This is a genomic window from Psychrobacter sp. C 20.9 (genome assembly GCF_001921765.1).
Taxonomy (GTDB): domain Bacteria; phylum Pseudomonadota; class Gammaproteobacteria; order Pseudomonadales; family Moraxellaceae; genus Psychrobacter; species Psychrobacter piscatorii_B.
On the sequence record NZ_MRYC01000008.1, the window covers coordinates 1 to 57,671 of the forward strand.

Annotated in this window: 48 protein-coding genes and 1 tRNA gene (1 of these 49 running past the window's edge); 20 read left to right on the top strand and 29 right to left on the bottom strand. The window is 43.2% G+C overall.

The window, feature by feature from the left end:
* Positions 1-140: 140 nt before the first annotated feature.
* The 3 genes from tkt to serS all read right to left on the bottom strand — a co-directional run bounded on the left by tkt (position 141) and on the right by serS (position 3,912).
* A complete protein-coding gene (tkt, locus tag BTW00_RS06710; protein WP_075106775.1) occupies positions 141-2,138 on the bottom strand; it encodes a transketolase in 1,998 nt (665 codons plus the stop codon).
* 93 nt (positions 2,139-2,231) lie between these two features.
* On the bottom strand, positions 2,232-2,612 hold the full coding sequence (locus tag BTW00_RS06715; protein ID WP_075106776.1) for a hypothetical protein: 381 nt from the start codon (positions 2,610-2,612) through the stop codon (positions 2,232-2,234).
* Positions 2,613-2,625: 13 nt separating this feature from the next.
* Positions 2,626-3,912 carry a serine--tRNA ligase gene (serS, locus tag BTW00_RS06720; RefSeq protein ID WP_075106777.1) on the bottom strand — a complete coding sequence of 429 codons (1,287 nt, stop codon included), beginning with the start codon at positions 3,910-3,912 and terminating at the stop codon, positions 2,626-2,628.
* A 474-nt stretch (positions 3,913-4,386) separates the two neighbouring features.
* Between serS and BTW00_RS06725 the strand changes: the two genes are divergently transcribed.
* Positions 4,387-5,046, top strand: a complete 660-nt coding sequence (locus BTW00_RS06725) for a YcxB family protein (protein ID WP_075106778.1) — start codon at positions 4,387-4,389, stop codon at positions 5,044-5,046.
* Positions 5,047-5,306: 260 nt separating this feature from the next.
* Positions 5,307-5,792, top strand: a complete 486-nt coding sequence (locus tag BTW00_RS06730; protein WP_071002111.1) for a Dps family protein — start codon at positions 5,307-5,309, stop codon at positions 5,790-5,792.
* 119 nt (positions 5,793-5,911) lie between these two features.
* Here the strand turns inward: BTW00_RS06730 and BTW00_RS06735 are convergent, their stop codons facing one another.
* From BTW00_RS06735 to BTW00_RS06745, 3 genes are all read right to left on the bottom strand, one after another.
* The gene (locus BTW00_RS06735; RefSeq protein WP_075106779.1) at positions 5,912-6,613 is read right to left on the bottom strand and encodes a DUF2057 family protein; all 702 of its coding nucleotides are present in this window, start codon (positions 6,611-6,613) and stop codon (positions 5,912-5,914) included.
* Positions 6,614-6,716: 103 nt separating this feature from the next.
* The gene (gene hda / locus BTW00_RS06740; RefSeq protein WP_058023737.1) at positions 6,717-7,520 is read right to left on the bottom strand and encodes a DnaA regulatory inactivator Hda; all 804 of its coding nucleotides are present in this window, start codon (positions 7,518-7,520) and stop codon (positions 6,717-6,719) included.
* A 316-nt stretch (positions 7,521-7,836) separates the two neighbouring features.
* A complete protein-coding gene (locus BTW00_RS06745; protein WP_075106780.1) occupies positions 7,837-8,943 on the bottom strand; it encodes an AI-2E family transporter in 1,107 nt (368 codons plus the stop codon).
* Between the two features lie 323 nt (positions 8,944-9,266).
* On the opposite strand from BTW00_RS06745, the gene purM reads away from it, so the two are divergent.
* Positions 9,267-10,316 carry a phosphoribosylformylglycinamidine cyclo-ligase gene (gene purM / locus BTW00_RS06750; protein ID WP_075106781.1) on the top strand — a complete coding sequence of 350 codons (1,050 nt, stop codon included), beginning with the start codon at positions 9,267-9,269 and terminating at the stop codon, positions 10,314-10,316.
* Positions 10,316-10,999, top strand: coding sequence for a phosphoribosylglycinamide formyltransferase (gene purN / locus BTW00_RS06755; protein ID WP_075106782.1), 684 nt, complete (start codon positions 10,316-10,318; stop codon positions 10,997-10,999). Before purM ends, purN begins: the two co-directional genes overlap by 1 nt.
* A gap of 99 nt (positions 11,000-11,098) precedes the next feature.
* Here the strand turns inward: purN and BTW00_RS06760 are convergent, their stop codons facing one another.
* Both BTW00_RS06760 and BTW00_RS06765 read right to left on the bottom strand, forming a co-directional pair.
* Complete coding sequence (locus BTW00_RS06760; RefSeq protein ID WP_075106783.1) at positions 11,099-12,478, bottom strand: NAD-dependent succinate-semialdehyde dehydrogenase; 1,380 nt, start codon at positions 12,476-12,478, stop codon at positions 11,099-11,101.
* A gap of 367 nt (positions 12,479-12,845) precedes the next feature.
* Entirely contained in the window at positions 12,846-13,835 is a 990-nt protein-coding gene (locus tag BTW00_RS06765; RefSeq protein WP_075106784.1) for a LysR family transcriptional regulator, read from the bottom strand.
* Positions 13,836-14,488: 653 nt separating this feature from the next.
* On the opposite strand from BTW00_RS06765, the gene BTW00_RS06770 reads away from it, so the two are divergent.
* Both BTW00_RS06770 and BTW00_RS06775 read left to right on the top strand, forming a co-directional pair.
* Positions 14,489-16,075: an isocitrate lyase gene (locus BTW00_RS06770; RefSeq protein WP_075106785.1), complete on the top strand. Its 1,587-nt coding sequence runs from the start codon at positions 14,489-14,491 to the stop codon at positions 16,073-16,075.
* 154 nt (positions 16,076-16,229) lie between these two features.
* Positions 16,230-17,816, top strand: a complete 1,587-nt coding sequence (locus tag BTW00_RS06775) for a CYTH and CHAD domain-containing protein (RefSeq protein ID WP_075106786.1) — start codon at positions 16,230-16,232, stop codon at positions 17,814-17,816.
* A 373-nt stretch (positions 17,817-18,189) separates the two neighbouring features.
* On the opposite strand, the gene BTW00_RS06780 is transcribed toward BTW00_RS06775, so the two are convergent.
* Positions 18,190-18,705 carry a L,D-transpeptidase gene (locus BTW00_RS06780; protein WP_058025964.1) on the bottom strand — a complete coding sequence of 172 codons (516 nt, stop codon included), beginning with the start codon at positions 18,703-18,705 and terminating at the stop codon, positions 18,190-18,192.
* Between the two features lie 141 nt (positions 18,706-18,846).
* Here BTW00_RS06780 and BTW00_RS06785 point away from each other — a divergent pair, with 141 nt between their 5' ends.
* A complete protein-coding gene (locus tag BTW00_RS06785; protein WP_075106787.1) occupies positions 18,847-20,124 on the top strand; it encodes a hypothetical protein in 1,278 nt (425 codons plus the stop codon).
* Positions 20,125-20,285: 161 nt separating this feature from the next.
* On the opposite strand, the gene BTW00_RS06790 is transcribed toward BTW00_RS06785, so the two are convergent.
* Positions 20,286-21,524, bottom strand: coding sequence for an argininosuccinate synthase (locus BTW00_RS06790; RefSeq protein ID WP_071002124.1), 1,239 nt, complete (start codon positions 21,522-21,524; stop codon positions 20,286-20,288).
* A gap of 293 nt (positions 21,525-21,817) precedes the next feature.
* Here BTW00_RS06790 and pyrC point away from each other — a divergent pair, with 293 nt between their 5' ends.
* From pyrC to BTW00_RS06805, 3 genes are all read left to right on the top strand, one after another.
* Positions 21,818-22,888: a dihydroorotase gene (gene pyrC / locus BTW00_RS06795; protein WP_075106788.1), complete on the top strand. Its 1,071-nt coding sequence runs from the start codon at positions 21,818-21,820 to the stop codon at positions 22,886-22,888.
* A 214-nt stretch (positions 22,889-23,102) separates the two neighbouring features.
* On the top strand, positions 23,103-23,831 hold the full coding sequence (rnt, locus tag BTW00_RS06800; protein WP_371915061.1) for a ribonuclease T: 729 nt from the start codon (positions 23,103-23,105) through the stop codon (positions 23,829-23,831).
* A gap of 531 nt (positions 23,832-24,362) precedes the next feature.
* A tRNA-Glu gene (locus BTW00_RS06805) sits at positions 24,363-24,438 on the top strand.
* Positions 24,439-24,732: 294 nt separating this feature from the next.
* Here the strand turns inward: BTW00_RS06805 and BTW00_RS06810 are convergent.
* The 11 genes from BTW00_RS06810 to BTW00_RS06865 all read right to left on the bottom strand — a co-directional run bounded on the left by BTW00_RS06810 (position 24,733) and on the right by BTW00_RS06865 (position 38,933).
* On the bottom strand, positions 24,733-25,341 hold the full coding sequence (locus BTW00_RS06810; protein ID WP_075106789.1) for a BLUF domain-containing protein: 609 nt from the start codon (positions 25,339-25,341) through the stop codon (positions 24,733-24,735).
* A 357-nt stretch (positions 25,342-25,698) separates the two neighbouring features.
* The gene (gene ispD, locus BTW00_RS06815) at positions 25,699-26,433 is read right to left on the bottom strand and encodes a 2-C-methyl-D-erythritol 4-phosphate cytidylyltransferase (protein ID WP_075106790.1); all 735 of its coding nucleotides are present in this window, start codon (positions 26,431-26,433) and stop codon (positions 25,699-25,701) included.
* A gap of 130 nt (positions 26,434-26,563) precedes the next feature.
* Positions 26,564-26,872 (bottom strand): septum formation initiator family protein, encoded by a 309-nt coding sequence (locus BTW00_RS06820; RefSeq protein WP_058024088.1) that lies wholly within the window; start codon positions 26,870-26,872, stop codon positions 26,564-26,566.
* A gap of 161 nt (positions 26,873-27,033) precedes the next feature.
* Positions 27,034-28,350 (bottom strand): phosphopyruvate hydratase, encoded by a 1,317-nt coding sequence (gene eno, locus BTW00_RS06825; protein WP_058024089.1) that lies wholly within the window; start codon positions 28,348-28,350, stop codon positions 27,034-27,036.
* Positions 28,351-28,663: 313 nt separating this feature from the next.
* Complete coding sequence (locus tag BTW00_RS06830) at positions 28,664-31,030, bottom strand: cation-translocating P-type ATPase (protein ID WP_075106791.1); 2,367 nt, start codon at positions 31,028-31,030, stop codon at positions 28,664-28,666.
* Positions 31,031-31,373: 343 nt separating this feature from the next.
* Positions 31,374-31,598 carry a heavy-metal-associated domain-containing protein gene (locus BTW00_RS06835; protein WP_075106792.1) on the bottom strand — a complete coding sequence of 75 codons (225 nt, stop codon included), beginning with the start codon at positions 31,596-31,598 and terminating at the stop codon, positions 31,374-31,376.
* A 232-nt stretch (positions 31,599-31,830) separates the two neighbouring features.
* Positions 31,831-32,085, bottom strand: a complete 255-nt coding sequence (locus tag BTW00_RS06840; protein ID WP_075106793.1) for a heavy-metal-associated domain-containing protein — start codon at positions 32,083-32,085, stop codon at positions 31,831-31,833.
* Between the two features lie 27 nt (positions 32,086-32,112).
* Positions 32,113-32,988, bottom strand: coding sequence for a 3-deoxy-8-phosphooctulonate synthase (gene kdsA / locus BTW00_RS06845; protein ID WP_075106794.1), 876 nt, complete (start codon positions 32,986-32,988; stop codon positions 32,113-32,115).
* A gap of 222 nt (positions 32,989-33,210) precedes the next feature.
* Positions 33,211-34,842, bottom strand: coding sequence for a CTP synthase (locus tag BTW00_RS06855; RefSeq protein ID WP_071002133.1), 1,632 nt, complete (start codon positions 34,840-34,842; stop codon positions 33,211-33,213).
* Between the two features lie 192 nt (positions 34,843-35,034).
* Positions 35,035-36,123, bottom strand: a complete 1,089-nt coding sequence (locus BTW00_RS06860) for a porin (RefSeq protein WP_075106796.1) — start codon at positions 36,121-36,123, stop codon at positions 35,035-35,037.
* A gap of 611 nt (positions 36,124-36,734) precedes the next feature.
* Complete coding sequence (locus BTW00_RS06865) at positions 36,735-38,933, bottom strand: malate synthase G (protein WP_075106797.1); 2,199 nt, start codon at positions 38,931-38,933, stop codon at positions 36,735-36,737.
* A gap of 727 nt (positions 38,934-39,660) precedes the next feature.
* On the opposite strand from BTW00_RS06865, the gene BTW00_RS06870 reads away from it, so the two are divergent.
* Positions 39,661-40,317, top strand: coding sequence for a tRNA-(ms[2]io[6]A)-hydroxylase (locus BTW00_RS06870; protein ID WP_075106870.1), 657 nt, complete (start codon positions 39,661-39,663; stop codon positions 40,315-40,317).
* Here BTW00_RS06870 and BTW00_RS06875 read toward each other — a convergent pair whose 3' ends face one another.
* From BTW00_RS06875 to mtgA, 6 genes are all read right to left on the bottom strand, one after another.
* Complete coding sequence (locus BTW00_RS06875; RefSeq protein ID WP_058024097.1) at positions 40,318-40,548, bottom strand: hypothetical protein; 231 nt, start codon at positions 40,546-40,548, stop codon at positions 40,318-40,320.
* A 71-nt stretch (positions 40,549-40,619) separates the two neighbouring features.
* A complete protein-coding gene (locus BTW00_RS06880; protein WP_075106798.1) occupies positions 40,620-40,994 on the bottom strand; it encodes a hypothetical protein in 375 nt (124 codons plus the stop codon).
* 58 nt (positions 40,995-41,052) lie between these two features.
* Positions 41,053-41,298, bottom strand: coding sequence for a hypothetical protein (locus BTW00_RS06885; protein ID WP_071002139.1), 246 nt, complete (start codon positions 41,296-41,298; stop codon positions 41,053-41,055).
* Between the two features lie 69 nt (positions 41,299-41,367).
* Positions 41,368-41,538, bottom strand: a complete 171-nt coding sequence (locus tag BTW00_RS14075) for a hypothetical protein (protein WP_167337591.1) — start codon at positions 41,536-41,538, stop codon at positions 41,368-41,370.
* A gap of 353 nt (positions 41,539-41,891) precedes the next feature.
* A complete protein-coding gene (ppk1, locus tag BTW00_RS06890; protein ID WP_075106871.1) occupies positions 41,892-44,036 on the bottom strand; it encodes a polyphosphate kinase 1 in 2,145 nt (714 codons plus the stop codon).
* Between the two features lie 212 nt (positions 44,037-44,248).
* Complete coding sequence (gene mtgA / locus BTW00_RS06895; protein ID WP_058024100.1) at positions 44,249-44,935, bottom strand: monofunctional biosynthetic peptidoglycan transglycosylase; 687 nt, start codon at positions 44,933-44,935, stop codon at positions 44,249-44,251.
* A 284-nt stretch (positions 44,936-45,219) separates the two neighbouring features.
* Between mtgA and BTW00_RS06900 the strand changes: the two genes are divergently transcribed.
* From BTW00_RS06900 to BTW00_RS06925, 6 genes are all read left to right on the top strand, one after another.
* The gene (locus BTW00_RS06900) at positions 45,220-45,537 is read left to right on the top strand and encodes a glutaredoxin family protein (protein ID WP_075106799.1); all 318 of its coding nucleotides are present in this window, start codon (positions 45,220-45,222) and stop codon (positions 45,535-45,537) included.
* Between the two features lie 488 nt (positions 45,538-46,025).
* Positions 46,026-47,798 carry an L-lactate permease gene (locus tag BTW00_RS06905; protein ID WP_075106800.1) on the top strand — a complete coding sequence of 591 codons (1,773 nt, stop codon included), beginning with the start codon at positions 46,026-46,028 and terminating at the stop codon, positions 47,796-47,798.
* A 91-nt stretch (positions 47,799-47,889) separates the two neighbouring features.
* Positions 47,890-49,077 carry an alpha-hydroxy acid oxidase gene (locus BTW00_RS06910; protein WP_075106801.1) on the top strand — a complete coding sequence of 396 codons (1,188 nt, stop codon included), beginning with the start codon at positions 47,890-47,892 and terminating at the stop codon, positions 49,075-49,077.
* A 106-nt stretch (positions 49,078-49,183) separates the two neighbouring features.
* A complete protein-coding gene (locus BTW00_RS06915) occupies positions 49,184-50,275 on the top strand; it encodes a rhomboid family intramembrane serine protease (RefSeq protein ID WP_075106802.1) in 1,092 nt (363 codons plus the stop codon).
* A gap of 278 nt (positions 50,276-50,553) precedes the next feature.
* Positions 50,554-51,369 (top strand): MipA/OmpV family protein, encoded by an 816-nt coding sequence (locus BTW00_RS06920; RefSeq protein WP_075106803.1) that lies wholly within the window; start codon positions 50,554-50,556, stop codon positions 51,367-51,369.
* A gap of 89 nt (positions 51,370-51,458) precedes the next feature.
* Positions 51,459-52,673 carry a hypothetical protein gene (locus tag BTW00_RS06925; RefSeq protein ID WP_075106804.1) on the top strand — a complete coding sequence of 405 codons (1,215 nt, stop codon included), beginning with the start codon at positions 51,459-51,461 and terminating at the stop codon, positions 52,671-52,673.
* 273 nt (positions 52,674-52,946) lie between these two features.
* Here BTW00_RS06925 and fumC read toward each other — a convergent pair whose 3' ends face one another.
* A complete protein-coding gene (gene fumC / locus BTW00_RS06930) occupies positions 52,947-54,350 on the bottom strand; it encodes a class II fumarate hydratase (protein ID WP_075106805.1) in 1,404 nt (467 codons plus the stop codon).
* Between the two features lie 207 nt (positions 54,351-54,557).
* Here fumC and BTW00_RS06935 point away from each other — a divergent pair, with 207 nt between their 5' ends.
* A complete protein-coding gene (locus BTW00_RS06935; protein WP_256714024.1) occupies positions 54,558-55,223 on the top strand; it encodes a 5-formyltetrahydrofolate cyclo-ligase in 666 nt (221 codons plus the stop codon).
* Positions 55,223-55,477 (top strand): hypothetical protein, encoded by a 255-nt coding sequence (locus BTW00_RS06940; protein ID WP_075106807.1) that lies wholly within the window; start codon positions 55,223-55,225, stop codon positions 55,475-55,477. Before BTW00_RS06935 ends, BTW00_RS06940 begins: the two co-directional genes overlap by 1 nt.
* A gap of 101 nt (positions 55,478-55,578) precedes the next feature.
* Here BTW00_RS06940 and BTW00_RS06945 read toward each other — a convergent pair whose 3' ends face one another.
* Positions 55,579-56,940, bottom strand: coding sequence for a Na+/H+ antiporter family protein (locus tag BTW00_RS06945; RefSeq protein ID WP_075106808.1), 1,362 nt, complete (start codon positions 56,938-56,940; stop codon positions 55,579-55,581).
* A gap of 446 nt (positions 56,941-57,386) precedes the next feature.
* Between BTW00_RS06945 and lon the strand changes: the two genes are divergently transcribed.
* Positions 57,387-57,671: the start of an endopeptidase La gene (lon, locus tag BTW00_RS06950; RefSeq protein WP_256714025.1), read on the top strand. 2,325 nt of this gene lie beyond the right edge of the window; only the first 285 of its 2,610 coding nucleotides appear in the window; it begins with the start codon at positions 57,387-57,389; its stop codon lies off the right edge, out of view.

The following is a 57,671-nucleotide window of genomic DNA, read 5'->3' on the forward strand; positions in this document are numbered from 1 at the left end:
TTAAGGTCAGATTGAGTAGTCATTGCTTATTCTCCTGTTAGTGGATTATAAGCAGTTACACAGAGTTTGGGAAACTCTCATAAAAAGCCACTAGATTTCTCTAGTAGCTCTTTTTTTAAATACTAACTCAGTTAGGTCTATTACACCAAACTATTTACCGCTTCAACCACAGCATCAGTCGTGATACCAAACTCTTTATACAAGTCGCTAGCTGGAGCAGATTCGCCATAAGTGGTCATACCGATGACTTTGCCATCTAGACCAACGAACTTATACCAGTAGTCCACATGCGCGGCTTCTACTGCGACGCGAGCACGGATATTGGCGGGCAATACCGCTTCGCGATAGCTCGCCTCTTGCTCAACGAAGACTTCAGCACATGGCATAGACACCACACGGACGCCAATACCATTTGCGCTCAACGCCTCATACGCTTCCATCGCTAGGCCAACTTCTGAACCGGTGGCGATAATGATGGCTTGTAGCTCGCCTTGTTCTTTTGCCAGTACATAACCACCTTTGGTGATGTTCGCGACTTGCTCGCTGTCACGTGCTTGATGTGGCAAGCTTTGACGGCTAAAGATCAATGCTGATGGATTGCTTTCTGATTTGATTGCTTCTACCCAAGCACTAGCAGATTCAGTCGCATCACAAGGACGCCATGTACGTAGGTTTGGCGTGGTACGTAGGCTCGTCAATTGCTCAACTGGCTGATGCGTTGGGCCGTCTTCACCCAGACCGATAGAGTCATGCGTATAGACGTGGATGACGCGCTGCTTCATCAGTGCGCCCATGCGTACCGCGTTACGTGCGTATTCCATAAACATCAGGAACGTCGCTACGTAAGGGATAAAGCCGCCATGTAGTGCGATACCATTGGCAATCGCGGTCATACCGAACTCACGTACGCCATAATAGATGTAGTTGCCATCAGCGTCTTTCTCGATGCCTTTAGCGCCTTTGAATAGCGTGAGGTTTGAGCCCGCTAAATCTGCTGAGCCGCCCAATAGTTCTGGCAGTAATGGCTGCAAGCTGTTGATCGCGTTTTGGCTGGCTTTACGACTAGCAACATCACCGCCTGCTTCTTGCGTTTGCTGAATGTAGGCTTGTGCTTGGCTAGTAAAGTCAGCAGGCAACTCACCATTTAGACGGCGTGATAGTTCTGCTGCAAGCTCTGGATAGGCTTTTTTGTACGCTTCAAAGTCTGCATCCCAGTTCTTTTGCTGCACGTCGCCTTTGGCTTTGGCATCCCACGCTTCATAGATTTCATCATCTAATTCGAATGGGGCATGTTTCCAAGACAGCGCATCACGCGTCAAGGCAATTTCATCATCACCAAGTGGCGCGCCATGACTGGCTGCTAGACCTTGTTTGTTCGGGCTACCAGCACCGATAGTCGTTTTGCAAATAATTAGGCTTGGCTTGGCAGTCTCTGCAATCGCTTGCTCAGTTGCCTGCGTGATCGCATCAGTATCATGACCATCAACTTTGATCACTTGCCAGCCGTACGACTCAAAGCGCGCTTCGGTATCGTCAGTGAACCAACCTTCGACATTACCATCGATTGAGATGCCATTGTCATCATAAAAGAATACTAATTTGCCAAGCGCCAACGTGCCAGCCAATGAACAAACTTCATGACTGATACCTTCCATTAAGCAGCCATCGCCTAAGAATGCATAGGTATGGTGATCAACGATATTATGACCGTCACGGTTGAACTGTGCGGCGAGTGTCTTCTCTGCGATTGCAAAGCCAACGGCATTAGCAATACCTTGTCCTAGTGGACCAGTAGTTGTCTCGACACCAGGTGTGTAGCCAAGCTCAGGGTGGCCTGGGGTTTTTGAATGCAGCTGACGGAAACCTTTTAGGTCATCAACGCTCACATCGTAACCTGATAAATGTAGCAATGAATAAATAAGCATCGAGCCATGACCGTTTGACAGTACAAAGCGATCACGGTTGTGCCAATTAGGATCTGCTGGATTGTGCTTCAAAAATTTGCGCCACAAAACTTCGGCAATATCAGCCATACCCATTGGCGCACCCGGATGTCCAGAGTTGGCTTTTTGAACCGCGTCAAACGACAGTACACGGATGGCATTTGCTAGTTTACGTTCGTTAATTGGGGTGGGCATAGCGTGTCCTAATATTAAAGGAAAGTTTATTTGATTAAAAAAGGTTATTGAACTGAATTTGCTTAGACATCTAAATAGGTGGCTCATTATAAACTAAGTAGCAACAATTTTCCCTGTTACTCCTAGTCCACGACTTGATCGGGTCACATAATAAAAAATCAATTGGTCGTTAACGACCTCAATATGATGCTTCTCAAACTCTCGATAGCAGACATGTTGAAGCCATTGCTTCTCTAAATAATCTGCCACTTGCTGATAGCTTACGTTATTTGCAAATTTGCAGCGTAACGTAAGCATGCAATTCGTATCATCATGGCGTTCTTGATCAAGAAAATCGCAGCCAACATTATTTTCCATACAACAGAAAGATACATTGGCATCTATTTCAAAACCTAACAAATCGTCGCCTGTACTTTGACCATAGATGAGAAATTGTGAGTAATTTAGCTCATCAACTATAGACAAAGTATTCATGATGTCATTACTCTCAGATTTCAATACGTTCAGCACCGCCCATAAACGGACGCAATACTTCTGGAATCGTAATGCTGCCATCCGCATTTTGATGATTTTCCATGACGGCAAGCAGCGTACGACCAACCGCTAGACCTGAACCGTTTAGGGTATGAGCTAAGCTGGTTTGCTTGCCATCTTTGACACGCGTACCCATACGGCGCGCTTGGAAATCACCACAGTTAGAGCAGCTAGAGATTTCACGATAGGTCTCTTGGCTTGGTAACCATACTTCGATGTCATAGGTCTTTTGTGCGGCAAAACCCATATCGCCCGTACATAGTTGTACCGTACGGTATGGCAACTCAAGCTGCTGCAGGATATATTCGGCCTGCCCTGTCATCGCTTCTAGCAAGTTATCAGATTGCTCTGCGGTGCCAACATTGACCATTTCCACTTTTTCAAACTGGTGCTGACGGATCAGACCACGGGTATCACGGCCGTGCGAACCTGCTTCACTACGGAAACATGGCGTATGCGCCGTGAACTTTAATGGCAGCTCTTTGATATCCAAACGCTCGCCGCGTACCAAGTTGGTCATGGGAACTTCAGCGGTTGGAATCAGATAAAAATCCATTTCATCGTTATTGGTGTGATTGCTTAGCTTAAACAAATCATCTTCAAACTTAGGCAACTGACCCGTCCCTTTTAGACTGTCGCTATTGACGATATAAGGCACATAGGTCTCAAGATAGCCGTATTTCATGGTATGGGTGTTGAGCATAAATTGAATCAGTGCACGATGCAGCTGCGCCAATTGACCTTTTAGCACGTTAAAACGGCTACCCGTCAACTTTGTTGCTGCTTCAAAATCCAGCATACCAAGCGTCTCACCGATATGAGTATGATCTTGAATCTCAAAATCAAACGTACGCGGCGTGCCCCATTTGCGCACCTCTACGTTATCGTCTTCTGACGTACCCACTGGTACATCTGCCGCTGGTATATTCGGAATCTGTAGCGCCGCTTGAGTGAGTCGCTCTTGTAAGGTGCGTAGCTCGTCTTCAGCAGCTTTAATCTCACCGCTGACACTTTGCATCTCAGCCAATAGCTCACTGGCATCTTCGCCTGATTTTTTTAGGGCACCTACTTGCTTAGCGCCAGCGTTACGGCGCGATTGCAACTCTTCTGTTTTGACTTGTAGAGACTTGCGCTCGGATTCAATCGATTGCCAAAACTCCATATCAAGCGTATAGCCACGAGTGGCCAGTTGTTGCTGTAAATCGCTCAAATCGCCGCGTAAGAGTTTTGGATCTATCATAATCGTTGCCTGTAACACTAAGAGTGAATAAGAAGTTTAAACATTATTAGTATAATTATTGGTCAGCTTATACTTATTGCAAAGCTTCATAACTCAATAACTACCTTGCCATGCTGCCATATTTTTTATCAAATTATATGGGTGCCGCTATCATACCAAGACCCAGCAGATTTGACCATGCCTTGAGCTTTTTTGAGCGCTTTTAGCGTGATTTTGGGCTACTACTTTCATTATTCATAGCCAGTCATACTTACCCGAAATGCATATCCTATATGTTCAACTTACTTTAATAAGGATCATCTACCTTTATTAAAGCCATTAATAGTGAACAGATCCGCTTATATGTTTCATTTAAGAGTACTTTTCGGTAAGATAAGCGCATACCTTTATTTACCTACAGCCAAGTAGTACATCATGACTTGGCTTTGGCGATGTAAACCCAACACTTTTAACATAAGCATCTGAGAAACCTTTATGGCCCTGTATCCTTACACGCTCCAACCTGTCGCCTTAAACCTAACTGAAGCTGAATTCCTTCAAGCCCAATATGAACTGTTTGCCAGTGCCAGCCCCTCTTTTGGTCTGTCAAGCTTTAAGACCAAAGAATGGATCATTATGGCTGTGGTTGTGGCACTCGCTATTGCAGGACTGATCTTTGTAACAGGCTACTCAACCATCATTTTTTGGTTGATGCTCGTTGGTGTGGTGATTTATCTATTGGCGCGTACTTTAGGCTTTAGATGGTATGTAAAAAGAGAGTTTGAAAAACAAATTGCTGATCAAGAGATGCCAGATGAAATGCGTCAAATGAAGCTAGGTGTACAAAAACATGGTCTGGTCATGGCAATGCCAAGCAACCAGCCTGAGATGATGAAAAACTCGCAAATGCGCGGTATGCAAATGCGTGCAGGTGCGACCCAGCAAGCGGTTATTCCGTGGACTGCTATCAAGAGCTGGGACGAGACTGACGACTATATCTTTATGATGTTTGAGATGAAAGGCCAGCAAGGTAGCCAAATTCTTCCGAAACGTTTGCAAGCGCAAAAATTCCCTATCGATACGGTACGTCAACATTTACAAGAAGTAGTTCCGGTCAAAGGCTTAAATCCTGAAAACTTGCAGCCGCCAGCATAACGGTTACCAGCTCTCTCTATCGTTTAGAAAAGCGATAGAGAGACTCAATTATAGTTTTATAAAACCAATCGTAAAAGTGAATTTATTATATTTAACTTACTAATGATAGTTTGCTATTATTATAAGCATCAAGGGAAGAGCTAGAGCTTACATTAATAGATAGTAATAAAAGTTAAGATACTTTTATTTCTATGTTAATTAACTACTACTCGTCTTTCTTCAATTTTATATAACAACACTCACACTATAAGGACAATATTATGAGTAATACTAATAACGCTACTAACCAGATCGGTTTAGAAAAAGCTGACATGAGCGAAGTCATCGCTCAATTAAACAATCTGCTATCAACGTACCATGTGTTTTACTTAAATGTACGTGGCTATCATTGGAACGTCAAAGGTGAGCATTTCTTTACTTTGCATCCAAAGTTTGAAGAATTATACACATCGCTACAGTTACAGATTGATGAGATCGCTGAGCGTATCTTGACTCTCGGTGGTACACCACTTCACGCTTATAGCGATTTTGCACAACACACGAGCATCAGCGAAGACAAAAACGTCAAAGATGGTACATCTTGCGTTAAAGGCGTAGTAACTGGTTTACAAGCGCTCATTGCCGAGCAGCGTCAAGTATCGTCATTAGCAGCAGAAAGCGACGATCAAGGTACCGCTGATCTGGTTGATGAATACGTACAAGAGCAAGAAAAGCTGGTATGGATGTACAATGCCTTTTTGGGTTAATACTTTACTAAGCTGATCACACTTAGCTTAAATAAATCCAAATAACAGTAAAACTTAAAACTATAAAAAAGCACCCAGTTGGGTGCTTTTTTATGATCAGCGATCTGTAACAGATTGATTTACTGTTGAATCCATTGACGCATCTTTTCACGCTCAGCAGGTGTTGCTTGTAGCCAAATCTGCATAAATGAATCTAAGGTATTGGTAGAGGTATTCACACTCGTGGTTTGCTTGATATTGGTCGTACCAACATTAGTATTGTTTGGCATTGCTGCTGGTTGATCTAATGCTGCTATCGCACGTTGGTTTTGTAATTCTGCATCGCCCGCCCCACCAAACACACCACCTAGCGCCTTACCAAGTCCTGAAAGCAGTCCACCTTGATTACCAGCCATACCCTGTTGACTTGCGATAACTGTATTGTTCTGCTGAATAGCGAGTGTTGGCTGCTTAGCATAATCTTTAGCGGCTTCGTAATCTTCTGGCTGGTTCGGCATCGTCAAACGATACGTTTGGTTATCTGCCAATTCCGCCGTCACGCTGACGTTACCTGAACGCAGGTAATCATGCTCATCACGCTGCAAGTTATATAAGCGGTCATACTTAGCAGTGATAGCGTGTTGACCTGGCTCAAGGGTAAACTCTTTAGTTAGTGGTTGAAATAGACTTTGCTGAACTTCTTGTCCATTGATGGCAGTCACTTTGATATGGTCATCAACCAATAGCGTCACAGCGGCTTGTGACATCACAGAGACTGAGGTCGCACCCACAAACAACAGTCCAATAGTCAATTTTTTTAGCAAAGAAGCATTCGATTTCATAGGTTATTCCATTAATAGTGAAAGCAGGTTGGATAAAAAGTTCGTATTCTTACTGTTATTTGTATTTTTGCTGCTAAAAGTCTTACAATTAAAAGTTTTACGACTAAAAATCAAGTGGCATCGTATGTTGGTCTTGATCCGTCGTCTCATTGTCTACTTGCGTCTCTTGGGCTATATCAGCCAGCTCTGCTGCAAGCGTTTGCTCATCAATGGTACGCAGCGCGTCACTGATCACCGCTTTTGATATATTACTGCGGCCAAGGTTAGAAAACATTGGCTGTATATAATTGAGCACTTCCATCATTGCACCGATACGATGTGGCCCTTCAGTCAATAAATGATTAATAATTCGATCATCAAACTGCCAGCCGCGCCGACGCAAAATGGACTGAAGCAGTGCTTGACGGTCTGCTAAATCATGACCAGTAGGCACCTTAAAAGCTGGTGCTTGTGCCAAACGCGTCAATAAATCTCTGAGTTGAAACGGTAGGTCACCTGCTGGTTTATTGGCCGCAAATAAAAGCTGGCGCTGACCTTCGCGGCTACGGTTAATCAGATGAAACAGCGCTTCTTGCCACTGACTACTTTGCTCAAGCACTTCTAAATCATCGATAGCAATCAGATCAAAGTTTTCTAAAGAAGATAATACATGGACGTCGGTATGGATCAATTCATTGAGTGACAAGCAAATAGCCGTCTTATCCATTTCTATATACGACTCACAAATAGCGGAGAGCAAGTGAGACTTACCCGTCGCAGGGCTACCAAACAGGTATAACTGACCGATCAGGCCGACATGTAATTGCCGCACTGCATCAATAATAGACATCCAACCGGGACCGGCAAAGTCGCTGAGACTTGCATCATGCTTAATGTCCAGATTGAGACTTAGCTGTGCTTCTGCCATGAATCATCAACTCGTGTTGCGTAGTGCAATATAAAAGTGCAGTAGAAAAAGGAATAAATTGCTATTCAGTACTATCCATACTACCTGATAAAAATATGTGCAGTGGATATATAGCTTTTTTATGATGGATGAATTGCCCTAATTAGGCTAATCTTGATAAAAAATATAGCAACGGCTGATATGATCAACACTGCGACTATATATAACATATTTGCAAAATGACTGACAAGTCTTTTACCTACTAAGCCTGATCAACCATTTGCTTTTTTCTTCCCATTTGTACGCTATCCGCTCACTATATTCAATAATAAAATATTTACTTCTTCTCAAACAGTAGCAATTGCTTACGACCTTTATAAAAATCTGTCGTAAGATAATACGCATATAGGTGGCGGAACAATACATTTAAGACAGCAGAGACTGGTAGCGCAATTAACATACCCACAAAACCCAATAGACTGGCGCCTGCTAATACCGCAAAGATAACCCATAATGGTGATAAACCAATTTTATCACCTAATAGTAGCGGCTGCAGAATATAACCTTCTGCAGCTTGCCCGACCAAAAACGCCCCAACGACCAATAACAAATAGGTCCAATCCAACCCAAACTGAAACAAGCAAGCGATAATAGCGGCCACAAATCCAATGCCAAAACCCAAGTAAGGTACAAAGCTAGCAATACCAGCTACCATACCGATGATAAGTCCAAGCTCTAGACCAATAAGCTGCAGCTGTATTGCATAAATAGCACCCAGTAGCACCATCACCAACAGCTGGCCTTTAATAAACGCCATTAAAGCCTGATCGCACTCTTTGGCGATGCCAATGACTTGTTTGCAGTATGCTCCTGGTATCGCCATCTTCCACGTCTGTAAACGCTGATCCCAATTGAACAAAAAATAAAACGTTAAAATTGGCACCAACACGATCAGTCCTGCACTGTTAATAAAGTTCATACTTGAAGTCAGTACTTGGCTCATCATGGTACTGGCATCAGCAAACTTATAATTCGTTTGCATATACTCGACCAGCGTCTCAGAAAAATCCTTAGATTCTAAGACAGGCAATTGAAAACGAGTATTACTGTTGAACCACTCTCGTACCACTTGATTATACCAGCTAGATATCTTAGGTAGATACTCCCAAGCGGCTTGCAGCTGATGCCACAATGTCGGTACCAACCACCAGAGCAACAGCGCCATCCCTACAGTGATGGTAGAGTACACAATAATAATTGCGATCCAACGTCTGAGATGTTTTGACAATCGCTTTACCAAAGGATTGAACAAGTAAGCCAGCATAAAAGCAAATATAAACGGCACAATGACTGGTATCATCAGGTAGAGAAGGAATAGTGCCACAACCAAAACGACGACGATAAATAAACGTCTGAAAAAAGGATCGATTGGTTGGTTCATCATGATAAGTAATCCTATACGTGGGCTGATTTGGGATAGTGACAAAAATTGCGGTACTTGAGCCGTCAGGAGTCGTAAATCTAGTGTTTTATTATCGCAGAGTACAACAAAAAATCAGTCATTTTTTGTTTCTTAATCTCTTATTTACAGCTTAATGCAAATCTTAGCCAAATATCGGTAAGTTGCTTTGCGAGTGTGGTCAGTTTTTGGGTATAATGCGCGCACTATCTTTAAACTTTGCCTTTAAACTTTATCTCGCTGATTGTAGCGTGATTGACTCCCTTACTTTTTAATTCCAATTATCTATCCCCAACTGTGAGATGACTATGAGTGACAAGCCTTCTTTAAGCTACAAAGACGCCGGCGTTGATATCGATGCAGGCGATGCTTTGGTTCAGCGAATCAAGTCCGTTGCAAAAGCCACTACTCGTCCTGAAGTCGTGGGTGGACTTGGCGGTTTTGGTGCGTTATGCCGTATCCCAACAGGCTACACTTCTCCGTTATTGGTGTCTGGTACTGATGGTGTGGGCACCAAACTAAAATTGGCATTGCAGCTCAATCGTCACGATACCATCGGTATTGATTTGGTCGCGATGTGTGTCAATGATTTGTTGGTTTGCGGTGCAGAGCCACTATTTTTCTTAGATTATTACGCAACAGGCAAGCTTGATGTTGATGTAGCTGCGACTGTGGTCACTGGTATCGGCGATGGTTGTAAACTTGCCAACTGTGCACTTATCGGTGGTGAAACTGCTGAAATGCCAGGTATGTATCAAGACGACGATTATGACCTCGCTGGATTCTGCGTGGGCGTGGTTGAAGAAAGCGAGGTCGTGACTGGCGACAATGTTGCAGAAGGCGATGTTCTGATTGCACTGGCTTCGAGTGGAGCGCACTCAAACGGCTACTCACTAGTGCGTAAAGTCATCGAAGTTAGCGGTATTGACGTGGCTACTAGCGATGAGCAACTAGATGGTCAACCTATTCAAGATGCCTTGATGGCCCCTACTCGTATCTATGTCAAAGCCATCAAGGCATTGCAGGATACCCTTGGTAGCTCAGCGCTTCATGCCATGTCACACATCACAGGTGGCGGTCTTACTGATAACTTGCCACGAGTGCTCCCTGATGACCTAGCGGCTAGCATCGATACCAGCAGCTGGCAGTTTTCAGAGTTATTCACTTGGTTACAGACCCAAGGCAATATTGAGCAAAGTGAGATGTACCGCACCTTTAACTGCGGCGTTGGTTTTGTCATCGTCGTTCCTAAAGACAAAGCTGAAGCAACGATCAAGACGTTGACTGACGCTGGTGAAAGCGCTTGGCAACTTGGCGAAATGGTCAAACGTGAAGCCGATGCCGTGGTATACCGTTAATGTCAATTGATCAGACAAGCCAATCTATCAAGCCATTACGCATTGCCGTTTTGGTATCCGGAAGTGGCAGTAACCTACAAGTCCTCATAGACGCCATGCAAGCAGGTGCACTGCCGATTGAAATCGTTGGTGTCATTAGTAATCGCGACGATGCTTATGCGTTAACACGTGCGACTGATGCAGCCATTCCGGTTGCTGTCTTGTCGCACGTTGCTAGTGGCAAACGCATGGGCATCAAAACCTTTGAAGCTCATGCCAATGAACAGCTTGTCGCATGGCAACCTGATCTGATCGTTTTGGCGGGTTTCATGCGCGTATTGAGCGGCTCATTTATCGATAATTCGCCTGCACCAATGATTAACTTGCATCCGTCTCTCCTGCCAGTTTACAAAGGGCTAGATACGCATCAGCGAGTACTGCAAGCGGGTGATCGTCATCATGGCTGTAGTATCCATGTGGTCACCGCCGAGCTGGATGCAGGACAAGTGTTAAGCCAAGCGGTCTTGCCTATTCGTCATACCGATACGCCTGATAGTTTGCAAAAGCGCGTACAAGTGCTGGAGCATCACTTATTGCCGTGGACGATATTGCAAATCGCTATTGGCGGCGTGTCATTAACGCCAAGTGAGCAAGCCTCTAGCATCTTGCCTGCCCTGCCCTTACGTCTATTGATTGACGCTTAGTTGTTTTAAAATATTATTTTCACCCACACAAAAAAACCCAGCTATTAAGTAGCTGGGTTTTTCTTTTTAGTCTTTAACAGTTTTACGTGTTATTCACTGTTATTTTCCAAATACGTGTACTGCTTTAATGTTTACAAACTCTTTAATACCAAAGCCGCCGTGCTCGCGACCATAGCCTGAGTTCTTCACACCACCAAATGGCAGTGCAGGATTGGCAAGACCGTAACCATTGATATAGACCATACCAGTATCGAATTGCTCACTGGCTAAGCGAATGGCTTTTTCTTCATCTTTTGAGAAGATAGCGCCGCCTAGGCCGTAACGACTGTCATTTGCAATGCGCATTGCATCATCGTCATCTTTGGCGCGAATCAATGACGCCACTGGGCCAAACAATTCGTCGTCGTAGGCAGGTTGACCTTTCTCGACATTTTCTAAAATAGTTGCTGGATAGAAACTGCCTTTACCTTCTGGTACTTTACCGCCAACAGCAATCGTTGCACCTTTTGCTACGCTTTGTTCTACTTGCTCATGCAACTGATCTCGCAAGTCTGCACGCGCCAATGGACCGATGTCTGAGCTGTCATCCATTGGATCACCGAATTTGGTACCTTCAAACTTCTCTACGATACGCTTGCGGAATTCGTCATACACGCTATCGACCACGATAAAGCGTTTCGCTGCTACACAAGTTTCACCGTTATTGACTAAACGGGCTTGGGTACAGGTCTCTACAGCGGTTTCTATATCGGCGTCTTCTAGTACGATAAAGGCGTCATTTGAACCGAGCTCTAGTACTGATTTTTTGATTGCTTTGGCCGCTTGTTGACCAACGATACGACCAGCAGTATCACTACCTGTGAGCGTTACGCCACGTACTTTGTCATTTTCAATCAATTTTTCTGATTGGTCATGGTCAATCAAAATTGTACGGAACAAATCATTTGGCAGTTCAGACTCATGGAATATTTTTTCGATCAATAAGCCAGAACCTGTGACGTTTGCTGCATGTTTAAGCAGAACGCTGTTACCTGCCATCAAGTTAGCAATGGCATAACGGAATACTTGATACGCTGGGAAGTTCCAAGGTTGCATACCATAGATGACGCCGATTGGCTGATAAGTCACGATACCTTTTTCCATGCTTTCGATATCTCGCTCATCATCTGCAAGCGCAGCAACACCGTTTTCAGCAGTGTAATCACAAATTGCTTTACAGAGATCTACTTCTTGCTGACTTTGACCATAGAGCTTACCGCGCTCTTCGGTCATAAGCTTAGATAGCTCCTCCTTATACTCCATCAGTTTGTCACCGATGGACTTGATGACACGTCCACGTTCTTCATGGCTCACAGTACGCCATTCTAAGAATGCATTATGTGACGCGTCGACAATCTTGTTAACTTCGTCGTTGCTCATATAATCATAATTTTTAATGTCTTCGCCCGTTGCTGGGTTAACAGTAGTAATATCTGACATGTAGATGTCCTTATTATTTGATTTTATATATTCAGTATTATTGTCACTTTTAATTATTTGGTGTTACGTCGATAGGATAACTCAATAAATGAATCGACAAGTTGTTTTCTATCTGTGCTTATCATAACAAGGTATTTGGCGAAGAGTTTTACAATATATTGTGAAGTGTGTTGAAGATGTTAATAGTGTAACCATCTTATTAAGAATAGCTAAATATTGAATAAGACTACATAGCAATACTAAACAAAAAAAACCAGCCTAGTGGCTGGTTTGGTTCGTTGAATATACCAAATATAGGTTAAACAATAACATTCAAAGTGAGTTGATTACTTACTATAAGATACTTACTACTTTATAAAAACTCTTATTAAAACAAGTGATTAATGACAGGTATTTCTTGTGGTGGATTTTCTTCCTCAGCCACAACTTGCCGTGCCACATGCATGATTAATTGACGCAACCAACGGTGGGCAGGATGGTGCTGTAGCAATGGTGACCATGCCATGGTCAGCTCAAACTCAGGAATAAAAAACGGCGGTTCTTCCATTATAATACTGTCGTTATTAGCCTGCATACGAGCCACACGGGTTGGCAATGTCGCTATCAAATCTTTATTTGCGGCAAGCATGGCTGGCATCTGATAATGACGAGTGAAGACACTAATTTGGCGTTTTTGGCCCAAACGTTGCAATGCCTGATCAATAGATCCTAGGCCACCTGATTTTTCTGGATTAACCCCAAATCCCACGCCCATCCCTGTTTTAGATACCCAAACATGTTGCGCTTTAAGGTAGTTTTTCAGATTAAAGCGGTTGGCATAAGGACTTTCAGACGATAGCAAGCAACTAAACGTATCACGCCATACCAAAACCTGATGAAAGCTCTGTGGTATCTCATTAAAACGGTTGATAGCCAAATCAACACGTCCCTGCTCCATGTCTCGATAAGAGACATCTGAGGGTGTCAAAAAATCCAAGATGACATTGGGTGCTTCCGAACGTAGCGCCTTTACTAGCTTCGGTACCAAAGTCGCTTCGGCATAATCTGATGTCATGATTCGAAAAACACGAGAGGTACTATAAGGACGAAATTCGGTACGCGGCTCTAGTACTTGAGTCAAGTCAGCCAATATCTCACGGATGCGTGGCTGCAACTCAAGGGCGCGCTCAGTCGGTGTCATCCCTTCAGAGGAGCGCACCAGCAATGGATCATTAAACAACTTACGCAGACGGCGCAAGATATTGCTCATGGCAGGCTGGGTGATACCAAGCTGCTCAGCTGCGCGAGTGACGTTTTTTTCTCGTAGCAACACATCTAGATGGACTAATAAATTTAAATCAACCCGCTGCAAATTCATATGTATTTCTCTTAGCTTTTAAAAGATAAGCACCACGGCATGCTTGGTGTTATCAGTGCTGAAATGGTGATTTTCGATCTAGGACAGCATAATTTTGCGAATTTTTATTGGTTTTACCGCAAAAGATACTCAGCATAACTCAATTTCATCACCATAAGATACTGTTATAACTACATTATAACCTATAAAAATACTAAAGATAAGTATCATAAATTAGATAAATCTTGGTAAGGCAGTTATAGTGAGTTCCATAAAGGATTTGCGGTACAGACCACAAACCTGAGTTTTACGAACGGGTTATCGTCCAAAAAACAACATAGTTAGATAGCATAGTAACGGTTTATCTCGACAGTGAAACACTACCAAGTGTCAGTATAATTGTAACATCTCTTGTTGCTAATTATGACAACACTGTTTATTAAATGCTCAAACACCTTTGATAGACATGGACAAGCTGAATCAACACTATACATCAGTAATTATTTGTCAACTGCTGAGTTCAGCAATCTTCTTGTATTCATGCATAGGTTTGTTTAGGGTAAAGAAGACCTTTACGAGGTATTGATAGCACCACTACCAAATTTATTGATAACGCAAATTATTACTTTAACGCTCAATTTATTATTTTTTACACCCTACCAAGGAGACTATAGATGTCAACTGCATATAAATCAGCGATCGACCTAGTACGTGAATTAAAGCAAAAGCACGGCAACTGGCAGAACATTAGCGAGACTGATGCCGCACGTATGATGTCACAAAATCGCTTTAAAACGGGCTTGGATATCGCAAAGTATACTGCAAAAATCATGCGTCAAGACATGGAAGATTATGACAATGATACGTCTCAATACACACAGTCTCTAGGTGCATGGCATGGTTTTGTGGCACAGCAAACCATGTATGCTAAGAAAAAATACTTCGGTACGACCTCTAAAACTTATATCTACCTTTCAGGTTGGATGGTAGCTGCCCTACGCTCTGAGTTTGGTCCATTACCTGACCAATCTATGCACGAAAAAACATCAGTACCTAAGCTAATCGAGGAGATCTACACGTTCTTGCGTCAAGCTGACGCTAAAGTATTGAACGACTATTTCCGTGAGCTAAATGCTGCTGAAGAAGCGGGTCAAGACACCTCAGCTATCCTAGAAAAAATCGAAAACTTTGATTCACATGTTGTGCCAATTATCGCTGATATCGATGCAGGTTTCGGTAACGAAGAAGCGACTTACCTATTGACTAAGCAAATGATCGAAGCTGGTGCTTGTGCCATTCAAGTTGAAAACCAAGTATCTGACGCTAAGCAATGTGGTCACCAGGCTGGTAAAGTCACCGTACCGCACGAAGACTTCATCTCTAAGCTAAACGCTATTCGTTATGCATTCTTAGAGCTTGGTGTTGAAGACGGTGTTATCGTTGCACGTACTGACTCTGAGGGCGCATCACTCACGCAAAAAATCCCAGTATCAAATGAGCCAGGCGACCTTGCTTCTAAATACATCGATTTCATCGAAATGGAAGAAGTATCTCTTGAAGATGCCAAAGAAAATGACAGCTTACTTAAGCACAACGGCAAACTAGTACGTCCAGTTCGTCTACCTAACGGCCTATATCAGTTCCGTGAAGAGACTAACATTGACCGCGTTGTACTTGACTGTGTAACCGCTCTAGAAAATGGCGCTGACCTACTATGGATCGAAACGCCAACGCCAGACGTTGCCCACATCAAATCAATGGTTGACCGTATTAAAGAGCAACAGCCTAAAGCGAAGCTTGTATACAACAATAGCCCATCGTTCAACTGGACGCTTAACTTCCGTAAGCAAGTCATCGCGAAATGGGAAGAAGAAGGTAAAGACATCTCTGCATACAATAAAGATGACTTGATGAGTGCTGACTACGATGGTACTGAACTTGATGCAGCAGCTGACGTTGCCGCTAAGAACTTCCAACGTGATGCGTCACGTGAAGCTGGTGTATTCCATCATCTAATCACGCTACCGACTTACCACACGACTGCTCTTAGCGTTCATGAACTTGCTAAAGGTTACTTCGGTGAAGAAGGCATGCTTGCTTATGCAGCTGGCGTACAACGTAAAGAAATCCGCGAAGGCATCTCTTGTGTTAAGCACCAAGCAATGGCTGGTTCTGACCTTGGCGATGACCACAAAGAAATCTTCTCTGGTGATAACGCTTTGAAAGCTGGCGGTGGCAAGAACACGATGAACCAGTTCTAATAAACCCTAGACTAGCAGTACATACTTAAAAAGCCGCCCTACATCATGTAGGGCGGCTTTTTATTGCGGTTTAAATAATCAGAGAATGGTAGACTAATAATTGTTTATCACCACCACCGATCTGAGTCGTCAGTCAGAATTATTAGGAGCCAATATGCAAGAAATAGAGCTGAAGTTTTTGGTACCAGAGTCACGTCTAAAAGGTTTAATGCGTCAAGCAAAAGTTAAATCTTCCCAAGTGACGCAACTGGCTGCACATTACTACGATACTCCTGACCAGCAGCTTGCACAGGCAGGCATCGGTCTGCGTATTCGCAAAGAAGGCGATACTTGGGTACAAACCATCAAAGCTGGTGGCGATGGCATTGCCGCTCGTTTGGAGCACAACGCTGTGTTAGATGACAAGCAAGTGCAGGAAATGCTTCATAATAATGGGCTGATGCCTGATTTGACGATATATGCAGAAACTCCTGTCGCCTCTGCGCTGACTAATTTTAAACTCGAAAAGTTAGCAAAAAACCTAACACGACTGTATGTCACCAACGTCGAGCGCACCACGCGCTTACTGATAGAAGATAATAGTGACGAAACTGATAGTTGTATCGAGATGGCTTACGATCATGGAGAAATTTTCCATGGTACTGATGACTCTCAGCGAAAAACCATTCAGGAGATAGAGTTCGAGTTGGTGTCAGGAGATTTAGATTTTTTGTTTACGACAGCCAAAACATGGTGCAAACGTTACAAGCTGTGTCTATCTACCGTGACCAAAGCTGAGAACGGTGGCTTGCTCATCAACGGACAGAACCACAGTCCAGCAGTTGGCGCTGACCTAAGCCAACTAGATTTGAACAAAGACAGTAGCATGCCCGCCTTTATACGAGCAGCCGTACATAACTGTCTATTACAGATACTGCCAAATAGCAGTGCTATCGTCGCTGGAAGCATTGATGACGAGCATGTTTTGCAGGTAAGCATTGGTCTTGAGCGCTTGCAGGCTGCGTTAACAGCATTTGATAGCTTTTCTGACGAGATCAATCCTGACTGGCTACCGATACTAAAACAAACGGCCAACCTACTTGGCAATTATTACCAACTCACTCATATCAATACCTATATCGAGCCTGAGCTACAGGCACTCGGAGCCCCTGCTGTTGATTGGACGACAGATATCGAGAACATAAAAATCACACCGATCAATACACTGCAAGCCAATGACTTTCAGCTCACCTTGCTAGAGCTGATTGCCTTTACCATGAGTGACCCTAGTATTGAGCCTCAAACGGATAAACTTGCTCTCGACAAGCTAGCAAAAATTCTATCGAAACAATATAACAAGTGCCTCAAAGCAGATAAAGAAACTGATGAAGTAAGCAGTACCGAGCTTGGGAGCGATGATGTAAATGTTGATATGGATATCTCTGAGGATAATCAAGACGAAGCGCTACTATGCGATCACCTAAAAGCGTTACGCTACATAAGTGAGTTCTCTGCGCCTTTGTTAAGTAAGAAAAAATCCAAGAAGAAAACCAAGCGTTGGTTAAAGCGTCTGATAAAAGCGCACATAGCGCTAGAGCAACGCAATGATGACAATCAATATCAACAGTTCTATGCCCTAAAATCAGCGAAAGATACCAATGCCCTATATGGTGCAGGTTGGTTTGCTGCCATGCTCACGGATGACCCAATTTATATCGAAACGCGTTTGGCTAAATTTAAAGACAGCTCAACATTTTGGTAAAACGTATTACTCGGTAAAGATACCTCGATAAAGATACATTGCTTAGTAAAAAGGACAGCTTTTATCAATGAAGCTGTCCTTTTTTATAGATATAGTCAGTTCAAAACAAAACTGTCATAAGTTCCAAAGCGCTACTGGGATGAATTTTTCATAGCCTCTGTGTATACAGCACGCAAGGAAAATTTATACCAGTAGCGCTATAATATTTTTAAATTGAATCTACTATAAACCATTTTATTTTTTTCTCTGATCTTATCGTTCAATATTTATACCTTTCACTACCATCCTTAGCCGTCATCGGATTTTTTGGCTCAAATACCGATAAATAAATATGCTATAGAAATATAGAAATAATAAGCACAATTAATCTTAGTTAATCTGCAACGATCATTACCGGCATACCCTCTTCGACTTGCTCAAATAATTCCACGATATCTGTATTACGCATACGTATACAGCCATGTGAAAGCGGTATACCCATCGGCTCAGTATCTGGTGTGCCGTGGATATAGATGTAGCGCTCATAAGTATCACAGCCGCCTTGACTGTTGCTACCTTTATTCGAGCCTTCTTCCAAACCGCTCAACCAAAGAATACGGCTCAGTATCCAATCACGCTTGGGATGTAACGTGCTAAGAGCGGCATCATACACCTCGCCAGTCGGCACACGGCCCACAAACACAGCATTCATAGGCTCACTGCCGCCTATTTTTTTTGCAATGATATGCTGACCAAGTGGCGTGCAACCACTATCTTGCTGACTACCGAAGCCATTTTTTGCCGTAGAGACGGTATATTCAGTGACCTCAGCTTGCTGCTTATGCATTTTTAATGTCTGCTTAGCAATATTAATCACTAGATGTTTATTAAAAGTTTCATTATTCGTCATAAATGCTTCCCGCTATCAATCATCCATAAGATAACTGTTAAGGTAATTAGTAAAATTGATTCAAAATTTCTATTATCAAGGGATTGTGTCAATGCTTTTGGCACCGTAATATAGAGGCACACTTTTTGATGCTAGCAGATTATGACGACTATTTCACCGACACGTGTGTCGATGTATGATTTTTTATATCATGATACCAAGCCTATGCTGCCACTTTTGGCTGATGCCGCACAGCTCTCATTGCCACAAGCGAGGCTCGCGATGGATGCCAGTTTACAAGCTATTGTGAGCGCGCTTCTTGCCTATCAGCAGCAACATCAAGAACAAGCACTTAGCAAAAAACTATTTGGACGTGCTGCTGTCAAAGAGTTACGACAATATAACTCCATGAATTTTGCGACTCTTAAGGCGACGTTATATCACCGAAACGATGCAGCAGATGCCGTTTTTAATAACAGCGCCCGTGTGATAAAAATCAGTGATCATATTGCTGAAGATATTCATGCAAAAACGCAGCAAGTACAAATCTTACTCACCTCTTTATGCGTGATTGTCCTTCGAGAACTGGCCATCTTGGCAGAATACAGTCAACTCGATAGTGACGAGATGAATAAATGGTTTGCCCTACAGCCACAGTTTTTGTCCGCAGCACGCTTTAACAATGTACAAACGCAAGCAGTGCCTACTCTTGAGTCAGAGCGTGCTAACAGCGAGCCGGCCACACTGACAGAGTCTGTAGAAAACAAAGAGTCTTTGGAAAATCATCCGGAGAGTGCAGAGCTCAAGCTATTACACGCTGAGCAGTTATCAAACACCCCGCCACCTTTTGATAGCCACTGGTACGAGTTGACAGGGTTCGAGCCTAAAAACCATGAACCTGTACAAGACATGCAATTGGCAACGGGTAATTACCTAAAAGCTATTGGTCGTTCACCGGAGAACTTGCCGCAGGGTCGTCATAACGACATGCTGGTATTTGAAGAGATGCATGCTATTGCTTTGCCACATCAGCGCTGGTTATTACAGCTGGCGAAAATCTCTGATATTTATCTTATTCGAAATCGACTGCGCATCAACTCTGAACCCGCCAATCCACCAAAGCCGCCTTTAGTAAGCTTAGGATTGATCGGTGGCAATAATGACAACACGCCAGCGACAACGAGCGAAAAGCCGATAGAATATGACGCTTCCACACCGCTTTGGAAAAACCCTGTCATTCTTATTATTATACTTGTCATCGGTGTACTGGGGGCGCTCGCTACGCTCAAATATCAATCGCAAAAGTCTGATGGCGTCGTGCTCGCCACCGAAGAAATATTAGCACAAGATATCACTGATGAGCGGCAGCAACAAGATGTCGCTATTGTGAGAGTGGACGATGAAGAGTCTGATACGGCAGAGACAGCACAAGCTCAATAAAGACATCTGCTTTCAATAAACTAATGTTCAAAACAGAGTCTTGATAGAAACGCATCAGCCATAAAAAAAGAGGCGCTATTTATATAGGCCTCTTTTTTATTGCTGTTGAGCTAAATACTTAGTTAACTACGTACAATATTAACTACGTACAATCGAAACGCTTATTTAGACAAATCGCGACCACGGCTAGCTTCGATAGCCAAACGCAGACCATTTAGACGGATAAAACCTTCTGCGTCTTTTTGATCGTAAGCACCTGCATCATCTTCGAAAGTTGCAATTTTTTCGTCAAATAACGAATCATCTGACTTGCGACCGACGACGCTCACAGCACCTTTGTATAATTTTACACGTACCGTACCGTTGACGTATTCTTGTGATTTGTCAATCAATGCCTGTAGCATCATACGCTCAGGGCTGAACCAATAGCCATTGTAGATGATTTTTGCATAGCGTGGCATGAGCTCATCTTTTAGGTGGGCAGCTTCACGATCAAGCGTTAGTGACTCGATACCGCGATGGGCTTTTAGCATAATTGTGCCAGCTGGCGTCTCGTAGCAACCACGTGACTTCATGCCAACATAACGGTTTTCAACGATATCTAAACGGCCGATACCATGTTTACCGCCGATTTCATTCAGCTTAATCATGACTTCATAAGGCTTTAGGGCTTCGCCATCGATAGCAACGATATCGCCTTTCTTGTATTCTAGTTCTAGATATTGCGCTTCATCAGGCGCGTCTTCTGGGCTGACAGACCAGCGCCACATGTCTTCTTCTGCTTCAGTGTACGGCTCTTCTAGAACGCCACCTTCATAAGAGATATGTAGCAAGTTGGCATCCATTGAATAAGGAGATTTTTTCTTATTGCCTGCATAATCAATAGCGATGTCATGCTCTTTGGCATATTGCATTAAGCTTTCACGGCTTGATAAATCCCACTCACGCCAAGGAGCAATCGTTACCACGTCTGGTGACAAAGCGACAGCACCTAGCTCAAAACGAACTTGGTCATTCCCTTTACCAGTTGCGCCATGACTGATGGCATCGGCATTGTGTTCTTTAGCAATCTCAACCAAACGCTTTGCGATTAGTGGACGAGCGATAGACGTACCGAGTAAATACTCACCTTCATAGATAGCATTGGCACGGAACATCGGGAATACGTAATCACGGGCAAACTCTTCGCGCAAATCTTCGATATGGATGTGCTTGATACCCATTGCTTGAGCTTTGGCTCTTGCTGGCTCAACTTCTTCGCCTTGACCGATATCAGCGGTAAAGGTGATCACTTCCGCATCATAGGTTTCTTGCAGCCATTTAGCGATGATTGAGGTATCAAGACCACCTGAGTATGCCAATACGATTTTATTAATATTTTTTGGATCAAGTTGAGCCATGAAAAACTCCTGTTATGAGAATTTAGTTTTAGTAAACGCGCTAAGATCAAATCGTAAGCAAGTTAAAAAGAAATTACCTGCTCAGTGTACATCATATTTACTATAGGCAAAAGTCTAACTGCCATAAGGCGTGTGCTTTTGGCTTAAATCTTAAAAAGGGTTAAATAGTACTCAATGAATTATGTACAGATATTTCGCCTTATATTTAGTCAACTGGGCAAATCTGTTATGATAGTCGCACAGTATTATCCTCTTTTTTTCCTTTATTTGACGATATAGAGCGCTTTGACACTATGACTGATTCGATTAGAGAATTAACCATCCTTCAGCCAGATGATTGGCATATTCACTTGCGCGACGATCAGGCTTTGAGCACGACCGTACCACACGCAGCAGGTAGCTTTAACCGTGTGATCTGTATGCCAAACCTTGTGCCGCCAGTCAAAAATGCACATAATGCGCAGGCCTATCGCGCGCGTATCATGGAAACTTTGGCAGCAAGCGATTTAAGTCTTGAGCGAAAATCAGCCTTTGATCCACGTATGACTCTGTACTTAACGGACAATACCACTGCTCAAGATATCGAATTGGCCGCACAGTCAGGCATCGTACAAGCGGTCAAACTTTACCCTGCTGGAGCGACCACCAATTCTGCCGATGGTGTTACCAATATCAATGCCTGTGTCGATGTATTTGAAGCACTAGAAAAGCACAATTTACCACTATTGATACATGGTGAAGTGACGCAAGACCATATAGATATCTTTGATCGCGAAAAACGCTTTTTAGATGAAGTGCTGGCGCAAATCATCGTCAAATTTCCAACATTAAAAATCGTGGTAGAGCATATAACGACCAGTGATGCAGCAGATTTTGTATTGGCTCAAGGCAACCATGTTGCTGCTACTATTACGCCGCAGCATTTAATGTTTAATCGCAACCATCTATTAGTTGGTGGTATCAAACCGCACTTTTATTGCTTACCTATCTTGAAGCGTGAAAGCCATCAAAAAGTCCTGTTGGATGTGGCCACGAGTGGTAATCCAAAATTCTTCTTGGGTACCGACTCTGCGCCACATGCTACCGACAAGAAAGAAGCCGCTTGCGGCTGTGCTGGTTGCTATAGTTCAGCAACTGCCCTGCCGTTATATGCCACTGCGTTTGATAGCGTTGGCAAAATAGATAAGCTAGAAGGATTTGCCAGTCGCTTTGGCGCGCAGTTCTACGGTCTACCTCTAAACGAGAGTACCATTACGCTTGTCAACACCCCTATGCAAGTGCCGAACGACTACCCTTACTTTGATGGGGCATCATTAACGCCACTCATGGCAGGTGAAACGTTACCTTGGTCTCTTAAGATTTAGTAGCCACACAGCCTAGCACTGACAAAGCAACCTATTATTTTTCTACAATGCCAATGATACCTTTGTACTAAACCTCCTTAGTGCAAAGGCGTTATCGATGTTATGAAATAATGATGTGCAATTCCATATACCAGCACGACTGATAAAAGTGATTGAACTTGATATGACCAATCAAAATACAGCAACCTTGCCTGACGCAGATGTCTCAAATTCCATGGATGACGACCTGAACGTAATTCCAAGTGCTGCTACTGAAGACAAGGGCGACGATAAGCAAACACCCTTGAGTCTAAAAGACCGATTTCGTAAGTTTTTGCCTGTCGTCGTCGATGTCGAGACAGCGGGTTTTAACTCTCAGACTGATGCGCTATTAGAAATCGCCTGTATTCCTGTACTACTTGATGAACATGGCGTATTTTACCCAGGTGAGGCATTCAATGCGCATATTGAGCCATTTGAGGGGGCAAATTTAGAGCCCAGTGCCCTTGCCTTTACTGGCATCGATCCTAACAACCCAATGCGCAAAGCCATTGCTGAAGATGAAAAAACGGCCCTTCGCCGTATCTTCAAAGGCTTAAAAGAAGTACGCCGCGAAGAAGAGTGCCGTCAATGTGTTCTGATTGGACACAACGCGCATTTCGATTTGGCATTTCTAAATGCAGCTGTGCTACGTACCAATAGTAAGAATCACAATCCTTTTCACAATTTTTCAGTGTTTGATACCGTGACTTTGTCTGCACTGGCATTTGGACAAACTGTACTAGCACGGGCATGTAAGGCAGCAGGACTCGAGTTTGATGGTAAAAATGCTCACTCAGCACTGTATGACACTCAAAAGACAGCCGAGCTGTTCTGTCACATACTCAATAATTATCCTATGCTCGCTAATGCGATGCACAATGAAGAAGCTACAGAAGCATCAGCTGATAACGATAGTGAATAAGTCACATATCATATATTGCCAATCATACATAATAGTGCTATTTGTAATATTTGATGACTTTGACATCTTGATTTGATAATCAATAGGGATATGATTGATATCACGATAAGCAGATGGAATTATTTTGTATAATAATAAATGTCATATTTTTGGACGACTAATATGACTACTTATGATGAATGTCGCGCTTAAGCGATGCAGTTATATCCTATAGATAGTTCAAGTTGCTCACTCTGCCTTGTTAGCGAATACTATCGAGGCCTAATAGGAGGGACTTTATTATGGATCCACAACTTAAGTTATGGGGAACCATCCTAGGCTATATGTTGCTCGCTTTAACTATTAGTGTTTGTACTTCCCTATGGATTCGGTATCATTTAAAGCGCAATGATCTCCATCCTCGCCGTGCAATTAAAAAAAGATATTTAATTTTAAAAAGACGTAGAAAAAGGCTTGACAGGAAACGCAGACGCTACTAAAATACGCACCACTTCAGCATAAATGGTGAAAGCAGTTGAAGTGTTGTTACTAGTCCCCATCGTCTAGAGGCCTAGGACACCGCCCTTTCACGGCGGTAACGGGGGTTCGAATCCCCCTGGGGACGCCACTATTTGGCGTCACTTGTTAGCACTCAATAAGACTAACAATGGTACCACCGAAACCCCCACTCATAATATGTTATGAGTGGGGGTTTTTTATGTCTGCTCTTAATATCCAAGCTAGTTGTTTAAATAGAAAAAGCCAGCATTGATTCAATGCTGGCTTTTTCTTGTTTGTCTGCTCAACTAGATATAATTAGTATTTAGCTCGATGAGCAATCGTATGAACATACTTTGAGCAATCGTATGAACATACTTAAAATCATAAGAGAATTAACGCCTATAACTATATTATTTATCGATTACAGCATTAGCCATAGCAATGTGGCAGCTATCATCAAGCCGAGTACCGTCTGAATTAAAAAGAATGCTTGGTGTTGACCAACGACCTTACTCAATGTCACCCCTAGCGTACTGTATTTGATAGGAGGCGTATCAACGTTACCTGTTCTCGTTTGCTCTTCATAGTAGCCCTGCAATATGTCTAAGAACTTCTGCCACTCATTAGAATCCCACTCATACGGCTTAAATGGCATTAACTTTTTAAGCTCAGGCTCTTTAGTCATCCAACGCTCAAGGGTAATTGAACGTAATGACCAACTGGCAAAACGACGTTTGGTAATCTCAGAAAAATCTAAAACCTTCAATTCTTTATGTCGATCATCTATCAACAAACGATTTTTTAGGTTGGTTAGTGCCTGCTCTGAGCCTTCGACACACTGCAAAAAGTAGCCATTGCCATAGCAAAGAATACCCGTGATATTATCTATTTGATTGCGTTCGACCGCGGTCTCTGAGATATCATTAAGCGTGCTAGGACTTGAAAGACCAGTAGAGGTAATCCGGCTTATATATACAAGCTGGCAGAGATCTGTCGTTACTGGGTTTGTTGAATCGTTGATTGTTGACAATCAGCTTCTCCCTATTATCAGGTAAATGTCGCTAAAACAATCATACTAACTTCAGAAAATATAGAGACAACATAATTAAGCGTAATGAATCGGTCTGATATATTATTGATTTTATAAGTTTTTATATTAATTGTATTAAGTTAGTTACATCATAGGTTAGATTGGTCATCAAAGCAACCTTTTATTAATTAATAGTCTCGCTTATATACAAAAAACATGTTTTAAATGTATATTATATATTAAATTAATATAACTTAAATTTTATTGAATCTAAAACTTGCCGTGAGATTGATGCGATATTGACAGTCATTACCTTGAGCTATCTGATATAAATACGAAGCAAATCTATAAATTTGATTAATGTGAGAATTGGATATCAAGAATTGCTGCCAGTAAAATGGCGTCATCAGGATACGTAAGCTTGATGTTTTGTCGACTACCCGACACCAAACGTATAGGTAGCGCTAAGTGCTCAAAAGCACTGGCTTCATCTGTGATGCTAAGCTGATGTTCAGACACATAGCGTAGGACGCGTTTCAGCTGACCTAAACGAAAAACTTGCGGGGTTTGTGCTTGCCATATGTTGCTACGGTCAATAGTGCATTTCGCATAAGGAATGAGTCTATCTTCCTCAGTAGGTGTGATTTTCTGATAGGAGCTCTTCAACGTATCGGCCGCCGGTGTCGCTAAGATAGCACCATAAGGCTCCCTCATCGCCGCTTTAATAACTCGATCGATATCCACACTCGGTACAGCGGGACGTGCCGCATCATGAATGAGTACCAAATCCGAATCATCGGCGCCTGACTCACTGATGGCCTCTACCCCTGCCTGCACTGATTGCCAACGCTCGGCCCCACCAACTGCGTAATATATAGGAAGCTCAAACTCTAGCTCCTGCGCTGTGCTGTCGTCTGCTGCTACGATTAATAGGCATTTATTAATATAATCGCTATGACCAAGCCTAGCCACGCTGTGCTGCAACAACGTCTGCTCTTGTAGCATTGTGTACTGTTTGGCAATGGATGCACCAAAACGGCTGCCGCGACCAGCTGCGACGATCATGGCGTGTATATTAGGAGTTTTATTCATAGTGTGATACTCATGGTTGAACCCATGACGATATATTTAAAGAGAGATAGTGAAAATGATAAGAATGACGGATGGCTTTATAATAAATGATAATGCTTGATATCACATCATACAGATCGATAGCTATAGCTTAATAGCTACTATGCGTCGTTGGTGCAGTTGATACTTGGACAAAAGTTTCATTTGGTTTGATTAAGCCCAAATCTAAGCGAGCGTGCTCTTCTACCGCCTCAAGTCCAGTTTTTAGATCTTGCACATCGGTACGTAATAGATTGTTTGCTGCAACTTGGTTATCATTTAAGCGTTGTTGCTCTTCAATTTGAGCCGTCAACTTGTTATGTTCAAAATGGCCATTTTCCCCCAGCCAATACTGATATTGCAATCCCAAAAGCACTGCAACGGCTAGAGCAAGTAGTATAAATTGGCTAAAATATTTCATAAGGTGACAACGCCAAACAACATAGAAAAAATGATATAAGAGTTTTAAGATGATTAGGCGATACACAAATGATTATATATCGCCTAGATTCAATGAAAAGTTCGGCTTTTGAGCTTAGAATTTTTGACGCATATTACGCGTTAAAAAGCCAAGTCAGTATGTTAACCACGTAGACCGATAAACTCTTCACGGCCACGGTAGCTTGCACGTACTTGCTGCTCGATGCGTAGCAATTGGTTGTACTTAGCAACACGGTCTGAGCGGCATAGTGAGCCTGTTTTGATCTGACCGGCAGCGGTACCAACTGCTAAATCTGCAATGGTGCTGTCTTCGGTTTCGCCTGAACGATGCGAGATGATGGTTGCATAGCCATTTTTCTTCGCCATATAAATCGCATCTAGCGTTTCTGACAATGTACCGATTTGGTTGAACTTAATCAAAATGGCATTGGCAATATGCTTATCGATACCTTCTTGCAAGATTGTAGGATTGGTCACAAATAGATCATCACCGACCAACTGGACTTTATCACCAATCTGCTCGGTCAGATACTTCCAACCATCCCAATCTGACTCATCAAGACCGTCTTCGATAGAGATAATAGGATACTGACGCGTGAGCCCAACGAGATAGTCTGAGAACCCTTGGCTATCGAAAGCTTTGTTGCCTTCGCCTGCCAATACGTATTGACCGTTCTTGTAAAATTCACTAGCCGCACAGTCTAGCGCAAGATGAATGTCTTCACCCGCTTTGTAGCCAACTTGTTCGATCGCCTGCATAATAACCGTGATGGCTTCTTCGTTGCTACGTAGATTTGGTGCAAAACCCCCTTCATCACCAACAGCGGTATTTAAGCCTTGTGATTTCAATACAGACTTTAAGCTGTGGAAAATCTCTGTACCAGCACGCAGCGCTTCTGAAAAGCTGGTAAAGCCAACTGGCTCAATCATAAACTCTTGAATATCAACGGTATTGTCCGCGTGCTCGCCACCATTTAGGATGTTCATCATTGGCACAGGCATGGTCAATGACGTCTGATTACGCAAGTTAGCAATATACTGATGCAATGGCAGATTCTGCGACTTGGCAGCCGCTTTGGCCGTCGCAAGTGACACCGCTAGCATGGCATTCGCACCCAAGCTCTCTTTGTTTTCTGTGCCGTCTAGCGCAATCATGGCATCATCAATACCCTGCTGTTCAGTCACATCTTTATCAATCAAAGCACTGCGAATCTGACTGTTGACGTTGGAAACGGCTTTTTTGACGCCTTTACCCATATAGCGAGATTTGTCGCCATCACGTAACTCAAGCGCTTCACGTGAGCCTGTTGATGCGCCACTTGGCGCCGCAGCACGGCCGACAGTGCCATCAGCTAAGATCACATCAGCTTCGATAGTTGGGTTGCCGCGCGAGTCTAAAATTTCACGAGCGCGAATGTCTTTAATTGCGGTGACGTTGTTGGTTTCTTCAGCGTACATAATGTCTGTTAATTCCTTTGGTCATGCCAAGTTTGTGAGATAAATAACGGCAGCTAGCATACAAAAAAGATAAAGCAAAATATCGTATAGCTCATATACCTAAAACCCCTTCAATCCTTACTGCCATGTGGCTATGCTTGCACACGATAGACGGTTTATTAATTGGGTTAATGCTTGGCTATAGTGCTTGGCATCATAGCATATATTTTACCAAACTTCCTTTATCTTACACTCACTTGCACTCATAAATATAATCAGGGTTAGCGGCGTCTAGTGCAACTCGATTGTCTGTGTCTATGACATATCAGAGCGACTATTTCAGTGATGATTTTACCAAACTGCTTTTCTTATCCATAGTAGATACCGTATTCTCAAGCGCAACCTCTGTCTTAAATCGTGTCAAGCGTAATGCATTCATCAAAACTGAGATGGAGCTGAGTGCCATCGCTGCTGCTGCAATCATCGGATTTAAGAACCCCAAAGCGGCAAGCGGGATACCAAGGCAGTTATAAATGAAAGCAAAAAACAGATTTTGTTTAATATTGCGTAGCGTTGCTTGAGCAATCTTCTGCGCCGCATCAATATGCATGAGCGACTCGCCCATTAGACGGGCAGAAGCGCTGTGCTGCGCGACATCTGTTCCTTCAAACATTGCAAAGCTGGCATCGGCAGTGGCCATCGCTGGCGCATCATTGACCCCGTCTCCTGCCATCGCCACCTTATGACCAGCAGTTTGCAGCCGTGCAATTTGACTGGCCTTATCGCGTGGACTCATTTTGCCATAAGCTTTTTCAATACCCAGCTGTCCTGCCACATGATCGACGACCGACTGCTTATCACCACTCATCAAGATCACATTAATACCCGCATTTTGTAGCGCAGTGATTGCTTGCGGGGTATCCGCTTTCAAGTCGTCTGCTAAGGCAAATGCGCCTAGTGGCTCATCATTGATACTAATGGCAACGGTACTGGCAATTTGCCATACTTTTGGCATCAGCTTAGGTAACGTCATATTAGCAAATTCAGCCGTCCCGACGTTTACTCGTCCAAGCCCTTCGATATTCGCTTGTATACCAGCACCTTTTATCACACTGATATCAGTCACGTTGAATAGAGACAATTGACGGTCTTTAGCAGTATTGATCAGAGCTGTTGCTAGTGGATGACTGGCGTGCGCCTCGACACTGGCTGCAATTTGCAATACATCATCAACGGCCAGTGACTTATCCACCATGACCTGATCGACGATAGTCGGCTTACCAATGGTCAGCGTGCCTGTCTTATCGAGCACCACTGTATCAATATTGCCTGCCGCCTCGAGACTTTGCGCGTCTTTGAACCACACGCCATGACGCGCAGCAACCCCCATACCTGCCATAATGGCTGCTGGCGTGGCCAAACCAAGCGCACAAGGACAAGCAATGACCAATACTGAGACGGCATGCATTAAGGCCGTATCGACCATACCAGTCAGCCACCATGTTAGGCCAAAAGTAACCAACGCAATAGTGACCACGATTGGCACAAACACAGCAGTCACTCTATCCGCCAATCTTGCCAAGTTAGCTTTTGAGCCTTGTGCCTCACTCAATGCTTGCACCATATCGCCAAGCTTGGTGTCACTACCCTTGGCACTGACGCGATAGAGCAAACTGCCATTCTCCACCAAAGCACCTGCCAGTAATCCATCGCCCGCTTCTTTTTTGAGCGCTATTGACTCACCTGTTAAGTGACTCTCCACGCACCAGCCGCTACCATCTGTGACGATGCCATCGGTCGCGATACGGCTGCCTTGCTTGGCCCGCAAAATATCACCTACTTGTACATCAGACAGTGCAATATTATGAAAATCACCATTTGGCTGCTGCTGCTCGACTTCATCTGGCGTTAATGACAATAATAAATCAATGCTGTTGAGGCTATGCTTCTTGGTACGTTCCTCTAAGTATTTACCAGTCCGCACAAACGCAATGACCATCACCCCTGCTTCAAAATATACGGCTGGGCTATTGCTAGCACCGTGTCCGCCCATATGTCCACTTTGCAAGAGGCTCCCCAAAGTGCCATCGCCATGAGTAAGCCACAGATAAGTCGAATATGCCCATATCGTCACGGTACCAATCACCACCAGTACATCCATATTGGCAAGACCGCCTTTGATGGATGCCCATGCGCTCTTATAGAATGGTAACGCAAAGCCAAACTGTACAATCGTCGCTAAAATAAACTGAATCCAAATGGGCGGCATCCACGCCATCCCAGCACCCACCAACATGCCTGCCATACCCACCAAAAATGGCACCAAACACAACCATAAACCAATCAATCGCCATGCATATTGGGTGGCTGTGTCTTCATCTGTTTTTGCAAATAAACTGTCGCTGGCCTGTAGATTGGCAACAAAACCCGTCTTGTTTACCCATTCCGTGACCTGTTCTGGCGTCGTTTGCGTCGGATCATAATCTACATTTGCCGTCTCACCAGCAAAATTCACACTCACGTCATACACTGAAGGCTTTTTATTCAGCACCTTTTCGATTCGTGAAGCACAGGCCTGACACGTCATGCCATCAATCGCCAATTGCAGATGCGCACGTTGCGGTGCAAGTGGCGTATTTGATTGAATGTCAGTCTCGACATCGTAGGATTCATCACTAGTGGTACGGGTAGTATCATTCATAAAAATAACTCTTTATAGCGTCTATATACTCATAGAAGCCATAATAAAATATCAGTGGATTGACAAAAAAATCAAATAAAACAAGTAAAACACGATGACAATCAGTATGAATACGCTGTTTAGGCTATCCAATTATTATAGACAGACATATTGCAATATATTCAAGTAGCACCTATTAGATGGTCACAACCATCATCTATTCAAGTAAGCCTAAATCATTTAGTAAATAGCAGCAAACTAGGACAGCCATGGACGTAATCTATAATCAGAATTTTTAACCATTAAAAAACCAGCTAACATGCCAGTAATCATGGTAGCTGGTTTTGTAGATAGATGACGACATTTATGAATTAGCGACAGTCGCCTCAAATCCAGCCTCATCAATGATCGAAGCAATCGCTTCTGCACTGGTTTTGCTATCATCAAAGGTGATCGTTGCTAAATTATCAGCTAAATCCACGGTGATCGTATCTAAACCGTCAATATCGGCAGTAGCAGTATGGACACTTGCCACACAGCCGCTGCAAGTCATACCTTCAATTTGAATAATACGTGTTTGGCTTGCCATGGTTGGCTCCTTATTTTTATTAGTGAAAAGTAGCCTTGATAGCTGTTCTTCAATATTTACTTCTCAAAACCTATCAAAGCACCATTAAACAAGCATAAGCCCTATCATCAGCGACAGCAAGACACTTTGGTTGTTACTTTATTAACGAGATGCTATTAACAAGACAGGAACTTCTTAATAAAAACCTGAACGCTACTCATTGCTTATGTAGCATTCAGATCGTCCATATATCTTAGTCTTTATGATGCGGATTTTGCGGCGCATCCATAGGAAATGGCTGAGTCACATAATCAACCATACTAATCGCCGCTGTCAAAGCATGAATACTCGTATCCGTATCATCATAACTGACCGTTGCAATATCATGCACAGGATCTAGATCGATAGCAGTCACGCCTGAGATATTTTTAAGAGCGGTCATTACACTATCTAGACCAGCTTCATCGTCGATATTTTCTATACTGACTTGTGCGGTTTGAATCGCCATTGCATCACCCTCTTATCATTTATAATATCAATGAGTATCTAATGTCTCAAAGCCTTTGACCAGATCATCAATCTGCTTAAGCTGACGCAAAAACGGCTCTAGCTGGCTCATGCGCAGCGCACATGGCCCATCACATTTCGCCGTTTCTGGATTTGGGTGCGCCTCTAAGAAAAGCCCTGCCAACCCTGTCGCCATACCAGCACGTGCCAGTGTCGTAATCTGCTCACGGCGCCCACCTGCACTGTCACTACGCGCGCCTGGCTGCTGCAAGCTATGTGTCACGTCAAAGAATACGGGGATATCCATCTGCTTCATGGTATCAAAACCGAGCATATCGACGACGAGATTGTTATAACCAAAGGCACTACCACGCTCACAAAGTATCAGCTTGTCATTACCGCCTTCTAGACACTTATTGACGATATGACGCATCTCATGAGGGGCTAAAAACTGCGCCTTTTTGATATTAATGATGGCATCTGTTTTTGCCATTGCATGGACTAAATCCGTCTGACGTGACAAAAAAGCTGGCAACTGGATAATATCAGCAACTTCAGCGACTGGTGCTGCTTGATGAGGTTCGTGTACATCAGTAATAATCGGTACTTGGAATTTTTCTTTGATTTGCCCGAGCCAATCGATACCTTGCGCGAGTCCCGGCCCTCGGTATGAATGCAGGCTTGAGCGGTTGGCTTTATCAAAACTCGCTTTAAACACATAGCCGATACCCAAGCGCTCACATATCTCAACGTATTGCTCAGCAATCTCAAACGCCAACTCTTTAGATTCTAAGACGTTCATCCCACCAAATAATACAAAGGGTTGATCATTACCAATGTTGATCGTCTTATTATTAGGCGTGTTAAGTGCAATGTGTGATTGCGCCGTTAATAGGTTTTCCATTTAGCCCCTACCTCTTATTTTGTTATTAATATCTCTATCCCATATTGTAACCGATAGCCTGATTAAAAAAAGTATGCAAGCGTAATTAGAGATTATTAATGAGGATATTGACTCGTTAATAACAACAAACAACCTGAGTTGAGCAAAAAAAAGACCAATCCGAAGATCAGTCTTTTTAGCAAACATCATGCTCTCACATAACAACAAATGCTTTAGTGATTACTATGTTTCGCTATGATTTTTTGCCGCTTTGACAAAACTATTAAACAGTGGATGACCACCGCGTGGTGAGCTAGTAAATTCAGGATGGAACTGTACAGCAACAAACCATGGATGCTCGCTAATCTCAACCGACTCTACCAAGTGCTGTTTGGCGGAATAACCAGAGATCGTCATACCTGCTTGCTCTAATGGCTCAATATAGCGGTTATTCATCTCATAGCGATGACGATGGCGCTCAGTGATATTGTTAGCACCATAAATTTGAGCAAGCTTGCTACCAGAAACCAGCTCTGCTTGCTGCGCGCCTAGGCGCATGGTACCGCCGAGGTCTGAGTCATCGCTACGAATCTGTAGCTCGCCGCGCTCATCTAACCATTCGGTGATAAGCCCAATGATAGGCTCAGCTGTCTTACGATCAAACTCAGAAGAGTTGGCATTGATATTCAGTACATTGCGCGCATACTCTATCACGGCCAGCTGCATACCAAGGCAAATACCTAGATACGGCACATTATTTTCACGAGCATAGGTGATGGCTTTTATTTTACCCATCGTACCGCGCTCACCAAAACCGCCTGGTACTAAGATAGCATTGGCTTCTTTTAGCTGCGCTAGTAGAGTGTCGTCATCTTCTAAACGCTCAGCATCGATGTAGTCGATTTTGACATCGACTTTATGCGTGATACCTGCGTGTAGCAATGCTTCGTTGATCGATTTATAAGCATCTGGTAGCTCAACGTATTTGCCAACCATCGCAACTGTCACTGTTCCTTCAGGATTTAGCTGGGCTTCAACCACTTTATCCCAATCGCTCAAATCCGCTTCGGGCACATCAAGACCGAAACGCTCACAGATGAGATCATCAAGATCTTGCTCATGTAGCGTACGCGGTATTTGATAGATGCTTTGCGCATCTTCACACATAATGACCGCACGCTCTTCAACATTGGTAAACAGTGCAATCTTACGACGGTTGTCTTGTGAGATATGATGATCAGAGCGGCAGATTAAGATATCAGGCTGTAGACCGATTGAGCGTAGCTCTTTTACAGAGTGCTGTGTCGGCTTGGTTTTGGTCTCACCGGCACTGGCAATATAAGGTACTAAAGTAAGATGCATCAGCATGGCACGATTGCGCCCCAGCTCTACTTGCATCTGACGTACGGCTTCCATAAATGGAAGTGATTCGATGTCACCAACCGTACCGCCAATCTCGATAATTGCGATGTCATAGCCTTCGCCACTGGCAAGGATTTTGTTTTTGATTTCATCGGTAATATGCGGAATAACCTGTACCGTACCGCCTAGATATTCACCGCGACGTTCTTTATTTAAAACGTTCTGATAAATACGGCCGCTGGTGAAGTTATTACTTTTACTCATTTTTGAGTGACGTAAAAAACGCTCATAATAACCCAAATCTAGATCAGTCTCTGCACCATCTTCGGTGACGAACACCTCACCATGCTGAAACGGACTCATCGTACCTGGATCGACGTTAATATACGGATCCATTTTGGTCATCGTGACAGTCACGCCACGTGCTTCTAAGACCGCTGCAAGAGAGGCTGCGGTGATACCTTTTCCTAGTGAGGACACTACCCCACCGGTCACGAATATAAACTTGGTCATAGTACTCTGTCGGTAATTGGTAAAGAAGGATTTTACTAAAAATACGCTATAAAATATAGGGCAAAAATGCAAACTATCTGAAACTCTTATTTTTCACGCTGATAATAAACATTTTTCTGTTATTCGTACTCTATACAATAAAAAACTCACCCCGAAGGATGAGTTTTTTTTAACTACATGGTAGCGTTGGTATTAGAATCTGTATTCTAGACCAGTACCCAGTACGAATACTTCTGTATCGCCGATAGTATCGAACATTGCATCATCGCCATTATCATCGATACCGGCTGCTTGAGTACTTACATTGTCAGCTTTGTTCAAGCCAGCGTAAGCGTGCATGATGACGTTGTCTTTAAAGAAGTACTTACCACCAACAACAATCTGATCTGAGTCTGAATTTTCGTTACCATCCAAGCTTTCAGTATTGTTGTACTGAACGTATACGTTTGCTGGACGAGCAAAGTTGTTTAGATCCATGTTTGCACTTAGTACCAGACCTTTTTCGTCTTCTGAAGAGTAGTCAAAGTCAGCTTGCTGATATAACGCGCCCAACTGTACTGGGTATGCCATGTATTTACCTAGATCTACAGTAGCCGTACCACGGATGATCTCACCGTTGACGTTTTGGTCTTTGTCATAAGCAAGACCTAGAGTATAACCAGTACCTTGATCAAAGGTCAACGCCGCGCCGTAGCCATCATCACTATCATTAGCGCCATTGTCTTCATTAGCGTCAGAGCTATACATTACCGCTAGGTTTAGCGGTAGGTTGTTGTATTGAGGGGCTTTCCAAATGATAGAGTTGTTAATACGACCACTATCAGACATGTTTAGACCAGCAAGTTGTTGGTTGCTGTTAAGGTTGTTGCTACCTAAGTTGTCCCAGTAACCTTCGTTTACGATGACGTTGTTGATGTAGTCTAGGGTAGATTGGTTACGACCTGCGCGGATTTCACCGAAGTCTTTGTTTACTACACCAAGATAGGTATCACGGCTTTTGAAAGTACGATCTTCACCATCAACACGGATGCCATACTCTAACTGATAAACAACATCAGTGTTGGCAGTCATTGCTTCAGAGCCTTTTAGACCAATACGTGAGCTGTATGAGTTAATTTCTACGGTATCTTCATCACGATCAAAAGCATCATTAACGTTTGAATCAAATTCACCATTGACATAATCAGCACTTAGAAATGCTTTACCATAAACGGTTGGTGCTGCATTGGCTGCTGATACAGATAGGGCTGCGATTGCTGTAGCTAAAAGTAGTTTTTTCATGGGGTATCTCCACTTTACAATTGTAGTAATGAGCAAGCTGTTATTAGCTGGCGCCCATAATGGTATCGTCACAAATCCTCAAAGATATAATGTGTAACTGGCTACCGAGATTAGTCAGAAACAAGTGTGGCGAAGTTCTATTACAGTAAGATGAAAAAAACAATAATTTACATGACTGGGATTAAGAGCGTAACTGCCGTGTAACCTGTTGTCTTTATCACTCCATTGCGTAACATCCGTTACCAAACTCATACTTCGAGTACAAGCATAACAACTTTGACATAATTTGCAACATATTTTTTCGCTTTTTCGATACCCCCAGTATCAAATGACAAGTCACCTATAAAATCCAAATAGCTACAAAAAAAAGCGCTATCTACTCAAGCAGATAGCGCTTTTATTGATTAATATCATTACTTATAGTATTAAAATATTTTAATAAAAACAAAATAATTGCCCAAGAAATAGCGCTATCCATTGATAAATAAATAGCGCTTATGAAGAATCGACCAGCGTATTTATGACATATTTAGCGTTACAAACGAGCAAGATTAGATACTACACCTTAGGCTTCAGCATACGCTAAAATACCCATTGCTAAGCCGGCCTCTCTAAGCATTGGCTTTTAGATCAAGGCGCGCTTGATGCAACAATGGTTCAGTATAACCACTAGGCTGCTCGCGTCCTTTAAAGACCAAATCACAGGCTGCTTTAAATGCATAAGAGTTATCAAAGTTATCTGCCATTGGCTGGTAATCACTATCGCCTGCATTTTGCTCATCGACGACTTTTGCCATACGTTTCATTGTGTCCATCACTTGCTGCTCGCTTACCACATCATGATGTAACCAGTTGGCAATATGCTGGCTAGAGATACGTAAGGTAGCACGATCTTCCATCAAGCCAACATCATTGATATCAGGTACTTTGGAACAGCCTACGCCTTGGTTTACCCAACGTACCACATACCCCAAGATACCTTGAGCATTATTTTCAAGCTCTTGCTGCTTCTCTTCTTCTGTCCAATTGGTATTTTTTGCCAATGGAATGGTCAAAATATCATCTAAGCTCGCACGCTCACGTGATTTTAGCGTATCTTGTACATCGGCCACGCTAACTTGATGATAGTGTATGCTGTGCAAGGTAGCGCCCGTTGGTGAGGGTACCCAAGCCGTACTGGCACCAGATTTAGGATGAGCCGCTTTGGTGTCCATCATCTCTTTCATCTCATCAGGTTTTGCCCACATACCTTTACCAATTTGAGCATGACCTTGCAGACCAGTCTCTAAGCCGATATCAACGTTCCACTGCTCATACGCAGGTAGCCATGCTTGCGACTTCATGTCGCCTTTTGGCACGAACGGACCGGCATTCATACTGGTATGCATCTCATCACCCGTACGATCTAAGAAACCTGTATTAATAAAGATAACACGCTCTTTTGCTTGGCGAATCGCTTCTTTCAGATTGACTGTGGTACGGCGCTCTTCGTCCATGATACCGATTTTGAGCGTATTACGCTCTAGACCCAGCAAGTCTTCTGATGCATTGAATAAATCATTGGCCATTTTAACTTCTTCAGGGCCATGCATTTTTGGCTTCACAATATACATTGAGCCTTGGCGGGAGTTTGATAGCTCGTTTTTGCCTTTGATATCATTGAGTGATAATAATGGTGTGATTAAACCATCCATTAAGCCTTCAAATATTTGCTCTTGGCCATTGCCTAAATCAACCAAAATTGCGGGGTTCTGCATGAGATGACCCACGTTACGAATCAAGAGTAGCGAACGACCTGGCAAAATCAGCTTACCGCCATCAGGTGTATTATATTCACGATCTGGGTTTTGTTTGCGAGTACGGGTTTTGCCACCCTTTTCAAAGGTCTCTTGTAGATCGCCGTTCATCAAGCCAAGCCAATTGCGATAGACTTCCACTTTTTCTTCTGCATCTACAGCAGCGACCGAATCTTCACAATCTTGAATCGCAGTGATGGCTGACTCAAGTAGCACGTCTTTGATATTTGCTGGGTCATCTTTGCCAACTGGATGATTGGCATCTATTTGAATCTCAGCATGCAAGCCATTGTTTTTGAGCAAAATACCAGAGGGGCTATCTGCCTCGCCGACATAACCGACAAACTTAGCCGTATCTTTTAGCTCGGTACTGCTATCACCCTGTACGACTTCAAGCTTGCCATCGACTACTTTAAAACTGGTCACATCATTGTAAGAGCCTGATGCTAGTGTGAAGTGCTCATCTAAAAATGCTTTGGCATAAGCGACAACAGCAGCACCGCGAGTAGGATTATAGCTACCACCCGCTTCTTGACCATTGTCACTACTGATAACATCGGTGCCATACAACGCATCATATAGGCTGCCCCAACGCGCATTGGTCGCGTTAAGCGCATAACGAGCGTTACGTACTGGTACGACTAGCTGCGGCCCTGCGATATGAGCAATTTCGTCATCGACATTTTCTGTACTGACCGTAAAGTCATCACCTTCTGGTAGTAGATAACCAATCTCTTGCAAGAACGCCTTATAGGCTGGATAATCGATTTCGCCATCTTTTGCAGGGTGTTGTAGGTGCCACTGGTCAATCTGTGCTTGAAACTTGTCTCGAGTTTCTAGCAACGCTTTATTACGTGGCGTAAACTCCTTGATAACCTTCTCAAAACCTGACCAATAACTGTCTGAATCAACACCAACTTTTGGCAGCACTTCGTTTTCAATAAAGTCATACAACTGTTGGTCGATGGCAAGAGTGCCTTTTTGAAGGCGATTGGCGTTAGAAGACTGGCCCATGTCATTATCCTTATCTATTGGTGAGTATTGGTAATACTAAATTGCTACAGCGACTATTTAAGACTCGTTATTTTTATCAACAATTATTTATACAATAAAAGATATCATTGCTACCTACGACAACCTATGGTATTTAATGCTGATAAATAATTATTCATTAAAGAGTTTTTCATCAGCCCTAAAATAGACTGTATAAATCTTCTGTTTTCATACGAGAATTGTCATTGGTATAATGCTTGCCATTCTCTACTAAGTGCTATTGATAGCAAGACACTGTGACTAAAGAGCAAAATCTCATCCTACTATCAAATAATAAAATAAACAAGCAAACGCCATTTAGAAAATAAATATTGGGGTTGTATAATAATGATATCGTATAAGACGTAAGCCTCACAGACCATGAATACTATCTAGAAATTAATGAATGCTCAGTTGAGACTAAACTGTAAGTAATCATTACCATCTATAGTTATACTTAAATACTGTCCATTATCCAGACAACTTACTTAGCCGTAGTAACTGTAGCCCATTATTTTGAAAGCATCTATAAATTAGCTGCTTTAAACTCTCATTTATAAAAAAGCCCTTTTAGATTATGACTATAAACCAGCCCGACCTCTCGTCCTTACAATCATCAGCGCATGGTACTGATCACTACGATATTCATAAGGATAACCTCGAAAAAGAAGCGCCCCTTTCACCAGTAAATGTCGTTGACGAAAGCAGTATGGACGTAGGGGAAGACAGCGTCGATATTACGCATCTGCGTACTCCTATAAAGGTAGACCTATCCCCTATTTATAATTTTTTGGGTGCGCGCACGACGCAGGCGTGGGTCGATGCGGCTATAGAGAACCTACCACTCATCATTCAAGACCATGCCAATTGCGAAAAAAAAGCCGCAGGCACTGCGATGAATTTGATGTTTCGGTATGAGTTCTCTTATGATTTGCAACGTAAATTGGCACAGCTCATACGTGAAGAGATGCTGCATTACGAGCAGGTGCTTGGCATCATGAATGAGCGCGGCCAAGACTGGAAGTATTTGAGTGCAGGTCGCTATGCCAAGGGCATGCTGAAACATAAACGTACTTATGAGCCAGCAGCGATGGTCGATGTACTGATCATAGGGGCGTTCATTGAAGCGCGCTCTTGTGAGCGTTTTGCAGCGTTGGCGGAAGTCATTGATGATGCGCGTCTAGCAAAATACTATCGTTACCTGCTAAAGTCAGAGAGCCGTCATTTTGAGGATTATCTAGCGCTTGCCCAGTCATTATCAGATGATAATATCAATGAGCGCGTTGCGTTTTTTAAAGAAGTAGAAGCAGAATTAATAGATAATCCAGACGCGGAGCTACGCTTTCATAGTGGTACGCCTGCTTAACTATTTATTGTCTTCCATCAGAGGGCTATCGTACTGTTTATGGTCTTTGGCGACGTGATGCGGGTCGTGATCATCTGTGACACGCTCTGCAGCCGCAGGATTGGCTTTTTGCAGCGCATCATCAGGCACGATACCATCATTGTCGTCAGCATCTTTTAGTTCATGCTGCTGGTGTCTTGGTGACTGCGCTGCCTCTGCTGGTTTTAATGAGTGATTATTGGGATTATTCATAGCATTTCCTTATGATAGAAAGATCAAAGTAAATAAAGTGAATGAAGGATGTGCCCTAGATCATAAAAAAACTATCTGTCTTTTTTATGATCTTTTTCGTCAGGGTTTAGCACCCGTGTCTGAGCATTATCAACATTAGCATAGCGATTTTTATTGTTAATCTTATGGCTATCAGGCCCTTCGCTTGCAACGGTGCTTTCATTGATATTATCATCAAAGCCATTACCTGGCTGATCGCGGCGGTCGGGCTGTCGAGCAGGATTGTCACCATCATTGACGTGCTCAGACTCTACTATACCCTCTTCAAAAGTGTCGGTACCTTTATTTTCATTGACGTTTTCTTCGAGCTCCTCATGGTTTTTCACCGTTTGAGCACTGTCTAAAGTTTCATGCGTGTCCGTTTCTGCGATTCGAGTTTTACTTAAAGCAGGATCTCTGGTTTCCATTGTTTTGTCCTTATTATAATTATTGTTTGTATCGATAACATATTGTGCTTATCATTTGTTAGTCGTCTCGACTCAGATCATAAGCATTTAGATCCGATACGTTTTTGCCACCCGCAGGCAGATTTTCTTCTTTGCGCGGGTCGACATAGACCTCGTCTGTCTCCTGTGAGGCTTGTTCCGGCCCATCTATATTTGGCTGGTACTTTCGGCCTTCGTAGCTGCCTTGAGGATTTTCTTGCGTCGTAACGGCGGGATCCTCTACAAGGAATTTTTCTTCAGTATTGTTTTTTTCTGGCATGGTCATGGCGTCTCCCTCGCATTATTTATTATCGTTATCTGATTAGTGCTTTGGACGTATGCTGCAAACACACTCTTATTTGTCAGTGCGTAGGTCATCCTCAATGAACGCTGTTTGCTCTTCTTCACTTAGTGATTCAGGCGCATCGACTTTTTTGTTGTCTTCTAGATTTTTCTCAATCTCTTGACCGTTTGCTTGCTCTGCTGCTTTTTTGATGTCTGAGGTATCATTGTTCGTCGTACTCATGATTTATTTCCTATTTTTATTGTTGACTGAATTTAGAGTTTCTCCGGTGCGGCATCATTATGTACTCAGCCACTTTTAGACAGTTGCTTTTGTTCAGTTACTTTTAGATAGATGAGGTTTTTGATAAAAATAATAAACTGCACCAGAATTGATATTAATTATAGGTAGGATATTGTGAGCTGCACCAGTGTACTGCCGTATCAATATGTGAATAAATGTGAGGTTACAACACAGTTTGTAACTTTTACAGCGCATTAACCAGAAAAACCAAGCACTGGCATGTACCAATACTTGGTTAAATAGTGTTTGACTAAATAGTGCTTGGTCAAATGATGAAGATAGCCCTCAATCAGTTAGCTGGACTCGTCGACACCATTGATCACTTTTAGTAGGTGTTCTTGAGCAACGTGTGGCACCTCCCCTGCCGCTGGCTGAAGCTGCTGCCAAACGCCTGTGCCATCCAGTGTCCACGCTTGCGTGTTGTCTTGTAGATAGTTTAGTAGCCCATCCTGATAAATTTGCTTAAACAGCTTTTTGTTTTCAATCGGGAACGCAACTTCGACGCGATGGAACAGGTTACGATCCATCCAGTCTGCGCTGCCGCAATATAAACGCTCATCACCGTCATTATAGAAGTAATAAATACGGGTATGTTCCAAAAATCGGCCAATAATAGAGCGTACAGTGATGTTTTCAGATAGTCCTTTTACTTGCGGACGCAAGCAACACATAGAGCGCAGGATCAGCTCAATTTTGACGCCTGCCTGCGACGCATCATACAATTTGTCAATCAGGCGACGCTCAGTGAGCGCATTGGCTTTGACGATAATATGAGCGCGCTTGCCTGCTTTAGCATGAGCAATCTCATCATCGATAAAGCTCATTAGTTTTTCGTGCAAGGTAAATGGTGCATGTAACAGTTTTTTGAGATTGGCAGGTTTGCCCATACCAGTGAGCTCTTGAAATATCTTATGCACATCTTCTGAGATATCAGGATCGGCACTGAATAAGCCATAATCTGTATAGACCTTGGCATTGGCCGCATGATAGTTGCCTGTGCCTAGGTGGATATAGCGGCGGATTCGATCTTCTTCACGGCGCACGATGAGCATGAGCTTGGCATGGGTCTTGTAGCCGACGATGCCATAAACCACAACCGCACCTGCTTCTTGTAAATAGTTGGCGACAGCAATATTGGAGGCTTCATCGAAACGCGCACGCAACTCAATGACGGCAGTGACTTCTTTGCCGTTACGGGCGGCAGCGGCCAGCGCTTTGACGATCTCTGAGTTGGTACCTGAGCGGTATAATGTCTGCTTGATCGCCAACACTTTGGGATCGCTAGCTGCCTGCCAAAGCAGATTAATAATGGGTGAAAATGCATGAAACGGATGATGCACGAGCACATCGCTTTTACGCATAGCGGCAAACATACTGGATGATTTATCTGATTTATCCATCTCTCGGCGAAAGGCTTTTGGCACTGCATGAGTAAATGGCTGATAACGCAGTCCCGGAATATTAAAATCAAACAGCAAGCGCGTCAGATTCACAGGGCCATTGACGCGGTACAGCTGATTGTCATGCAACTCAAACTCATTGAGCAGATACTCACTGATGTGCGCTGGGCAGTCAGTTGTCACCTCAAGACGGACTTTGTCACCGAAGCGGCGGTTTTCAAGCTCGCCCTCGAGTGCCTTGGCGATATCTTCTACATCATCCGCCAGATCCAAATCTGCATTACGTGTCAGTCTGAACTGATGACAACCCGTCACACTCATACCAGGGAACAGCTCACCGATATGCTCATGAATGATGGCGGACAGCATCACATGATGCTCTTTACCACCCGTTAGCTCATCTGGCAGACGAATCACACGCGGCAGACTGCGCGGTGCTGGAACAATCGCCAAATTAATGTCGCGGCCAAAAGCATCTTTGCCTTCTAATGTGGCAATAAAGTTTAAGCTTTTATTCACCAAACGCGGGAATGGATGCGCAGGATCAATGCTAATCGGTGTCAATACTGGTACAACTTGCTCGGTAAAATAACGCTTCATCCATGCAGACTGCTCGGCATTGAGCTCATCACGTTTTAGGTAGCGGATATCCTCGAGCGCAAGAGCGGGCAAAATATCTTCATTCAGAATACGATATTGCTCATTGATAGCGTCGTGAGTGATCGCAGAGATCTCGTTTAACACCTCGCTTGGGCGCATACCGTGAGCACTGGTCGATACGTCACCGATATTGAGTTTTTGCATGATGCCAGCGACACGTATCTCAAAGAATTCATCGAGATTCGATGAAAAAATAATGAGAAAAAACAAGCGCTCAAGCAGTGGGTGACGAGGACTGGCTGCCTGCGCCAATACACGCAGATGAAACTGTAATAAAGACAAATCTCGATTGATATAACTGCTGGGTGAATAGCTGCCGTCTTCTGAGCGTTGCCAGTCGATGTCGGTCAGATCATTATAGTTACTGCTTATGCTCATATTTTTATTAACGTTTTCGTTGCCATCTTCACTCACACTATTAACGTCGATCATCTCGTTCATATCACCGCTGTTCTGATTATTATTTATCTCTACCACGTTACTACTCCTTTTGCGTTATCGATACGCCGTCATCTTTATACTATCGTCTTAAAGGTTATTAACTATTATTCTTTCCCGTTATTCTTGTTGTTAAGGCTTCTTTTAAAAGATTAAGACGCTTGCGGTAATACCGCATTTTTCATACGTTTTTTGATAATACGTTGCTTGTTGCGCAAGCCTCTGTCACCTTGATTGTCTTCGTAATACTTCGGATTGGTAAGCATCCCAATGAGGAGCGCTGATTCGTCTCGGTTCAGATTGGCCGCAGATTTATCAAAATAATGATGCGCTGCGGCATCGATACCATAGATACCATTACCAAACTCTGCCACATTAAGATAAGCGGTCAAGATACGCTGCTTGTCCCACAGCGTCTCTATCATGACAGTAATGACAGCCTCTTCTGCCTTACGCACATAAGAGCGATGCGAAGTCAGAAATAGGTTTTTTGCTAGCTGCTGCGTAATGGTTGAGCCACCAGCGGACATTTTGCCCGTTTCTTCATTTTTCTTTTGTGCCGCTTTGATACCTTTAATATCAAAGCCATTGTGCTGGCTAAACGTGGAATCTTCACTCACGATCGCTGCTTGTTTGACAGACTTGGCGATGGCATCGTACTCAGCCCATGTCTGCGTGACCGTGCCACCCGTTAGGCGATGCGTCAACATAAACATGCTGTTGTTAATCGGCTGCGTTTTCCAGATTAGTAGTAGTCCGGTGACCAAAATATGGAATGCGACAACCAATAACATAATAGCCAATAACAGACGTTTGATGAACTTGCCAAAACTTGTCATGCGCGATATCCGAGTGATTAAAAAAGTAATAAGATAATATAGGTCATCTGCTAATAACTAAAACAGCAACTATGAACCAATAGTCCTAAAATAGCTGTCATTGCCTTTTATTAACAGGCAGTCATTAGTAATGACCAGTAGCAGGTCATCTTACCTAATCTCACAATCGCTGTCATTATTTACACCACTTCTTTATCATGTAATGAGCTATAAACAGTATTCACTTTTTATTTAAGGGTTTAAGATAAGTACTTTATAACAAGCATAAAAATAAGAGAATAAATATGCATAATGGTAATAATATAAAAGCACTGCGCGCACGTATTATTGAAGCGAGCCCAAATCTTTGCAGCGCTGAAAGTTCTGATAAGTGGTGGCTACTCGGTACCTCTGGCTGCCATCTGTGTGAAATCGCTGAGCAACTTATGGTGCGCTTTCAAAGCGTACAACCTATTACCTACGAGAATGTCGATATTGCAGACTTTAATGAAGATCTGATGATGGAGTTTGCCACCACCATTCCCGTAATTCTGACGCCATCAAAACGATTAGACTATCCATTTTCAGTCATGGATTTACAGCAACTGTTAGCTCACAACTAACGGCACTTTGTTTTGATGTTATAGAGCTTTTAAATTTCTTATATTAGAATATCTACCGCTAATTTTAGCTAGTATGGTATTTCAATATTTGCTAGACTGCTTTTATATTCTGTTTGGTAAATTGATTATACTAATGCTAATGATTTACTGATCAATAATCTCAACTCTCTAACCTTGCACTCTGTTAAATCATATACATACAATTCTCAGCGAAAGCACCTAAGAGCAACTATTAGGGCGTGTTTAACACGCCTTAATAAATATAGTTAGCTGAATGTAAAACTGTTATGGATTTAAACGCACTACTGGTATAAATTTTACTTGCGTGCTGCGTTCCCAGAGGCTGCGCAAAATTCATCCCAGTAGCGCTATGACATTTTTAGAGTGTATCGACTATAGTAATAACTTAGTATGACTTTAAAACCAGTAAAAAATAAGCTGGTATACACAACAATAAGGACTGTTAATAACAATAAGGACTGTTAATTATGTACACTTTCTTAGCCTTAGCGCCAATTCTCGTTGTATTCATACTACTCATAGTTATGCGCCTGCCAGCTAAGATATCTATGAGTATTGCCTATTTGGTGACAGCTCTGCTAGCCTTTTTCATTTGGCACGCTAGTGGTGCTCAGGTAGCGGCTGCTACTGTTAATGGGATTATTGTGGCACTTACTATTTTATTCATTGTATTCGCAGCTATTTTACTGCTGAATACGCTGAAAGAAAGCGGCGCTCTTGTCGCCATACGTAAGGGCTTTATGGATATTTCACCTGATAGGCGCGTCCAAGCGATCATTGTGGCATGGTTGTTCTGCTCTTTAGTAGAAGGTTCATCAGGATTCGGAACACCATCTGCAGTGGGTGCTCCGCTGTTGTTGGCTTTAGGCTTTCCAGCGATGGCATCGGTCATGGTTATTCTTATCATTCAATCTACACCCGTATCCTTCGGTGCAGTTGGTACGCCTCTACTACTTGGCGTTTGGTCTGGTATTACTGATAAACAAGATTTAGCACAGTCCATTGCCCCTACTACTGCCGAAAATTATTTATTACAGATTACAGCTAACGTAGGCCTTGTACATGCGCTTATTGGGTTTTTGATACCTTTAATTTTAAGTGCTTTTTTGACAAGGTTCTTTGGTGAAAAACGCTCCTTCATAGAAGGGCTTAAAGTATGGCCATTTGCCATTTTTGCAGGTCTTTGCTTTACTATTCCTTATTTTTTGGTTGCTAAATTTCTAGGGCCTGAGTTCCCTTCACTCATTGGCGGTTTCATTGGGTTGTTAATTGTACTTCCCGCTGCTAAGCGTGGTTTTTTGATGCCTAAAGATACTTTTGATTTTGCCCCTCGCGCAAAATGGGACAAAGACTGGCTGGGTACTTTAGACGAGGTAAAATATGATGATTCAGCAACCCCAAAGTTCTCTTTAATTCGTGCATTTTCGCCCTATTTCATTGTGATTGCCTTATTGGTCATAACTCGAGTGATTGCACCACTCAAAGCTTTTCTGGTAGGGGATTTAACAACCATTAGCCTTACTAATCTTTTTGGTACAACAATCTCTAGTAAGATACAGCTCGCCTATTCTCCTGGTAGCATTCTAATTATTACTTCTTTATTATGTATTTTACTGTTCAAAATGAATAGCCAAGCGGTAAAGCGCAGTTGGAGTAACTCGGCAAAGACCATGGTTGCTGCCGCACCAGCTTTGCTATTCTCGGTGCCTATGGTACAAGTATTCATTAATTCAGGCTCAGCCGCTGAAGTCGCTACTGCGCTACCGGCTATGCCAATATTACTGGCTGAAAGTGCTGCCGATGCTTTTCAAAATGCGTGGCCGCTAGTGTCTCCATGGATTGGGGCAATGGGTGCTTTCATCGCCGGTTCAAATACTATTAGCAATATGATGTTTTCATATTTTCAATGGTCAACAGCCAATCAGATCGGACTCAATAGCGACCTTGCAGCACAAATAATAGCCTTGCAAGCTGTGGGTGGTGCGGCTGGTAACATGATTTCGGTGCATAATGTGGTAGCTGCTTGCGCAGTAGTCGGCTTGGTGGATAAAGAAGGCTATGTGATTCGCAAAACACTGCTAGCGATGATTTATTATGTCGTGCAAGCAGGTTTGATCGGTATGGCTATCATCTTCGGTCAAATATGGTGGTGGGCTTTAGCCGTTCTCTGGCCCATAACATTCTTTGGACTGATGTCTTTTTGTGGCAAATTTTCCCGTAGAAAACTGAATGGACGATAATCAGGCAAGCTGACGCTATTAAACTAGATCTAGTAGCGTTAGGTTAAGGTTGCCTTCTAGTTAAAACATAACAGCAATAAGAGATAAACCTATGAAAGACTTAACTAAAATCACCGAAATCGAAGATCTGCGCCGCGTTGCTGAGCGTAAAGTGCCGCGTATGTTCTATGACTATGTCGATTCAGGCTCGTGGACTGAGACCACCTATCGTAATAACGAGACTGACTTTGACCGTATCAAGCTGCGCCAGCGCGTATTGGTCGATATGGATAACCGCAGTCTGGCAACGAGTATGATCGGTGAGCCAGTCAAGATGCCTGTAGCCATCGCCCCAACGGGTTTTACCGGCATGATGTGGGCAGATGGTGAGATACATGCCGCACGCGCCGCTGAAAAATTCGGCGTGCCCTTTTCACTATCGACCATGAGCATTTGCTCTATCGAAGATGTCGCCACTCATACTAGTAAGCCGTTTTGGTTTCAGCTTTATGTCATGCGTGATCAGGACTTTATGGCAAATTTGATTCGCCGTGCCAAAGCAGCAAACTGTTCTGCGTTGATTTTGACTGCGGACTTACAGGTGCTGGGACAACGTCATAAAGACATCAAAAACGGTCTATCCGCACCGCCAAAACCCACATTGGCTAATATTTTAAATTTAATGACCAAGCCAGAATGGTGTCTTAATATGCTCGGCACTAAGCGCCGCACGTTTGGTAATATCGTCGGTCATGCACAAAATGTTGAGGATCTGTCATCACTCTCTGCTTGGACGGCAGAGCAATTCGATCCGCGTCTGAGCTGGGACGATGTGGCGCGTATCAAAGACATGTGGGGCGGTAAACTTATCATAAAAGGTATCATGGAGCCTGAAGATGCTATTATGGCGGCTCGCAGTGGCGCGGATGCCCTAGTCGTCTCAAACCATGGCGGTCGTCAATTGGATGGCGCGTTATCTTCTATCTCTGCCCTCGCAGACATCGTACAGGCAGTACAAGCCGAAAACAGCGATATCGAGGTATGGCTAGACAGTGGCGTTCGCTCTGGTCAAGATGTACTAAAGGCTATCGCATTGGGCGCAAAAGGCACGATGATCGGTCGCGCTTTTCTCTACGGATTGGGAGCGTATGGTGAAGACGGGGTGCGCCGCGCGCTTGAGATTATCTATAAAGAGTGTGATATATCTATGGCATTCTGTGGTCATACCGATATCAATACTGTCACGGATAATATCTTGGTAAAAGGCACGTATGAAAACCTCAAAGTGGGTCGTTTTTAGAGCGGCTGATTGTAGAACAATCAACGTTTAAAACTGGCTATACATAACATAATTTGCTCATACCCTTTATACTGTCTCTATAACTTTTTGATGACAGTTAGCCTTTATGACCATTCAACAATTATTAAAAACAGCGCCCGTCACTACCCTGCTATTAACCAGCTTTATCGGGCTATTTGTCATGCAGCTAGTCACGGGCGTCGATGCCAATAACCCGTCAACTGAAGCGTTAGTTAAATGGGGTGCCAACGCCTTACCCTTAACGATGATGGATGACCCATGGCGCTTGGCCAGTAGTGCGTTTTTGCACATTGGTCTCATGCATCTACTATTTAATGGCTTTGCCATGTATTTCTTTGGGCAGATTGCCGAGCCGATGTTTGGCTCAGCCAAGTTTTTGGCATTGTTTTTGTTGGCAGCCATCGGTGGCAACTTGCTCAATAACTATGTCACATGGCAAAGTATCATAGAAGGAACAGGACAGCCCGGCCTATCAGCGGGAGCTTCTGGTGGTATCATGGGTATCGGTGCGGCGTTACTGATCGCTGCCCTGTTTAAAATATCGGTCAATGGCATGGTACTCAATCTCAAGAGCTTGATCATCATCATGGCGATCAACTTGGTCTATGGGTTTGCCGTACCGGGTATCGATAATGCTGGTCATATCGGCGGCGCGATCACAGGGCTTGTTATTGCCTTAGCTTTTGCGATTGGTTACCGTCAGCGTCTCGCGGTCGCTATGCAAAATGCCGCTATTCAGCAAGCGAAAAGTCTCCACCCTTATCAAACCACCTATCACTACGGTGACCAAGGCAGCCATCAATATAATAGCCAGCACCATGAGACGCTCGATAACTCAGAGCGTTATGGCAGCAGCTCTATCGATCAATCATCTTCCCTCAATACTAATTCGATCAAGCAAAATGCTGAATTGGATAACAATGACTCTAGACTGAATAACCGCGATATGAATACGCCAAATATGCACGGCAGTGATATGAAAAGAATTACTGCTGTAAATTTAGCCTTAAACGACAATGCAACTCACAACACAGTCGAGTCTAAAGACCCTATTAAACCTTCGTTTATTTGGCAACTATTGCCATGGCTTGCGATGCTGATTATTAGTATTTGCTTTGTCTGGTGGTGGCAAGATATTCATCAGCAAATCCTACAAGTGCTAAAAGCCATTGAGTAAATGCTCATACTTATCTATCATTGCTAAATAACTACCAATAACAGCCGAGTTATTTATAGTGAATTCAGTATAAAAACGATACAGTGAGACTGGGATAAATTTTTCGCAGCCTCTGTCTGCGTAGGCACAGCACGCAAGGAAAATTTAGACCAGTTCCACCTTGATATATAATGTATCTGTTTTATTTAGGATTGACTATAGACTAATTATTCACTTTTTGCTCGTTTTTTACCTGACCTTACTACCCCGTTATTTATACTCACTTACGAGACCCAATTATGTCAAAACTTGCAGCGCAACCTCACTTCTCTACGCGAGCCATGCTGAGCACATTAACCGCTACTGCATTACTCAGTGTGTCTGGCATGTCTAATGCCATCCCTTTTCTTAATAAAAACCTACCGACTGACAAAGACGCCGAATTGAGCGTTGGGGTCAATGTCATGGCGGTCAAATCAGCCTATGATCTCGAAGACAGCACTGAAGTGCGTGTGCTACCGGGCATTTTTTATGATAATAATAGGATCTATGCGCGCGGTGCTCAAGCGGGTGTGTACTTGATCAATGATGGGGTCAATCAGCTGTCTGCTTACGCGCAGCTCGCAGGGAATTCGTTTGATCCTGATGATGCTAATGGTGCCCTGCAAGGTCTCGATGAGCGCAAACTATCTGCAGAAGCAGGTATAAGCTACCAGCGTCGCACGCCTATCGGTGCGTTTCGTGGTCAGTTTGCGACCGATGTGTTGGACGAAAGTGGCGGTAATACTGGTCGCTTAACTTACCTTGCCAAAATTACTAGAAACAAGCTGACGGTCTATCCAAGCATCGGCTTTGAGTATCATGACGCGGCCTACAATGAATACTACTATGGCGTCAGTGAAGAAGAGTCAGCGGAAACAGGGGTTGCCGCTTATAAATCAAACTCAAGCTTGAACCCATATATCAGCGTTAGTGCCAACTACGACTTTAATGATAAGTGGGCAGGATTTGCCAATCAGAGCGTGAGCTATGTACCCAATGAGCAATATGATAGCCCCATGGTCGACTCACGTACTGAAGCAGCGACAACGCTTGGTTTGCTTTATAAGTTTTAGGTATTTAGGAAGTTTGGTGTGAAAGATCTGGGCATCTTGTCCAGTTTTTTCACTTTAAAATTAGTGTGTTAATAGTTGAGAAATAAAGAATGACTCCTGAAAGCTTTGAAGGCCATGTCCTATTTCAACGATTAAACTCTATTGAAGAAATCCTCTCTACTGAAGATAGTAAAAGTAAGATAAGTATAGAGAAACTCTCTTTTTTGCAAACTACTTTTTCGTTTATAAACCAAAGAATAAATTTAACTCTTCCTGAATTAGTCCAAATAGCTGAAATGGATGGATTGAGTAGTGAGCTAAACACAGGTGTTACATATATAAATAACTTTTTCGAAACAGAAAATGAGTCGCACTTAAATAATGCAATTAGTCACTTTAATGCTGCTATCAGTAAATCCAAAAGTCTTCCAATACCGGTAAATGATGATAACTTCGATTTTTCGAGAAAAGTTGCTGACTTCGAGAATACTGTAGCAAGTAAATACAAAGGTTTAAAAGAAGAAAAAAATGAACTTGAGAATGAGATAGATAGGCTAAAAAATGAACTAATATCTTACCAAGGTAACATCCAAAAGCTAATTGAACGTATTCAAGGTAAAAGCGAAGAAATTGAAAATCTTAGCTTTAGATTCGAGTCAAGGTTCGACGATGTGAAAACTCAACATGATCAGCAGTTTAGCAATGCTTTGAAGAGCTATAGTTCTAAGATAAAACAATCACAAGATCAGTTCCGAAAAGAGTTCGATGAGCTTAAAAATAACGCGAATAATAAGTCATTAGATTTAGTAAGTAGCCTAGAAACTAAGCATGATGAAGCAAGAACACTCGTAGGTTTAATAGCAAATGTAGGTATAACAGGTAACTATCAAAATATAGCTAATGACCATAAAAAAGATGCAAATCGATGGCGCTGGGTGGCAGTTGCTTTCATGGCAGCATTTTCGATTATTTTACTTATAACAATATGGAATCTAAATGTAGATGGTTTGGCTTGGCAACAAGCCTTAGTAAGGGTGATTGCTGCTATATCCTTATCTTATCCAGCAACTTATGCTGCTCGCGAATCATCTAAGCATCGAAAACTAGAGACAATAAACCGGAACGCTGAGCTGGAGTTGGCTTCAATAAATCCGTTTATTGAAGACTTAGAGCTTGAGACAAAACAAAAAATCAAAGGGGAGCTTGTCGAAAGATATTTTGGAAATAATAATAATCCTGAACATTCAGATGCAAAAGACATTAAAGGGTTAACAATAGAAAATTTTGAAAAGTTAGTAGAACTTATTTCAAAAATCAAGAAATAATATCTCTCTCACCGTGATAATACTTTTTAGTTTTGATTGAAACTGTAGTGATTGCTTTATATAGGCTGGTAGATGAAAACGTAAAGCAGGATAAGTTTTCAAAAAACTCAAGACCAAAAAAAAGACCTTGCCACATTACGTGATAAGGTCTTTTTATTTCTAAATTCTTAGTGGAACAAGTATAACACTGCTACCAGAAAGACGAGTGAAAATTGTACTTATCGTACATTAAGCGAGTCTGACGCCGTAGCAGGTCATTATTTGGTCTACTGCTTACTTAGGATGTACCATATCAGCAGGAATTACCCACTCATCAAACTGCGCTTCAGTTAGTAGCTCTAGCTCAACCGCCACTTGCTTCAAAGTCTTGTTTTCTTTATAAGCCGTCTTAGCGATTTTCGCAGCATTTTCATAACCAACATGACGGTTCAATGACGTTACTAGCATTAGTGAGTTATGCAAGAAATCATCGATTTTGTCTTTTACTGGCTCGATCCCAACGGCACAGTTTTCGTTGAAGCTGTTGCAAGCGTCGCCAAGCAGTTTGATAGACTGTAATAAGTTAAACGCGATAACTGGCTTATAAACGTTTAGCTCAAAGTTACCTGATGCGCCAGCCATGCTGATAGTTGTGTCGTTACCCATGACCTGAGCGACAACCATGGTCATTGCTTCTGACTGAGTTGGGTTAACTTTACCCGGCATGATAGAAGAGCCTGGCTCATTTTCAGGAATCGTCAACTCGCCAAGACCACAACGAGGGCCAGATGCCAACCAACGTACATCGTTAGCGATTTTGTTTAAGCTAGCGGCTAGCGTTTTTAGTGCGCCTGACGCAAATACTTCTGCATCACGAGCAGCTAGTGCTTCAAATTTATTTGGGGATGTGACAAATGGCAAGCCTGTTAGCTCAGCCAATTGCTCAGCTGCTTTTACTGCATAGTCAGGATGGGCGTTTAGACCAGTACCAACCGCTGTGCCGCCTAGTGGCAACTCATATAGACCTTGTAGTGCGTTGTCGATACGAGTCAATGCATGGTCAAGTTGGCTCACATAGCCGCTAAACTCTTGGCCTAGGGTCAAAGGCGTCGCGTCTTGTAAATGCGTACGACCGATTTTTACGATGCTATCGAATTCCTTGGCTTTTTTGTCCAAGGTATCGCGTAGTGCTTGTACCGCTGGGATCAATAAGCTGTTGATTTGACGCGCAGCAGCCACACGAATCGCCGTTGGGAAGCTGTCGTTGGTAGACTGTGCATGGTTGACATGGTCATTTGGGTGAATTGGCGTGTAGCTGCCACGCTCAGAACCAGCGATTTCGTTGGCACGGTTGGCAAGCACTTCATTCATGTTCATGTTTGACTGTGTGCCAGAACCTGTCTGCCATACGACCAATGGGAACTGATCAACCAGACCACCATTGATGATTTCGTCAGCGGCTTGTACGATAAGATCACGCTTGTCGGCATCTAAACGCTCTAGGCTTGCATTAGTAATCGCAGCGGCTTTTTTGACCAGTGCCATCGCTTCAATCATCGGACGCGGCAATGTCTCGCCACCGATTTTGAAGTTTTCGCGGCTACGCTGTGTTTGCGCGCCCCAATAGGCATCAGCTGGGACTTCTACGTTACCCATGGTGTCTTTTTCGGTACGAGTTGCCTGATTCTGTGTCGACATAACTACCCTCTTTGATGGTTTGTTGTTTTATGACTGCTCTAAAAAATGCAACATCTGCTGCACATAAAGGAGAATACGATATAAAGTGGCGTTATGATAGCATGACTAGGACGTGTTGAATATTCACAAATCGCTTTGGTCAATACCTAAAAACGAATGTCTAAAAGCGCCCCTCATCAATCTGATATGTCATTGGATAAGATACCTATGCACTCTGAAACCATGCCCACTGAGTCAAAAATGCTTAACTCACAAGAACCTACGCTAAGTAATCCACCCAGACGGCACTTCACTCGCCAGCGTCGTCAATTAAGTGATGGCGCGCGTAGAAATTTGGCGCAAGCAGCGAGCTTGCATTTGAGCAAATTACAGCAGCGGCTATCAAAAAATGCGCGTATTGGGCTATATTATGATGGATTTGGCGAGCTACCCACTCAGCCACTGCTGGATTGGTGCATATGCTTAGGCTATTCTCCTTATTTACCTGTCGTTGGTTCTCTCGGTCGTACTAGTAATGGCAGTGATGATAAACGGTTGCGTTTTGTGCCTGTTTACCACTCAAAACTAATCAACCTCCCCACTCGCATTCATCAGCTCGGCATGAAACAAAATCATAGCCGCGCTCTATTATGGGCGTCAGAATTAGACGTTATTATCTGTCCGTTAGTCGCGGTAGATAAACACGGTAATCGTATGGGCATGGGTGGCGGTTTTTATGATACGACGCTTAGCAAAAGCTATCGCTCAGGGGCCAAGAAACCATTAAAAATTGGCTGGTGCTATGACTTTCAAGTGGTTGAACAATTAGCGCGTCAGCCGTGGGATGTGCCATTAGATGGCTTAATTACGCCAAACGGCATAAGGTGGTTTTAATGAAAGACGATAAACAATTTGAAAAAGACTCTAGCGCTGCTGATTCCAGTGCAGACAGTGTGGATGAATATTTGCAAAGGTTAGGTAGCGATGACGCTAGAGAGCAACGTTACTACAGTCAAGAGCAGCCGTTTAGCGCTGATGAGATGACACGATTAGTCAATGAAGAACGCTTAAATGAGCTGCTCGCGCAAAGTGATGCGTTTTTGAGCAGCTTGAACGGTGAGATTGAGGATTTTGATGAAGATTGTTAAAAATATAGGCAGTTTGAGCAATTAATAGAAGCGAAAAAAGGCGAGTATAGTGATTGTTTATACTCGCCTCTCCTATCAAACCCAATCATTCAAATCATTTACTACAGCACCATCGCGGCTATCCAACCAAATGCCAGTAGCGGTATATTGTAATGAATAAATGTTGGCACCACGCTATCTCTGATATGGTCATGCTGACCGTCGATGTTTAGACCCGAAGTTGGCCCCAATGTCGAATCTGACGCAGGAGAACCGGCATCACCCAGCGCACCAGCCGTACCTATAATAGCAACGGTTGCCAATGGTGAAAATCCTAACGAGATACACAGCGGCACATAGATCGCAGCCAAAATAGGAATGGTCGAGAAGGACGAGCCGATACCCATGGTCACAATCAAACCAATCAAGAGCATGATAAATGCTGCCATCGCTTTATTACCACCGAACAGTGACGCCGCCCCATCAACGAGTGGCTGAATCTGCTCTGTGGCTTTCATGACTTCAGCAAAACCTTGCGCCGTAATCATGATAAAGCCAATCATCGCCATCAATTTAATACCATCATTAAAGACGCCATCAGCATCACGCCACTTGACCACGCCTGTCGCCATAAACACGCCAAAGCCAAACATCGAGCCAAGTAGTAGCGAATCAGTGTATAGCTGCACGACGAAAGCCGTCACGATAGCAGCCAATGCAATCAGCGTCTTTAGCTTGCTTTGCGACTGAGCGCCAGCGGCTGTTTTACTTAATGCATCGCCTTCTACGACGGCATCATGCGCTTGCTGATCTATCGCAATCTGCTGATACTCGCGCGGCTTACGGTAGCTTATAAATACCGCGACCAGCAGACCAATTAGCATACCCAATGCAGGAATCGCCATAGCCTTCACCACAGAAATATTGGCAACATCAATGCCCGCTTCACCGACGTTTTTTAGCATAATTTGATTGAGGTAAATATCACCAAACCCATACGGTATAAACATATAGGTGGTGACCAGTCCAAAGGTAATCAGACAGGCAATCAGGCGTCTATCAATCTGCATACGGTTGAACGCCAAAAGCAGTGGCGGTACCAGCAGTGGAATAAAGGCAATATGAATGGGGATTAGGTTTTGGCTAAAGCAGCTCATGGTAATAAGACCTGCAAACAGCATGTACTTAATCATGCCACTCGTGCCCGCGGCATCAATGCGTCTAATCACTGTCCCTGCCAATGACTGCGGCAATCCCGAGTGCGCGATCGCTACCGCAAACGCCCCTAGCAAGGCATAAGATAGCGCAATCTGTGCGCCATTACGGATACCTTCTTGGAAGGCATTTAACGTATCGGTAATACCCAGACCTGCTAATAATCCACCTGCCAGCGCCCCGATTAATAAACTGAGCACCACGTGCACGCGCGAAAGTGACAGTCCTAGCATAATAATAACTGCCAGCAGTACCGCATTGATGGCCATGTATTGCCCCTTGCTCTTTATAACTTGGTCTCATTGAGACTGATGAATAGTGACACTGATGAATAGCGCTATGATGTCTAAAATACTGCCCTAACAGCCCCTGTTTTTAGACGGGCGTCAGTTTACCTTATTTTGGGTATAAAGCCCATGCATAGAACCGATTAGACACCCGCATCTCACACACGCTCTCGCTATCTAATGGTGATATTTTACTTATTTAATCCAGACACAGCATTTTTAATCCAACTTTTTAATCCAGACACAGCATTTTTAATCCAACTTTTTAATCCAATAACCGCATTGAAACGTCGGCGTTTGTCGCACTATTTAACAAAGATAACTGTGCATCTTTGCCAATGAGACTTGCAATTTTATATGCGGACACCATTTATCTAGACATGAACCACGAACTTGACTTTACAAGTCTGGGGAACGAGGAAAAATATATGAGTGAACATAAAATAACCCAAGACAATATCGACATTGATGTTGATGTTTCAACGACTGACGTAGAAAACAATGAGGTAGACACCTCGTCAACTGATACACGAGAAGCAGCAACAATTGATGTCAAAGATACTGATCTTGATGACAGTACGCTTACTGATACTGACAACAAAAAAGCAAGCGATGATCAAGATGAAAACTACTTGCCACTCTTGGCATTGCGAGATGTGGTTGTCTATCCGCACATGCAGATTGCCTTATTTGTGGGACGCGCGCCATCGGTC

Coding starts and splice junctions, on each gene's coding strand:
- tkt (WP_075106775.1), bottom strand. CDS start 2,138: ATGCCCACCCCAATTAACGAACGTAAACTAGCAAATGCCATCCGTGTA.
- BTW00_RS06715 (WP_075106776.1), bottom strand. CDS start 2,612: ATGAATACTTTGTCTATAGTTGATGAGCTAAATTACTCACAATTTCTC.
- serS (WP_075106777.1), bottom strand. CDS start 3,912: ATGATAGATCCAAAACTCTTACGCGGCGATTTGAGCGATTTACAGCAA.
- BTW00_RS06725 (WP_075106778.1), top strand. CDS start 4,387: ATGGCCCTGTATCCTTACACGCTCCAACCTGTCGCCTTAAACCTAACT.
- BTW00_RS06730 (WP_071002111.1), top strand. CDS start 5,307: ATGAGTAATACTAATAACGCTACTAACCAGATCGGTTTAGAAAAAGCT.
- BTW00_RS06735 (WP_075106779.1), bottom strand. CDS start 6,613: ATGAAATCGAATGCTTCTTTGCTAAAAAAATTGACTATTGGACTGTTG.
- hda (WP_058023737.1), bottom strand. CDS start 7,520: ATGGCAGAAGCACAGCTAAGTCTCAATCTGGACATTAAGCATGATGCA.
- BTW00_RS06745 (WP_075106780.1), bottom strand. CDS start 8,943: ATGATGAACCAACCAATCGATCCTTTTTTCAGACGTTTATTTATCGTC.
- purM (WP_075106781.1), top strand. CDS start 9,267: ATGAGTGACAAGCCTTCTTTAAGCTACAAAGACGCCGGCGTTGATATC.
- purN (WP_075106782.1), top strand. CDS start 10,316: ATGTCAATTGATCAGACAAGCCAATCTATCAAGCCATTACGCATTGCC.
- BTW00_RS06760 (WP_075106783.1), bottom strand. CDS start 12,478: ATGTCAGATATTACTACTGTTAACCCAGCAACGGGCGAAGACATTAAA.
- BTW00_RS06765 (WP_075106784.1), bottom strand. CDS start 13,835: ATGAATTTGCAGCGGGTTGATTTAAATTTATTAGTCCATCTAGATGTG.
- BTW00_RS06770 (WP_075106785.1), top strand. CDS start 14,489: ATGTCAACTGCATATAAATCAGCGATCGACCTAGTACGTGAATTAAAG.
- BTW00_RS06775 (WP_075106786.1), top strand. CDS start 16,230: ATGCAAGAAATAGAGCTGAAGTTTTTGGTACCAGAGTCACGTCTAAAA.
- BTW00_RS06780 (WP_058025964.1), bottom strand. CDS start 18,705: ATGACGAATAATGAAACTTTTAATAAACATCTAGTGATTAATATTGCT.
- BTW00_RS06785 (WP_075106787.1), top strand. CDS start 18,847: ATGACGACTATTTCACCGACACGTGTGTCGATGTATGATTTTTTATAT.
- BTW00_RS06790 (WP_071002124.1), bottom strand. CDS start 21,524: ATGGCTCAACTTGATCCAAAAAATATTAATAAAATCGTATTGGCATAC.
- pyrC (WP_075106788.1), top strand. CDS start 21,818: ATGACTGATTCGATTAGAGAATTAACCATCCTTCAGCCAGATGATTGG.
- rnt (WP_371915061.1), top strand. CDS start 23,103: ATGGATGACGACCTGAACGTAATTCCAAGTGCTGCTACTGAAGACAAG.
- ispD (WP_075106790.1), bottom strand. CDS start 26,433: ATGAATAAAACTCCTAATATACACGCCATGATCGTCGCAGCTGGTCGC.
- BTW00_RS06820 (WP_058024088.1), bottom strand. CDS start 26,872: ATGAAATATTTTAGCCAATTTATACTACTTGCTCTAGCCGTTGCAGTG.
- eno (WP_058024089.1), bottom strand. CDS start 28,350: ATGTACGCTGAAGAAACCAACAACGTCACCGCAATTAAAGACATTCGC.
- BTW00_RS06830 (WP_075106791.1), bottom strand. CDS start 31,030: ATGAATGATACTACCCGTACCACTAGTGATGAATCCTACGATGTCGAG.
- BTW00_RS06835 (WP_075106792.1), bottom strand. CDS start 31,598: ATGGCAAGCCAAACACGTATTATTCAAATTGAAGGTATGACTTGCAGC.
- BTW00_RS06840 (WP_075106793.1), bottom strand. CDS start 32,085: ATGGCGATTCAAACCGCACAAGTCAGTATAGAAAATATCGACGATGAA.
- kdsA (WP_075106794.1), bottom strand. CDS start 32,988: ATGGAAAACCTATTAACGGCGCAATCACACATTGCACTTAACACGCCT.
- BTW00_RS06855 (WP_071002133.1), bottom strand. CDS start 34,842: ATGACCAAGTTTATATTCGTGACCGGTGGGGTAGTGTCCTCACTAGGA.
- BTW00_RS06860 (WP_075106796.1), bottom strand. CDS start 36,123: ATGAAAAAACTACTTTTAGCTACAGCAATCGCAGCCCTATCTGTATCA.
- BTW00_RS06865 (WP_075106797.1), bottom strand. CDS start 38,933: ATGGGCCAGTCTTCTAACGCCAATCGCCTTCAAAAAGGCACTCTTGCC.
- BTW00_RS06870 (WP_075106870.1), top strand. CDS start 39,661: ATGGACGTAGGGGAAGACAGCGTCGATATTACGCATCTGCGTACTCCT.
- BTW00_RS06875 (WP_058024097.1), bottom strand. CDS start 40,548: ATGAATAATCCCAATAATCACTCATTAAAACCAGCAGAGGCAGCGCAG.
- BTW00_RS06880 (WP_075106798.1), bottom strand. CDS start 40,994: ATGGAAACCAGAGATCCTGCTTTAAGTAAAACTCGAATCGCAGAAACG.
- BTW00_RS06885 (WP_071002139.1), bottom strand. CDS start 41,298: ATGACCATGCCAGAAAAAAACAATACTGAAGAAAAATTCCTTGTAGAG.
- BTW00_RS14075 (WP_167337591.1), bottom strand. CDS start 41,538: ATGAGTACGACGAACAATGATACCTCAGACATCAAAAAAGCAGCAGAG.
- ppk1 (WP_075106871.1), bottom strand. CDS start 44,036: ATGAGCATAAGCAGTAACTATAATGATCTGACCGACATCGACTGGCAA.
- mtgA (WP_058024100.1), bottom strand. CDS start 44,935: ATGACAAGTTTTGGCAAGTTCATCAAACGTCTGTTATTGGCTATTATG.
- BTW00_RS06900 (WP_075106799.1), top strand. CDS start 45,220: ATGCATAATGGTAATAATATAAAAGCACTGCGCGCACGTATTATTGAA.
- BTW00_RS06905 (WP_075106800.1), top strand. CDS start 46,026: ATGTACACTTTCTTAGCCTTAGCGCCAATTCTCGTTGTATTCATACTA.
- BTW00_RS06910 (WP_075106801.1), top strand. CDS start 47,890: ATGAAAGACTTAACTAAAATCACCGAAATCGAAGATCTGCGCCGCGTT.
- BTW00_RS06915 (WP_075106802.1), top strand. CDS start 49,184: ATGACCATTCAACAATTATTAAAAACAGCGCCCGTCACTACCCTGCTA.
- BTW00_RS06920 (WP_075106803.1), top strand. CDS start 50,554: ATGTCAAAACTTGCAGCGCAACCTCACTTCTCTACGCGAGCCATGCTG.
- BTW00_RS06925 (WP_075106804.1), top strand. CDS start 51,459: ATGACTCCTGAAAGCTTTGAAGGCCATGTCCTATTTCAACGATTAAAC.
- fumC (WP_075106805.1), bottom strand. CDS start 54,350: ATGTCGACACAGAATCAGGCAACTCGTACCGAAAAAGACACCATGGGT.
- BTW00_RS06935 (WP_256714024.1), top strand. CDS start 54,558: ATGCACTCTGAAACCATGCCCACTGAGTCAAAAATGCTTAACTCACAA.
- BTW00_RS06940 (WP_075106807.1), top strand. CDS start 55,223: ATGAAAGACGATAAACAATTTGAAAAAGACTCTAGCGCTGCTGATTCC.
- BTW00_RS06945 (WP_075106808.1), bottom strand. CDS start 56,940: ATGGCCATCAATGCGGTACTGCTGGCAGTTATTATTATGCTAGGACTG.